Origin of the sequence: Promicromonospora sp. NPDC060271, assembly GCF_042726755.1 — a bacterium.
GTDB lineage: Bacteria > Actinomycetota > Actinomycetes > Actinomycetales > Cellulomonadaceae > Promicromonospora.
The window spans coordinates 1-56,074 of record NZ_JBHXBG010000001.1; the positions used below are offsets into that span (position 1 = coordinate 1).

53 protein-coding genes (1 of these 53 cut by a window edge) are annotated in these 56,074 nt (G+C 73.3%); 36 read left to right on the forward strand and 17 right to left on the reverse strand.

What is annotated here, in order from left to right; genetic code table 11:
* Positions 1-2,185, reverse strand: a 2,185-nt coding sequence (locus ACFWE2_RS00005; protein ID WP_377222143.1) for an NPCBM/NEW2 domain-containing protein, incomplete at its 3' end; no start/stop codon positions are given.
* A gap of 221 nt (positions 2,186-2,406) precedes the next feature.
* Positions 2,407-3,288 (reverse strand): helix-turn-helix domain-containing protein, encoded by an 882-nt coding sequence (locus ACFWE2_RS00010; protein ID WP_377222144.1) that lies wholly within the window; start codon positions 3,286-3,288, stop codon positions 2,407-2,409.
* A 129-nt stretch (positions 3,289-3,417) separates the two neighbouring features.
* Between ACFWE2_RS00010 and ACFWE2_RS00015 the strand changes: the two genes are divergently transcribed.
* The 8 genes from ACFWE2_RS00015 to ACFWE2_RS00050 are packed head-to-tail and all read left to right on the forward strand — an operon-like array spanning position 3,418 to position 14,918.
* A complete protein-coding gene (locus ACFWE2_RS00015) occupies positions 3,418-7,017 on the forward strand; it encodes a DUF5107 domain-containing protein (RefSeq protein WP_377222145.1) in 3,600 nt (1,199 codons plus the stop codon).
* A 39-nt stretch (positions 7,018-7,056) separates the two neighbouring features.
* On the forward strand, positions 7,057-8,358 hold the full coding sequence (locus tag ACFWE2_RS00020; RefSeq protein ID WP_377222146.1) for an ABC transporter substrate-binding protein: 1,302 nt from the start codon (positions 7,057-7,059) through the stop codon (positions 8,356-8,358).
* Positions 8,355-9,227 (forward strand): carbohydrate ABC transporter permease, encoded by an 873-nt coding sequence (locus ACFWE2_RS00025; RefSeq protein WP_377222147.1) that lies wholly within the window; start codon positions 8,355-8,357, stop codon positions 9,225-9,227. The genes ACFWE2_RS00020 and ACFWE2_RS00025 overlap by 4 nt, the downstream gene beginning before the upstream one ends.
* A 1-nt stretch (position 9,228) precedes the next feature.
* Positions 9,229-10,056, forward strand: coding sequence for a carbohydrate ABC transporter permease (locus ACFWE2_RS00030; protein ID WP_377222148.1), 828 nt, complete (start codon positions 9,229-9,231; stop codon positions 10,054-10,056).
* A 5-nt stretch (positions 10,057-10,061) separates the two neighbouring features.
* Positions 10,062-12,149, forward strand: a complete 2,088-nt coding sequence (locus tag ACFWE2_RS00035) for an alpha-galactosidase (protein WP_377222217.1) — start codon at positions 10,062-10,064, stop codon at positions 12,147-12,149.
* The gene (locus ACFWE2_RS00040; protein WP_377222149.1) at positions 12,146-13,012 is read left to right on the forward strand and encodes a hypothetical protein; all 867 of its coding nucleotides are present in this window, start codon (positions 12,146-12,148) and stop codon (positions 13,010-13,012) included. Before ACFWE2_RS00035 ends, ACFWE2_RS00040 begins: the two co-directional genes overlap by 4 nt.
* A gap of 50 nt (positions 13,013-13,062) precedes the next feature.
* Positions 13,063-13,812, forward strand: coding sequence for a sugar phosphate isomerase/epimerase family protein (locus ACFWE2_RS00045; RefSeq protein ID WP_377222150.1), 750 nt, complete (start codon positions 13,063-13,065; stop codon positions 13,810-13,812).
* Entirely contained in the window at positions 13,809-14,918 is a 1,110-nt protein-coding gene (locus ACFWE2_RS00050) for a Gfo/Idh/MocA family protein (protein WP_377222151.1), read from the forward strand. The genes ACFWE2_RS00045 and ACFWE2_RS00050 overlap by 4 nt, the downstream gene beginning before the upstream one ends.
* On the opposite strand, the gene ACFWE2_RS00055 is transcribed toward ACFWE2_RS00050, so the two are convergent.
* Positions 14,907-15,536 (reverse strand): TetR/AcrR family transcriptional regulator, encoded by a 630-nt coding sequence (locus ACFWE2_RS00055; protein ID WP_377222152.1) that lies wholly within the window; start codon positions 15,534-15,536, stop codon positions 14,907-14,909. The two genes, ACFWE2_RS00050 and ACFWE2_RS00055, sit on opposite strands and share 12 nt — an antisense overlap.
* Positions 15,537-15,617: 81 nt before the next feature.
* On the opposite strand from ACFWE2_RS00055, the gene ACFWE2_RS00060 reads away from it, so the two are divergent.
* A complete protein-coding gene (locus tag ACFWE2_RS00060; protein ID WP_377222153.1) occupies positions 15,618-16,259 on the forward strand; it encodes an NADPH-dependent F420 reductase in 642 nt (213 codons plus the stop codon).
* Positions 16,260-16,289: 30 nt separating this feature from the next.
* On the opposite strand, the gene ACFWE2_RS00065 is transcribed toward ACFWE2_RS00060, so the two are convergent.
* Complete coding sequence (locus tag ACFWE2_RS00065; RefSeq protein ID WP_377222154.1) at positions 16,290-17,036, reverse strand: glycoside hydrolase family 16 protein; 747 nt, start codon at positions 17,034-17,036, stop codon at positions 16,290-16,292.
* Positions 17,037-17,137: 101 nt separating this feature from the next.
* Here ACFWE2_RS00065 and ACFWE2_RS00070 point away from each other — a divergent pair, with 101 nt between their 5' ends.
* Both ACFWE2_RS00070 and ACFWE2_RS00075 read left to right on the forward strand, forming a co-directional pair.
* Positions 17,138-17,890, forward strand: coding sequence for a class I SAM-dependent methyltransferase (locus ACFWE2_RS00070; protein WP_377222155.1), 753 nt, complete (start codon positions 17,138-17,140; stop codon positions 17,888-17,890).
* A gap of 19 nt (positions 17,891-17,909) precedes the next feature.
* A complete protein-coding gene (locus ACFWE2_RS00075; protein ID WP_377222156.1) occupies positions 17,910-18,953 on the forward strand; it encodes a CobW family GTP-binding protein in 1,044 nt (347 codons plus the stop codon).
* Positions 18,954-18,967: 14 nt separating this feature from the next.
* Here the strand turns inward: ACFWE2_RS00075 and ACFWE2_RS00080 are convergent, their stop codons facing one another.
* A complete protein-coding gene (locus tag ACFWE2_RS00080; RefSeq protein WP_377222157.1) occupies positions 18,968-20,584 on the reverse strand; it encodes a tannase/feruloyl esterase family alpha/beta hydrolase in 1,617 nt (538 codons plus the stop codon).
* Between ACFWE2_RS00080 and ACFWE2_RS00085 the strand changes: the two genes are divergently transcribed.
* From ACFWE2_RS00085 to ACFWE2_RS00100, 4 genes are all read left to right on the forward strand, one after another.
* Positions 20,583-23,573, forward strand: coding sequence for an ATP-binding protein (locus ACFWE2_RS00085; RefSeq protein WP_377222158.1), 2,991 nt, complete (start codon positions 20,583-20,585; stop codon positions 23,571-23,573). The two genes, ACFWE2_RS00080 and ACFWE2_RS00085, sit on opposite strands and share 2 nt — an antisense overlap.
* A gap of 103 nt (positions 23,574-23,676) precedes the next feature.
* Positions 23,677-24,723, forward strand: coding sequence for an alpha/beta fold hydrolase (locus ACFWE2_RS00090; protein WP_377222159.1), 1,047 nt, complete (start codon positions 23,677-23,679; stop codon positions 24,721-24,723).
* On the forward strand, positions 24,720-25,436 hold the full coding sequence (locus ACFWE2_RS00095; RefSeq protein WP_377222160.1) for a molybdopterin-dependent oxidoreductase: 717 nt from the start codon (positions 24,720-24,722) through the stop codon (positions 25,434-25,436). The genes ACFWE2_RS00090 and ACFWE2_RS00095 overlap by 4 nt, the downstream gene beginning before the upstream one ends.
* Entirely contained in the window at positions 25,429-26,085 is a 657-nt protein-coding gene (locus ACFWE2_RS00100) for a cytochrome b/b6 domain-containing protein (protein ID WP_377222161.1), read from the forward strand. Before ACFWE2_RS00095 ends, ACFWE2_RS00100 begins: the two co-directional genes overlap by 8 nt.
* Here ACFWE2_RS00100 and ACFWE2_RS00105 read toward each other — a convergent pair.
* The 4 genes from ACFWE2_RS00105 to ACFWE2_RS00120 are packed head-to-tail and all read right to left on the reverse strand — an operon-like array spanning position 26,049 to position 27,662.
* Entirely contained in the window at positions 26,049-26,492 is a 444-nt protein-coding gene (locus ACFWE2_RS00105; RefSeq protein WP_377222162.1) for a hypothetical protein, read from the reverse strand. The two genes, ACFWE2_RS00100 and ACFWE2_RS00105, sit on opposite strands and share 37 nt — an antisense overlap.
* Positions 26,479-26,712: a hypothetical protein gene (locus tag ACFWE2_RS00110; RefSeq protein ID WP_377222163.1), complete on the reverse strand. Its 234-nt coding sequence runs from the start codon at positions 26,710-26,712 to the stop codon at positions 26,479-26,481. Before ACFWE2_RS00110 ends, ACFWE2_RS00105 begins: the two co-directional genes overlap by 14 nt.
* A gap of 24 nt (positions 26,713-26,736) precedes the next feature.
* Positions 26,737-27,180, reverse strand: coding sequence for a VOC family protein (locus tag ACFWE2_RS00115; protein ID WP_377222164.1), 444 nt, complete (start codon positions 27,178-27,180; stop codon positions 26,737-26,739).
* A gap of 53 nt (positions 27,181-27,233) precedes the next feature.
* A complete protein-coding gene (locus ACFWE2_RS00120; RefSeq protein WP_377222165.1) occupies positions 27,234-27,662 on the reverse strand; it encodes a hypothetical protein in 429 nt (142 codons plus the stop codon).
* Between the two features lie 134 nt (positions 27,663-27,796).
* On the opposite strand from ACFWE2_RS00120, the gene ACFWE2_RS00125 reads away from it, so the two are divergent.
* The 3 genes from ACFWE2_RS00125 (at position 27,797) to ACFWE2_RS00135 (ending at position 30,646) form a co-directional block, all read left to right on the forward strand.
* Positions 27,797-28,348 carry a CGNR zinc finger domain-containing protein gene (locus ACFWE2_RS00125; protein WP_377222166.1) on the forward strand — a complete coding sequence of 184 codons (552 nt, stop codon included), beginning with the start codon at positions 27,797-27,799 and terminating at the stop codon, positions 28,346-28,348.
* A 30-nt stretch (positions 28,349-28,378) separates the two neighbouring features.
* A complete protein-coding gene (locus ACFWE2_RS00130; RefSeq protein WP_377222167.1) occupies positions 28,379-28,963 on the forward strand; it encodes an AAA family ATPase in 585 nt (194 codons plus the stop codon).
* Between the two features lie 84 nt (positions 28,964-29,047).
* Positions 29,048-30,646, forward strand: a complete 1,599-nt coding sequence (locus tag ACFWE2_RS00135) for an HNH endonuclease (protein ID WP_377222168.1) — start codon at positions 29,048-29,050, stop codon at positions 30,644-30,646.
* 10 nt (positions 30,647-30,656) lie between these two features.
* Here ACFWE2_RS00135 and ACFWE2_RS00140 read toward each other — a convergent pair whose 3' ends face one another.
* Positions 30,657-31,613 (reverse strand): zinc-binding dehydrogenase, encoded by a 957-nt coding sequence (locus ACFWE2_RS00140; protein ID WP_377222169.1) that lies wholly within the window; start codon positions 31,611-31,613, stop codon positions 30,657-30,659.
* 163 nt (positions 31,614-31,776) lie between these two features.
* Here ACFWE2_RS00140 and ACFWE2_RS00145 point away from each other — a divergent pair, with 163 nt between their 5' ends.
* The 7 genes from ACFWE2_RS00145 to ACFWE2_RS00175 all read left to right on the forward strand — a co-directional run bounded on the left by ACFWE2_RS00145 (position 31,777) and on the right by ACFWE2_RS00175 (position 37,328).
* Entirely contained in the window at positions 31,777-32,655 is an 879-nt protein-coding gene (locus ACFWE2_RS00145; protein ID WP_377222170.1) for a GNAT family N-acetyltransferase, read from the forward strand.
* Positions 32,656-32,732: 77 nt separating this feature from the next.
* Complete coding sequence (locus ACFWE2_RS00150; protein WP_377222171.1) at positions 32,733-33,152, forward strand: CBS domain-containing protein; 420 nt, start codon at positions 32,733-32,735, stop codon at positions 33,150-33,152.
* Between the two features lie 20 nt (positions 33,153-33,172).
* The gene (locus ACFWE2_RS00155; protein ID WP_377222172.1) at positions 33,173-34,315 is read left to right on the forward strand and encodes an aromatic acid exporter family protein; all 1,143 of its coding nucleotides are present in this window, start codon (positions 33,173-33,175) and stop codon (positions 34,313-34,315) included.
* Positions 34,316-34,369: 54 nt separating this feature from the next.
* Positions 34,370-34,975, forward strand: coding sequence for a flavodoxin family protein (locus ACFWE2_RS00160; protein WP_377222173.1), 606 nt, complete (start codon positions 34,370-34,372; stop codon positions 34,973-34,975).
* A 118-nt stretch (positions 34,976-35,093) separates the two neighbouring features.
* Positions 35,094-35,510 carry a CBS domain-containing protein gene (locus ACFWE2_RS00165; RefSeq protein WP_377222174.1) on the forward strand — a complete coding sequence of 139 codons (417 nt, stop codon included), beginning with the start codon at positions 35,094-35,096 and terminating at the stop codon, positions 35,508-35,510.
* A 7-nt stretch (positions 35,511-35,517) separates the two neighbouring features.
* A complete protein-coding gene (locus ACFWE2_RS00170) occupies positions 35,518-36,912 on the forward strand; it encodes a cytochrome P450 (RefSeq protein WP_377222175.1) in 1,395 nt (464 codons plus the stop codon).
* The gene (locus ACFWE2_RS00175) at positions 36,912-37,328 is read left to right on the forward strand and encodes a DUF6098 family protein (protein ID WP_377222176.1); all 417 of its coding nucleotides are present in this window, start codon (positions 36,912-36,914) and stop codon (positions 37,326-37,328) included. Before ACFWE2_RS00170 ends, ACFWE2_RS00175 begins: the two co-directional genes overlap by 1 nt.
* A gap of 9 nt (positions 37,329-37,337) precedes the next feature.
* On the opposite strand, the gene ACFWE2_RS00180 is transcribed toward ACFWE2_RS00175, so the two are convergent.
* Positions 37,338-38,525, reverse strand: a complete 1,188-nt coding sequence (locus tag ACFWE2_RS00180; protein WP_377222177.1) for an ROK family protein — start codon at positions 38,523-38,525, stop codon at positions 37,338-37,340.
* A gap of 90 nt (positions 38,526-38,615) precedes the next feature.
* Here ACFWE2_RS00180 and ACFWE2_RS00185 point away from each other — a divergent pair, with 90 nt between their 5' ends.
* The 8 genes from ACFWE2_RS00185 to ACFWE2_RS00220 all read left to right on the forward strand — a co-directional run bounded on the left by ACFWE2_RS00185 (position 38,616) and on the right by ACFWE2_RS00220 (position 49,224).
* Positions 38,616-41,357, forward strand: a complete 2,742-nt coding sequence (locus ACFWE2_RS00185; protein WP_377222178.1) for a hypothetical protein — start codon at positions 38,616-38,618, stop codon at positions 41,355-41,357.
* Positions 41,357-42,247, forward strand: a complete 891-nt coding sequence (locus ACFWE2_RS00190) for a carbohydrate ABC transporter permease (RefSeq protein WP_377222179.1) — start codon at positions 41,357-41,359, stop codon at positions 42,245-42,247. Before ACFWE2_RS00185 ends, ACFWE2_RS00190 begins: the two co-directional genes overlap by 1 nt.
* 11 nt (positions 42,248-42,258) lie before the next feature.
* Positions 42,259-43,140: a carbohydrate ABC transporter permease gene (locus tag ACFWE2_RS00195; RefSeq protein WP_377222180.1), complete on the forward strand. Its 882-nt coding sequence runs from the start codon at positions 42,259-42,261 to the stop codon at positions 43,138-43,140.
* Positions 43,141-43,198: 58 nt separating this feature from the next.
* A complete protein-coding gene (locus ACFWE2_RS00200) occupies positions 43,199-44,533 on the forward strand; it encodes an ABC transporter substrate-binding protein (RefSeq protein ID WP_377222181.1) in 1,335 nt (444 codons plus the stop codon).
* A 52-nt stretch (positions 44,534-44,585) separates the two neighbouring features.
* Positions 44,586-46,763, forward strand: a complete 2,178-nt coding sequence (locus ACFWE2_RS00205) for an alpha-galactosidase (protein WP_377222182.1) — start codon at positions 44,586-44,588, stop codon at positions 46,761-46,763.
* A 37-nt stretch (positions 46,764-46,800) separates the two neighbouring features.
* Positions 46,801-47,382, forward strand: a complete 582-nt coding sequence (locus ACFWE2_RS00210; RefSeq protein ID WP_377222183.1) for a sugar O-acetyltransferase — start codon at positions 46,801-46,803, stop codon at positions 47,380-47,382.
* 15 nt (positions 47,383-47,397) lie between these two features.
* The gene (locus tag ACFWE2_RS00215; RefSeq protein WP_377222184.1) at positions 47,398-47,955 is read left to right on the forward strand and encodes a TetR/AcrR family transcriptional regulator; all 558 of its coding nucleotides are present in this window, start codon (positions 47,398-47,400) and stop codon (positions 47,953-47,955) included.
* A 111-nt stretch (positions 47,956-48,066) separates the two neighbouring features.
* Positions 48,067-49,224: an NAD(P)-binding domain-containing protein gene (locus ACFWE2_RS00220; protein WP_377222185.1), complete on the forward strand. Its 1,158-nt coding sequence runs from the start codon at positions 48,067-48,069 to the stop codon at positions 49,222-49,224.
* Here ACFWE2_RS00220 and ACFWE2_RS00225 read toward each other — a convergent pair.
* Positions 49,158-49,808, reverse strand: a complete 651-nt coding sequence (locus tag ACFWE2_RS00225) for a DUF1345 domain-containing protein (RefSeq protein ID WP_377222186.1) — start codon at positions 49,806-49,808, stop codon at positions 49,158-49,160. The two genes, ACFWE2_RS00220 and ACFWE2_RS00225, sit on opposite strands and share 67 nt — an antisense overlap.
* Positions 49,809-49,886: 78 nt before the next feature.
* Here ACFWE2_RS00225 and ACFWE2_RS00230 point away from each other — a divergent pair, with 78 nt between their 5' ends.
* Genes ACFWE2_RS00230 through ACFWE2_RS00240 form a run of 3 tightly spaced genes read left to right on the forward strand, consistent with a single transcriptional unit; the run spans position 49,887 to position 52,493 of the window.
* Positions 49,887-50,828, forward strand: a complete 942-nt coding sequence (locus tag ACFWE2_RS00230) for an alpha/beta fold hydrolase (RefSeq protein ID WP_377222187.1) — start codon at positions 49,887-49,889, stop codon at positions 50,826-50,828.
* Positions 50,797-51,426 carry a maleylpyruvate isomerase family mycothiol-dependent enzyme gene (locus tag ACFWE2_RS00235; RefSeq protein WP_377222188.1) on the forward strand — a complete coding sequence of 210 codons (630 nt, stop codon included), beginning with the start codon at positions 50,797-50,799 and terminating at the stop codon, positions 51,424-51,426. Before ACFWE2_RS00230 ends, ACFWE2_RS00235 begins: the two co-directional genes overlap by 32 nt.
* Positions 51,423-52,493: a hypothetical protein gene (locus tag ACFWE2_RS00240; RefSeq protein ID WP_377222189.1), complete on the forward strand. Its 1,071-nt coding sequence runs from the start codon at positions 51,423-51,425 to the stop codon at positions 52,491-52,493. The genes ACFWE2_RS00235 and ACFWE2_RS00240 overlap by 4 nt, the downstream gene beginning before the upstream one ends.
* A 248-nt stretch (positions 52,494-52,741) precedes the next feature.
* Here ACFWE2_RS00240 and ACFWE2_RS00245 read toward each other — a convergent pair whose 3' ends face one another.
* The 5 genes in view from ACFWE2_RS00245 to crtI are tightly spaced (each overlapping or abutting the next) and all read right to left on the reverse strand, a layout consistent with a single transcriptional unit that may run on beyond the window.
* Complete coding sequence (locus ACFWE2_RS00245; RefSeq protein WP_377222190.1) at positions 52,742-54,082, reverse strand: TIGR01777 family oxidoreductase; 1,341 nt, start codon at positions 54,080-54,082, stop codon at positions 52,742-52,744.
* Positions 54,079-54,948: a prenyltransferase gene (locus ACFWE2_RS00250; protein WP_377222191.1), complete on the reverse strand. Its 870-nt coding sequence runs from the start codon at positions 54,946-54,948 to the stop codon at positions 54,079-54,081. Before ACFWE2_RS00250 ends, ACFWE2_RS00245 begins: the two co-directional genes overlap by 4 nt.
* Positions 54,938-55,267, reverse strand: coding sequence for a lycopene cyclase domain-containing protein (locus tag ACFWE2_RS00255; protein ID WP_377222192.1), 330 nt, complete (start codon positions 55,265-55,267; stop codon positions 54,938-54,940). Before ACFWE2_RS00255 ends, ACFWE2_RS00250 begins: the two co-directional genes overlap by 11 nt.
* A complete protein-coding gene (locus ACFWE2_RS00260) occupies positions 55,264-55,590 on the reverse strand; it encodes a lycopene cyclase domain-containing protein (RefSeq protein WP_377222193.1) in 327 nt (108 codons plus the stop codon). Before ACFWE2_RS00260 ends, ACFWE2_RS00255 begins: the two co-directional genes overlap by 4 nt.
* Positions 55,587-56,074, reverse strand: the final stretch of a protein-coding gene (crtI, locus tag ACFWE2_RS00265; RefSeq protein ID WP_377222194.1) for a phytoene desaturase family protein. Its footprint extends 1,057 nt past the window's final position; the window shows 488 of its 1,545 coding nt (coding positions 1,058-1,545); its start codon lies off the right edge, out of view — the gene reads right to left on this strand; it ends in the stop codon at positions 55,587-55,589. Before crtI ends, ACFWE2_RS00260 begins: the two co-directional genes overlap by 4 nt.

Here is a 56,074-nt window from a genome sequence, read left to right on the forward strand (position 1 = left end):
GGGGCTGGCGCTGGGCACACCGGCGGACTCCACCCGGCCGCTGCTCTCGGGCGCGCGGAACGCCTGGGTGCGCCACCTTCCGCACGGACAGCCAGTCCGTGCGGTCGTTGTAGCCGCCGTCGCCCGCGTCGCCTACGCGGAGGGTCAGGTCGCGGATACCGGTGACGTCGACGTCGAACGAAGTCTCCGTGCCCCGTGTCACGGTGCCGCTCGACCAGAGGGTCTCGCCGTCGCCGACCACCTCGAAGGTGGCCGTGCCGCCCTCCGGGCCGACGTTGTTCACGGCGTCGTCGATCCCGACGCCGCCCGTGAGCCGGGTGCACGCCCCGCCCAGGTAGTACCGGATCTGGGACGGGCTGGCGACCCCGATCCCCGTCGGGTGCACCGTTCCGCCCACCGTGAGCGGCGAGCCGCCGCCCACGCTCTGGTCCACGGACGGCTCCATCCACCCGCTGCTCGCGCTCACCCACGGGTGGTGCGACAGCACGACGCCGCTCCCGCTGGGCGTGGCGGGCGCGACGGTGACGCGCGACGGCGGCGTCGTGCCGGCCGGAGCGCCGCCGTACGAGACTGTCGCCGCGACGTCGTAGCCGCCCGTGCCGGTGCCCGGCGGCACGTCCACGGTGAAGGCGACGGTCGCCGAGTCCCCGGGGCGCACCAGGTGCGGTGCGGGGCCGGCAGGGCTGACCGTCCAGCCGTCGGGCGCCGCGAGCGAGACGGCCGGACGGCGCACGGCCGTGCTGCCGTCGTTGTGCAGCGTCACCTCTGCCGTGAGCCGGTCGCCGGCCGCGGCCAGCAGGTCGGTGGTCGGCGCGACGACGTCGGACCCGACCGCCGTGAAGGTCGGCGGGGCGGCGACCAGGCGCGGGACGCCGTCGGCTCGGGTGGGCGTGACCCGCAGCAGGGCGGCGCCGTGCGCCGGGACGGCGGCGCGGATCGTGCCCGCGGACTGCGTGCGCCCGTCCGTCCACGTGTCCAGGACGGCGAACGAGCGGCCCCGCAGGCCCAGGTCGCGGGCGGTGGTGGAGACCTCGGCGGGCCGGTCACCCCGGTTCAGCAGCGCGACGGCGACCGAGCCGTCCGCCAGCGGCTTGGCCCACGTCTCGGTGGTGCCGGCCGCGCCCACCCGGGTGCCCTGGACGCCGAGCCGGTCCTGGTCGATCGCCAGCACGTCCTCGTCGAGCAGGATGTCCATCGACTCCCGGCTCAGTGTGCGCGGGTCGCTGGAGATGACCAGCGGCGCGGCCGCGATGCTCCACAGCGACATCTGGGTACGGAACTCCTCGGTGGTCATGCCCAGCTCCGGGCCCAGGTAGTCCGGGTCGCTGAAGTGCCCGGGGCCCGCGACCTCCGGGTGCCGCGCGTTCGCGTCGAAGTTGCGCAGCACGTCCTTGAACTGGATCTGCCCCACGAAGCCGACGTCCGTGTACGTGCGCCAGGACTCGGCGATCTCCGGCGCGTACGTCCAGGACCAGGTGGACTGCTGCTCCTCGGGGTAGTCGCCCCAGTCCGGGGAGGTGACCGGGTTGCAGAGGTTGAAGATCATCGAGCGCCCGGAGCTGTTGTTCCGCAACGCCTCGGCGAAGGCGGTGAAGGCCTCCTCCGGGTCGAGGTCGGCGGTGATGCCGCACAGGAAGTCGACCTTGACGGCGTCGTACCCCCACTGCGCGAAGGTGTCGGCGTCGGTCTGGTAGTGGCCGCCGCTGCCCAGGCCGCACGTCCCGGGGATGTACGGTCCGGCGTCGGTGTAGATGCCGGCGCGCAGACCGCGGTCATGGATGGCGTCGGCCAGGGCCGCCATGCCGTCCGGGAACCGCGCCGGGTCGCCCTGGAGGCGGCCGTCGTCGCCGCGCGGGACGTCGGCCTGCCAGCCGCCGTCGAGCCACACGATGTCGTAGCCCGCCTCCGCCAGACCGGACGAGACCAGGAAGTCGGCCACGTCCAGCACCTCGTCGGCGCCGAAGTCGCCGCCCAGGCCGTAGTAGGTGTTCCAGCCCTGGTAGGGCGTGGGGCTCGGGCTTTGGTCCGGGCTCGGGCTCGCCGGTGGTCGGCCGACGGCGGGGGCTGCGGGCGCCGCATCCGGCGCGGGGGCCGCCGAGGCGCCTGCCGCCCAGGCCGTCGCGGCCAGGGTTGTGGTGAGCAGGGCGGCACTCGCTCTGGCCGCCCAGGTACGTACGGTGAACATCCAGGTCTCCTGACGTCGTCGTCGGTTCGGCGGTGCGCCGAAGGCGGAACCCGCCCAGCAAAGCGCTCGCCGCGCCACGACGGAATGCAGAACCCAACGCACCTACCTGGACGATCCGACGTGGAGGCTCGCCGGATGATCGGCAGAATGTCAGGCGATCGGTACCTCGGAATGCCGATCACCTGACAGATTGCCGACCATCCGGTCCGGCGGGGCCGGGGTCAGCGGTCGTGGATGCCTCGGCGGAAGGTGGTCGGGCTGCAGGAATGGATGCTGCGGAACTGGCGCGAGAAGTAGAACGGGTCCGGGTAGCCGACGGAGCGCGCGATGTCGGAGACCGGCAGCTCCGTGGTGATCAGCAGCTCGCACGCCCGCGCCATCCGCAGCCGCTTGGCGTACTCGACCACGCCGCCGCCCGTCGCGGCCCGGAACCGGGCCGAGAAGTGCGACGTGCTCAGGCCGAACCGGCGGGCGAGCGCGGCCACGTCGACGGCGGTGTCCAGGTGGGTGCGCAGGTATTCCTGCGCGGCGCGGACGGGCTCGCCCCGGAGCGGGCTGCCCGCCGCGGCGTCGGCCGTGATCTGGGCGAGGACCGACCAGGCCGCGCCCGCGCAGCGCAGCAGGCTGGGGTAGGTCTCGTCCGTCTCGAGCGCCTGGACGACGCGTTCCAGGTCGGCGACGACGCGGACCAGGTCGTGCACCTCGACCACCGCGACGTCGTCGGGGCCGGCGCGTTCGGCGAGGTCGCGTTCGAACTCGTCCGCGTCGGGGCCGCGGGTGTGCATCCACCAGATCGTCCATGGATCGTCGTCGTCGGCCCAGTACTCGTGCGGCACCCCTGCCGGGATGACCAGGGCCTCCGTGGCCGAGATCCGGTGCAGGCCACCGGGTGTGCGGCACCAGCCGCGCCCGGCGGAGGAGACGATGACTATGGTTCCGATCGCGCCGTGCTTGCGCACCCGGCCGTGGTTGGCCGCATGCGGAAAGTAGCCCGCGTCCGTGACCAGCAGCCGCGACGTGGGGCCGGCCTTCGTGGCCGCGCGGACAACGGTGGTCGGCAGCACCCGTAGGCGCTGTCCGGGGAAGCCGTCGCGGATTCGCACTCCTGGAGCGTAGCCCCACCGGCCCGGCCCCGTCAGTACGGAGACCTCGGCGCGGATCGTCGGATCGTCCAGGCAGTTGAGTCGATACGTCGCTTCCGGCGTCGGCAGGGGGTTCGTACCGTCGGTCACATGCTCGATGTGGAGTCAGCGCGTGACCTGCCCGACCTTCCCGACCGGCCCGACGACCTGGCCGGCCGGGCCGCGGCAGCCTGGGAGGCGCCGCTCACCCTGACCACCTACGAGCCCCTGCCGCCCGACAGGTTTCCCGCGTACCTGGACCGGCGGGTCTACCAGGGGTCGTCGGGGCGGGTGTACCCGCTCCCGTTCCACCATCAGATCGCCGACGAACCCCACCAGCGGGCCTGGCGGGCGGTGCACCTCGAAAACGAGTGGCTGCGCGTCGTGGTGCTGCCGGAGCTCGGCGGGCGTATCCACGTGGCCAGGGAGCGCCGCACGGGGCAGGACTTCTTCTGGGCGAACCCCGTGATCAAGCCCGCACTGGTCGGCCTGGCGGGTCCGTGGGTGGCAGGCGGCGTCGAGCTCAACTGGCCGCAGCACCACCGCCCGGCGACCTACCTCCCGGTGGACGTCGAGATCGAGGAGGAGCCCGACGGCGCCGTCGTCGTCTGGTGCTCCGACCACGACCCGTTCACGCGGATGAAGGGCATGCACGGCGTGCGGCTGCGCCCCGACAGCGCGGTGCTGGAGCTGACGGTGCGGCTGTACAACCGCAGCGAGCTGCCGCAGTCGTTCCTGTGGTGGGCCAACGTCGCGGCCAAGGTGGGCGACGACTACCAGTCGTTCTTCCCGCACGACGTCGCGTACGTGGCCGACCACGCGCGGCGCGCGATCACCGCGTTCCCGCACGCCGACCGCCCCTACTACGGCGTCGACTACCCCGCCCGGGCGGGGGACGTCCGCACCGTGGCCGACGGCGCCGAGCTCACCGGCGACCAGCTCGACTGGTACCGCAACATCCCGGTGCCGACGTCGTACATGTGCCTGGCCAGCTCCGACGAGTTCTTCGGCGGGTACGACCACGCCGCCCGCCTCGGCTTCGTGCACGTCGCGGACCGCGCGCTCTCGCCCGGGAAGAAGCAGTGGACCTGGGGCAACGCCCCATTCGGGCACGCATGGGACGAGAACCTGGCCGACGACGGCTCCCACTACGTCGAGCTGATGGCCGGCGTGTTCACGGACAACCAGCCCGACTTCGCGCACCTCGCCCCTGGCGAGACCAAGGTGTTCTCCCAGTTCTGGTACCCGTTCCGCGAGGTCGGGCCGGTGGACCGCGCCACCGTCGACGCCGCGGTGCGCCTGGAGCGGCTGGCGACACGTTCGGGCACGACGGCGCGGACCGGCGTCGTCGTGCCGCGTCCGCTGACGGGGGTCGAGGTGACGCTGTCGGACGGCGACCGCGTCCTGGCGACCGACGCCGTGGACGCCGACCCGGCGCACCCCGCGCAGCTCGCGCACGACCTGCCCGCGGGGACGGGACCGCTCACGGTGACGGTGGCCCACGAGGGCCGGGTGCTGGTCACGTGGGAGGAGCCGTCGCCAGACCCACTTCGAGGTCAAGGAAACTCCGCTCTGAACCGTTTCAAAGCGGAGGAACCCAGGCCTCGAAAGAGTTCGCCGGTGGTCGAACCCGCTCCCGCCGAGGAGCCACCCGCCCCCGAACAGGTCGGCAGCGTCGAGGAGCTGGCGCTGATCGCGGCGCACCTCGAGCTCTACCGGCACGCCACCCGCGCCCCCGAGCCGTACTGGCACGAGGCGCTGCGCCGGGACCCCGGGCACACGGACAGCCTGGTCGGCCTCGCGCGGCGCGCCTACGTCGCGGGTCGCCTCGCGGAGGCCGCCGAGCACCTCGAACGTGCCGTCGGGCGCCTGACCAGGCTGCACCGCAGCCCCCGCGACACCACCGCCGTCTACCTGCTTGGCCTGGTGCGCGAGGCGCTCGGCGACGGCCCCGGCGCCTACGAGGCCTACGCACAGGCTGCCTGGGCGCGGGCCTGGCGGGCATCCGCCGGCTACCGGATGGCCCGCCTCGACGCGCGTGCGGGCCGCCACGAGCAAGCCCTTGCCCGGCTCGCCGACGTGCGCCGCACCGAGCCGGACCACCTGCAGGCGCTCGCACTCGCGGTGGTGTGCCACCGCCGGGCGGGGCAGCCCGAGGCCGCGGCTTCCGCGCTGGCCGCGGCCCGTGCGCTCGACCCGCTCGACGCCTGGCTGCGGCACCTGGACGCTCTGCCCGCGAGCGACGACTCCCAGACCCTTCTGGACGTCGCGATCGAGCTCGCCGGGGTAGGGGAGCACGACGCCGCGCTGGCCTGTCTTGCCGACGCCGAACGCCGCGAGGAGCACCGGCCGGCGGGTCAGACCGCCGTCCGGCCGCTGCTGGCCTACCACCGCGCGCACGTGCTGCGGCTCGCGGGCCGCGCCGCCGACGCCGCGGCGGAACGGGTTCGGGCCCGCACCCTCGACGTGACCTGGTGCTTTCCCGGCCGGCTCGCCGACGCGGCGGTGCTCAAGGAGGCGGCCGACGCCGAACCCGGCGACGCCGTCGCCCGGTCGCTGCTGGGGCACTGGACCTACGCCGCCGGACGCCGCGCGGACGCCCTGGCGCTCTGGCGTCAGGCCGTGGCGCTCGACCCGGCCGACGCCGTCGCCTGGCGGAACATCGGCCTGGGCGCCGTCAACCACGAGCGGGACCTGACCGCCGCCCGCGAGGCGTACGCCCGGGCGTGTGCCGCCGCGCCGGGGGACGCCAGGCTGCTGTACGAGAGCGACCAGCTCGCCGCACTGCTGGGCGCGAGCCCCGCGGACCGCCTTTCCGGGCTGATGGCGTCAGACGACCATGCATCTGCTGCCAGTCAGGCATCGAACCTGGCAGCAGGTGCATGGTCATCCGACGGCGAGGACGGTGGCCCCGCCGCCCTCGACCGCGACGACCTCGCGGTCGAGACGCTGCACCTGATGATCACCGAAGGGCGGGCGGACCAGGCCGTGACGATCCTCGGCCGCCGTCGGCTCCACCCCTGGGAGGGTGGCGAGGGCCAGGCGCTGCTGGCCTGGGACCGCGCGCACACCCGGCTCGCGCTGGACGCGCTCGCCGACGGCCGGCCCGCGGACGCCGTCCAGCACGTGCGGGCGGCTCTCGCGCCGCCGCGCAACCTCGGCGAGGCACGCCATCCGCTGGCCAGCACCGCATACCTGCACCTGCTGCTCGGGGACGCACTGGCGGCCGCCGGCGATCCAGACGCCGAAGACGCCTGGCGCACGGCCGCCGCGCAGCGCGGGGACTTCGTCGACATGAGCACGCAGGAGCACGGCGAGCAGACGTTCTGGACGGTGCTCGCCCTGCGCCGTACCGGCCGGCACGACGCTGCGGACGAGCTGGCGGCGGCGCTGCGCGCCTACCGCGACCGGTACGCCGTCGAGGTGCCCCGCGTGGACTACTTCGCCACCTCACTGCCCGACCTCCTGCTGTTCGAGGAGGACCCGCTGCGAGTGCGTGACCGGCGCGTGCTGTTCCTGGACGCGCAGCTCGCCCTCCTGGCCGACGACAGGGCGGCGGGCGAGGCCTTGCTGCTGCGGCCGGAGCTGGCCGCGTCCCGGCACGCGGCCGACCTGCGGCACGGCGTGGACCGCCGGGGCGCGGAGCTGCTGCACGGCCCCGCACCGGCCGGGCCGACCACGGATGCGGACCGACCCGTGTCCGTGCACTGAACCAGTGCGCCAACGACGGCGCACGGAGGAGGAACCAAGATGTCCGAGCGAACCAGGATGTTCGAACTGACCCGCCGCCAGCTCCTCGCGGGCGGCATGACGCTGGGCGCCGCGAGCCTGCTCGCCGCGTGCGTCGGTACGACGTCGGGCGGCGGTGGTGGTGGCGGTGCGAGCACCGGCGCCGTGACCCTGCAGAACTCGATCCAGGACGCCGACCCGAAGGCCGCGCTGGAGGCGCTGGTCAAGGCCTACCCGGGCGGCGACGTCACCATGAACTCGGTGGCGACCGAGCAGTTCCGGGCGCAGCTCACCAACTACCTGCGCTCCGGGGACGCGCCCGAGGTGCTGAGCTGGTACGCCGGTTCCGTGGCCCGGTCCTACGCCGAGGAGGGGCTGCTGCTCGACGTGTCGCCGCTGTGGGAGGGCGACGGCGCCTGCGCCGGGTACTCCGACGCGTTGCGCGGCCTCTCGTCGGGTGCCGACGGCAAGCAGATCTTCGTGCCGACCAACTACTACTGGTGGAGCGTGTTCTACAAGAAGTCGTCGTTCGAGAAGTGGGGCGTCGAGCCGCCGACGTCGTGGGACGAGTTCCACGCCCTGTGCGAGAACCTCCGGGGCCAGGGGATCAACCCGCTGACGAACGGGCTGGCGTCCACGCCGTGGATGGCGTCGGGCTGGTTCGACTACCTGGACCTGCGGGTCAACGGGGCGCAGTACCACCGGGAGCTGCTGGCCGGCGAGCACGCGTTCAACGACCCCGAGGTCGTCGCCGTCATGGAGGAGTACAAGCGGATCATCCCGTACTTCGACGAGAACATGGTGTCCTACTCGGCGCAGGAGGCCGCGACGCCGATGGCCCAGGACAAGTCGGCGATGTACCTCGTCGGGGCGTTCGTCACCACGTACTTCCCCGAGGACCAGCGCGACGACCTCGACTTCTTCTCGGTCCCGGTCATCAACGACTCGGTGCCGACGGCGGAGGAGGCGCCGACGGACGGGTTCTTCGCGGCCGCCAAGAGCGACAACCACCAGGGCGCGCTCGACCTGCTGAGCTACCTCGCCTCGGCGGAGTCGCAGCAGCAGTTCATCGAGCAGTCCGGCTCCGCCAACCTGCCGACGTCGCCCGACGTCGACACGTCCGCCTTCAGCCCGCTCGTGCAGAAGGGCATCGAGCTGCTGAGCAGTACCGAGGAGATCACGCAGTTCTTCAACCGCGACTCCTCGGACGCCCTCCAGGCCACCGCAGACACCGCCCTGACCAAGTTCCTCGCCGAGCCCGACTCGATGAAGAGCATCCTGGACGAGTGGCAGACGGCGGCCGAGGGGGTCTGGGCGTCGTGAGGCGGCTCGCGCGCGTCCCCCTGCTGGTCTGGGCGTTCCTGCTGGTCCCGTTCGCGCTCGAGCTGTTCTGGGTCTTCTGGCCCGCCGCGAACTCGTTCTCGCTCGCCCTGACCCGGTGGGACGGCATCGGCCTGGCCGAACCCGTCGGCCTGCAGAACTTCCGCGACCTGGCGGACGACCCGATCTTCCTGACCGCCCTCAGGAACAACGTGATCTGGGTCGTCGGCTTCGGCGGCCTGTCGGTGGTGGGCGGGCTCGTCCTGGCCGTCACCCTGAACAAGCCAGGGCCCCTGGTCGGCCTGTACCGCAGCGCCATCTACCTGCCCATGGTCGTCTCGCTCGCCGTCAGCGGCCTGTTCTGGCGCGTCATGTACGCGCCGGAAGGGCCGATCAACGGCACGCTCGGCCTGCTCGGGCTGGAGCACCTGGAACGCCAGTGGCTCGCCGACCCCGCCGTCGCCCTGTGGGCGGTGCTCATCGCGGCCGTCTGGCGCCAGGTCGGCTACATCATGGTCCTGTACCTGGCCGGTCTCAAGGGCACCGACCCGACGCTCGAGGAGGCCGCCGCCGTCGACGGCGCGAACGCCTGGCAGCGGTTCTGGCGCATCGTCATGCCGCAGCTGCGCGGCGTGAACACCGTCGTCTTCGCCGTGACCGTCATCGACTCGCTGCGCACCTTCGACATCGTCTGGGCCATGACGCGCGGCGGCCCCTACAACGAGACCCAGCTCCTGAGCACCTACATGTTCCAGCAGGCGTTCACCACGGGGAACCTCGGCTACGCCTCGGCCATCGCCGTGGTCATCTTCGCCCTGGCGATCGGCTTCATCATCACCTACCTCGCCCGCCAGGCCCGGACGGAGGACTGACATGACCGCACGAAGTGCCCGCTCCCCGTGGCTGCACGTCGCGATGATCCCGGTGACGCTCCTGTGGCTCAGCCCCATCGTGTTCGTCCTGTTCGTCGCCGTCCGGTCCTTCGACGACATCGCGAGCCGCGGCCTCGGCGCCCTGCCCGCGTCGTTCAGCACCGAGGGCTTCGCCACCGCGCTCACCGACGGCGGTGTGCTCCAGGCGCTCGGCAACAGCGTCGTCGTCACCGCGTGGGCCGTGTTCCTCTCCCTGGCGCTGTCGTCCGTCGCCGCCTACGCGCTCAGCAGGTTCGACATCCCCGGCCGCCGCACCATCCTGCTCACCATGCTCGCCGGGAACCTCCTGCCCCCGCAGATCCTGCTCGTCCCGGTCGCGGCCATCACCGAGGCCATCGGCATCGCCGACACCCGCACCGCGCTCGTCGTCGTGCAGGTCGGGTTCGGCATCGGCTTCTACACGTTCGTGCTGCACGGCTTCATGCGCAGCCTGCCCACCGAGGTCTTCGAGGCCGCCCGGCTCGACGGCGCCGGACCCGGCGGCATCTTCTGGCGCATCGTGCTGCCGCTGTCCCGGCCGGCGCTGGCTGCGCTCGCGGCCCTGGCGACGACCTGGATCTTCAACGACCTGATCTGGGCGATGACCGTGCTGCGCACCGAGTCGAAGTTCCCGCTCCCGCCGGCCCTGCTCAACCTGCAGGGCGGCTACGCGAGCGCGTGGAACGTGGTGGCGGCAGGATCGTTGCTGGCGGCCGTCCCGACGGCGATCGTGTTCTTCATGTTCCAGAAGCAGTTCGTGTCCGGACTTCTCGTGGGGGCCAGCAAGTGACCTGGATGCTCCCGACCCGGTCGGGCCGGTACATGGTGGGCCTGGCTCCGCGCGGGGCCGGGCTGGTCGCGGTCGGCTGGGGGCCGGACGGCGGTGCGGCGGCCGTGCCGGTGGCGGCGACGTCGTCCTTCGAGGCGGACCTTGACCTGCTCCCGCTGGAGGCGACCGCGCTCGGCACGCGCAACGTGCACGGCGCCGAGCTCGTGGTGCGGGGGGCGGACGGCCTGCGGGGCGCACGCCTCGTTCTCTCGGGTGAGGTGGTGCTCGCGCAGGACGACGACGGCGCGACGCACCTCGTGTGCCCGCTGGCCGACGACGTGCTCGGCATCGGCGTGCGCCTGCACCTGCGGACCCATCCCGGCCACGACGTCGTGGAGAAGTGGGCGGAGCTGTACAACGCCTCGGAGCAGCCGATCGAGCTGCTCCGGGCCTGGGGCGGGGCGTTCGCGATCCCGGCGCGGGGCGGGGCGTCCGTCGGGCTGCTCGGCGGCGCCTGGTCGCGTGAGTTCACGCCCTTCGACGTGACGCTCGGCGCGGGGACGCTGAGCGTCGGCAGCCGGCAGGGCATCACGTCGCACACGTATGCGCCGGTGGTGACGGTCGTCCCCGCCGGAACGGACGGGGTGGTCCGTTCCGGCGGAGCGGACGTGGGTGTCCGGTACGGCGTCGCGCTCGGATACAGCGGCTCGTGGCGCATGACGCTGGACGCCGTGCCCTTCGCCGACCACGTCCGGGTCGCCGCCGGGCCGGACGACGAGTCGGGCATCCTCACCCTCGCGCCGGGCGAGCGGCTGACCACCCCGGTGCTCGCCGGGGTGCGCGTCGAGGGCGACGCGGACGACCTGGCGCACGCCTGGCACGAGTACCAGGCGATGCTGGCCCGCACGCGCGGCCCCGAGCACCGGCCGGTGGTCTACAACTCGTGGTTCGCCACCACCTTCGACGTGCGGGTGGAGCACCAGCTCCAGCTCGCGGCAGCCGCCGCGCAGGTCGGCGCGGAGGTGTTCGTGGTCGACGACGGCTGGTTCCGCGGGCGCACGAGCGACCGCGCGGCGCTCGGCGACTGGGAGGTGGACCTCCACCGCAACCCGGACGGCCTCGGCCCGCTCGCCGACGGCGTCCGCGCGCTCGGCATGCGGTTCGGTCTCTGGGTGGAGCCGGAGGCCGTGAGCCCCGACAGCGACCTGTACCGCGCGCACCCCGAGTGGGCGCACCAGGTGGCCGGCCGTCCGCTGGAGACCCTGCGCAACCAGTACGTGCTGAACCTGGGCCGGCCCGAGGTCGAGGAGTGGGTGCTGGGTACGCTGCGCCGCCTGCTGGGCGACGGCGACGTCACCTATCTCAAGTGGGACATGAACCGCTCGATCGCCGACGGCGGGCAGAGCGTGCTCGGCGGCGACGACTGGTCCTGGCGGCACACCCGGGCGTACTACCGGATCCTCGACGCCCTGCGCGCCGAGTTCCCGCGGGTGACCGTCGAGGCCTGCGCGGGCGGCGGCGGGCGGATCGATCTCGCGGTGCTCGCGCGGACCGACGTCGTCTGGCCCAGCGACGAGACCGGGCCGCGCGACCGGCTGGCGATCCAGCACGGGTTCCTCGGCGCGCTGCCCGCCTGGACCATGAGCTCGTGGGTCACCGACCTGCCGGACCTGCTGGATCGCGACCGGGAGGGCGCGCCGACGAGCCTGGAGTTCCGGTTCGTCGTCGCGATGGCCGGGGTGCTCGGCATCGGCGCCGACCTCCTGGCGTGGGACGCGGCGACGCGCGAACGCGCTTCGTCCCTGGTGGACCTGTACCGGTCGATCCGGACCGTGGTGCACACCGGGCGGGTGCGGCGGCACGGGACGCCGTCGGACGCGGCATGCGCGGTGCAGTACACGGGGGCGGACGCCGTCGTCGTGCTGGCGTGGCGACGGACCGGTGCTGCCGACCTCACCGTCCGCCTGCGTGACCTGGACCCGGACGCGCGGTACCGGCTGCGCGGCGACGACGTCGGGACCAGCACATTCACGGGCAGGGAGCTGATTACGGACGGAATTGCGATCGGCTGGACGTGGGAGGACTGTGCGGTCATGATCCTGGACCGCGTGTGACCGTGGCGGGACCGGCCGGCGCCGGACGCCCCCTGACCGTACGGACCGACCTGGCGCTCGGCGGACGCTGGACGTCGCTCGCCACGCCCGAGCGCGAATGGCTCTGGCGCAACCCGCGGGTCCCCGACGCCGAGCGCGCCGCCGTCGCCCCGGGCGACGCGTTCGTCGACGCGGGCGGCGGCGAAGAGTGCTTACCCACGCTCAACGGCCCGAGCGACCACGGCGAGGTGTGGTCGCGGCCCTGGGCCGCCGCCGACGGCGAGCCGGGCGTCGGTGTCGCGCCGGTCTCGGCCGGCGGCCTGACCCTGCGCCGTCGGCTGAGCGCGAACGACGACGGCGTCGTGCGCGCGCGGTACGCGATCGACGGCCCGCCCGGCGCCGCCGTCCTGCACGCGGTGCACCTGCTGCTCGACGTCGGTCCCGGCGCGCGCCTGGAGGTGGCCGGGCGACCGGACGTGCTGGTGGTCGAGTGGCCGGAGCGGGGCGCGACGGTGCCGAGCACCTGGCCCGACGGCGACGGGGTGTCCTTCGACGTCCTGGGTCCCGACGACGGGACCGCCCGCTGCGCGGTCGTCGCGACCGACCGGGTGGACATCGTGGACGGCGCCGACCGGCTCTCGCTCACCTGGGGCGTGGATCCGGGCTTCTCGGCGCCGGTGTCGTTCGTGGTGTGGCGCAACCTCGGCGGCTGGCCCAAGGGCGCGCCGTACCGGTCGATCGGCGTCGAGCCGCTGCTCGGCGCGGAGTCGAACCTGGACCGGGCGGCGCCGCACCAGCTCGCGCACCTGGACGGGACGGGCCGGCTGGGCTGGTGGCTGGAGGCGAGAGCCGTCGGGACTTCCGAGAAAAATCTTCCACTGTAAGAATTTCTGGGTACGATCGTCGTGCTGACCATGCCGAACGAAGGAGTTCCATGCCGACGACGAAGCCGACCACCTCAGTACAGCTCTACACGGTCCGAGACGCGGTCGCCGAGGACCTTGACGGCGCCGTGGCGCGCCTCGCCGAGATCGGGCTCGAGCACGTCGAGCCCTATGCCTTCCACGAGCGCACCGCGGAGTACGGCCGCGCCTTCGCGGCGGCGGGGATCACCGCGCCCTCGGGGCACGCGCCGGTGCTCGGCTCGGACACCCCCGAGGCGATCTTCGACGCGGCTGCCACGCTGGGCATCGCGACGGTGATCGACCCGTTCGTCCCCGCGGAGCACTGGCAGACGGCCCAGCAGGTGGCCGAGCTCGCCGAGCGGGTCAACGGGCTCGCGGTGCTGGCCGCCGAACGCGGCCTCGAGTTCGGGTACCACAACCACGCCTGGGAGCTGAGCACCCGCATCGAGGGCAGGCACGCCCTCGAGCTGTTCGTCGAGCACCTGGACCCGGCGGTGGTCCTCGAGATAGACACCTACTGGGCGAGCGTCGGCGGGGCCGACACCCCGGCGCTGCTGGACGCGTTCAGCGACCGCGTGCGCCTCATCCACGTCAAGGACGGCACGCTCGACGGCGATGTCCAGGCGCAGCAGCCCGCGGGCTTCGGCGCGCTGGACGTGCCGGCGATCCTGGCCGCCGCGCCCCGGGCGACCCGCGTGATCGAGTTCGACGCGTACGCGGGCGACGTGTTCGCGGGCATCGCGCTGTCGTTCGCCTGGCTCGCGGAGAACGACCGGTGACCGGGGCTGGAGCGGCCGGCGTCGGCATCATCGGCGCAGGCAACATCTCGACCGCGTACCTGGAGAACCTGACCCGGTTCCCCGACGTCGAGGTCCGGTTCGTCGCCGACCTCGACCAGGCGCGCGCCGCCGCGCAGGCCGAGGCATACGGGGTGCCGGCCTCGGGAACCGTGGACGGGCTCCTGGCCCGCGAGGACATCGACGTGGTCGTGAACCTCACCGTCCCGGCGGTGCACGCCGACGTCGGGCACCGCATCCTGGCCGCGGGCAAGCACGTGTGGAGCGAGAAGCCGCTGGCCCTCGACCGCGACGCGGCGGCCGCCCTGCTGGCGGACGCCGAGTCGCGCGGCCTGCGCGTCGCGTGCGCCCCCGACACCGTGCTCGGCGCGGGCATCCAGACGGCGCTGCGGGCGATCGCGCGCGGTGACATCGGGGAGCCGCTGACCGCGACGACCATGTTCCACGTGCCAGGCCCCGAGTCCTGGCACCCGAGCCCCGACTTCCTGTTCGCGGTCGGCGCGGGCCCGCTGTTCGACATGGGGCCGTACTACGTGACCACGCTCGTGCACGTGTTCGGGTCCGCGACGCGGGTCCAGGCCGTGGCCTCGACCTCCCGCCCGACCCGCACCATCGGCAGCGGCCCCCGGGCCGGCGAGGTGTTCGACGTGCTGGTGCCGACCCACCATGCGGCGCTGATCGAGTTCGGGCCCGGTCGTTCGGCACAGTCGACGTTCTCGTTCCAGCACGCCCTGCCCCGGAACGGGCTCGTGGAGATCAACGGCACCGAGGGCACCATCGTCCTGCCCGACCCGAACACGTTCGACGGGGACTCGTCCCTGTGGCGTTACGGGTCGGACGAGCCGACGGCGATCCCGGCCGTCGGTCCGGCGTTCGGACGCGGCGCCGGGGTGGTCGACCTGGTGCGCTCGATCCGTGACGGCGGCACCGAACGTGCCTCGGGGGCGGTGGCAGCGCACGTGCTGGACATCCTGCTCGCGGTCCGCGACGCCGCGGACGCCGGAAAGCCCGTGGAGATCGACTCCGCCGTCGGCCCGGTGGCGCCGCTGCCCGAGGGCTGGGACCCGACGGTCGCGTCACCGGTGTAGGTCACCAGGGCCCGGCAGGAGCCGTTCCAGGAGCGCCAGCGACCGGCGGACGTCGACGTCGTCGGGGGCCAGCAGCCATTGCAGCTGCAGGCCGTCCGACGCGGCGACGACGAGCGCGGCGGCGTCGTCCGGGTCGACGTCGGCGGCGATCGCGCCCGACCGCTGACCGGCCCGGACCCGCTCGGCGAGATCCGTCCGGACCCGCTGGAAGCGGGTCTGGACGAACTCCCGCGTCGCCGGGTGCTGCTCGCCCTGCAGGGCGTCGGTGGTCAGTGTCGCGTAGAGCTCGACCAGCCCGGGGATGGAGCGGTTCCGCTCGGCGCTCCGCTCCATCATGGCGACTGCCGAGATCTCCTCGGGCGCCGACGGTTCGTGCGCCTGTGCCTCGTGGACCTGGGACTCGTGCGCCCGGTAGACCTCCACGAGCAGCTCGTCGCGGTTGGCGAAGTAGTACCGCAGCGCGGCGTGCGAGACGCCGATGGCCTCGCCGATTGTGCGCAGCGAGGCGCCGACCCCGCGCTCGGCGAACAGTCCCATCGCGCTGAGCAGGATCTGCGCGCGCCGCTCGGGACCCTTCCGGTACGACCGCCCGTTGGATCCCGCATCGCCGTTCGCCATGGATGCCATGGTACGAACGCTCGTGACGTACGGAACTTCCGCGGACGGAATGCCTCGCGAATCCACCGGGTTGCCGCCCGTATGACTACTTTCGGCATCATCGGAGCTGGAAACATCGGCAGCCAGGTGGCGCGCGTCGCCATCGCCCAGGGCAACGAGGTGGTGATCGCCAACTCGCGCGGTCCCGAGACCCTCGCGGACCTGGTCGAGGAGCTGGGGCCGAAGGCCCGGGCGGCCACCGTCCAGGAGGCCGCCGAGGCAGCCGACGTCGCCGTCGTGTCCGTGCCGTTCAGGTCCTACCGCGACATCCCGGTCGAACCTCTCGCGGGCAAGGTCGTGCTCGACACGAACAACTACTACTGGGAGCGCGACGGCCACGTCGAGGCGCTCGACCGTGGCGAGGCGACGGTCTCCGGCCTGCTGCAGGAGCACCTGCCCACCTCGAAGGTCGTCAAGGCGTTCAACCAGATCATGGCCGCGGCCATCACGACGGACGGCACCCCGGCCGGGACCGAGAACCGCCGCGCCCTGGTGACGGCGAGCGACTACCCGGAGGCCGTCGAGCTCGTGACCCGGTTCTACGACGAGGCGGGCTTCGACACCGTGAGCGCCGGCCCGCTCAGCGAGTCGTGGCGCGCCGAGCGCGACCGGCCCGCCTACGTGTCCCGCCAGAACGCCGAGGAGCTGCGCGCCAACCTGGCCAGGGCGCCGCGCACCATCTGACGCCGTCCCGGAGGGTGCCGGCCGACGGCCTCAGGAGGTGTCGGTGCCGGTCACCGACCGGACCACGGCGGTCCTCGGGTAGTGGCCGGGATCCCGCGGCCCGGCGGGGAACTCGAACAGGTCGATCATGAGCTGCAGGGGATAGGCGAGGACCTGGTCCGACGTCCAGACGGGCACGCCGTCGACGTGCAGCCGCACGCCGGTGGCGTCCCAGTGCGCCCCGTAGGAGTGCGGGGTGGTGGCGTCCAGCGGGAGGCGGACGTCGGCCAGGTCCGTCCGCAGGCGCGGGTCGTGGTGCGCCTTGATCCCGAGCCGCACCGTCGAGCCGTCCGGGCCGACCTGGTCGCCGAACAGCTCGGCGAGGCAGATCTCCCCGGAGTCCTCGGGCGAGCCCTCCTCGAGCCCGACGAGCCAGACGCCCACCATGCACGTGGGGTCCGGCGAGGCGCTCACGACCACCTCGACCTCGCCGGACGACGGCGTCCACAGCCGCCGCGTCGGCGTGGCGGTACGCACGACCAGGCCGTCCGGCCGGTGCCGGTGCTGGCCTCGTGTGCCGCCGACGGGGCCGGCCCACGCGCCGGTCTGCAGGTTGGAGACCCGCATCTCGCCGTCCTCGGGCCGCCAGGCCGGCTGGTCGTGGTCGATCCGGAGCCGGAGGCCGCCCGGTACGAAGTCGTACCTGGCGGCCGACCGCTCCGGCGTCGTCCAGTGCGGCAGGTAGTGGGGCACCCACAGCCCGGCGTCGAGCCCGGGTCCGGCGAACGTGTCGTGCATGCGGCAAGTCTCGCCGCCCGGCGCCCGCCGCGGTAGCCCGTGGCTCGGGCCCCGAACTCGTCCGGGCGGCTGGGCCCGCCGCTCTCGGATAATCTCCGACCATGCCGCCGCCCAGCCCGGACGACCCCTGGTCCGCCGTCGCCGACGACTGGGGCCGGTACTGGGGCACCTTCGCCCGGCCCGCGTGGGAGCCGCTGCTGCGCACCGCCGGGATCGGGCGCGGCACGCGAGTGCTCGACGTCGGCTGCGGCAGCGGCGAGCTCCTCGAACACCTCCAGGAGCAGGGCGCGGTGCCCAGCGGCGTCGACCCGGCGCCGCGGATGGCCGAGCTCGCCCGGGCGCGGGCGGTCGGCGTCGACGTCCGGCTCGGCGACTTCGAACGCCTCCCGTTCGACGACGACACCTTCGACGCGGTGCTCGCCGTGAACGCCTTCCAGTTCGCCGAGGACCAGGACGCCGCGCTGGCCGAGGCCGCCCGGGTGCTGGTGCCCGGCGGCGTCGTCGGCCTGGCGGGGTGGGCCGAGCGCGCGCGCAACGACCTGGACGCCGTCAACGCGGCGCTCGCCGCCGCCGACGGCGAGGAGCCGCCCGAGGACGGCCCGCTGCGGGTCGCGGGCGGGCTCGCCGACGTGCTGCGGGCCGCCGGCTGGGACGTGCTCGACGACGGTGTCGTCTCCGTCGCGTGGACCGCCCGCGACGCGACGGACCTGGTGCGCGGGATCCTCTTCGGCGAGGACGAGGCGACGATCGCGGACCTCGCGCCCGTCGTGGTCGACGCCGCCGCTCCGTTCCGCCGGCCGGACGGCGGCTACCGGCTCCTGAACACGTTCCGCTGGGCCGTGGCCACGTCATGAGAACGGTTATCATCTAGCGGTGAGCAGGCCTGCGACCGAGCGCGTACCCGTGGTGACGCTGACGGGGCACCTCGGGGCGGGCAAGACGACGCTGCTCAACCACCTGCTGCGGCAGCCGGGCGCGCGGGTCGGTGTGGTGGTCAACGACTTCGGCGCCGTCAACGTGGACGCGGGCCTGGTCACGGGCCAGATCGACGAGCCGGAGTCGATCGCGGGGGGCTGCCTGTGCTGCCTGGACGATGCCGGCGGGCTCGACGACGCGCTCGAGAAGCTGACCCACCCGCGGCTCGGGCTGGACGTCGTCATCGTGGAGGCCAGCGGCATCGCGGACCCTGTGACGCTGTCCCGGATGATCCGGTTCAGCGGTGTCGAGCGGGTGCGGCCAGGGGGAGTGGTCGACGTGGTCGACGCCGCCGAGCACTTCGGCACCGTCGACCGCGGCGGCGAGGCGCCCGCGCGGTACGCGGTGACGTCGCTCGTGGTCGTGAACAAGACCGACCGGCTGCCGCCCGGGGAGGGCGAGGCGACGCTCGCGCGCATCGAGGCTCGCGTGCACGAGCGCAACCCGGCAGCCCAGGTGGTGCGCACCTCGCACGGGCGCGTCGACCCCGCCCTGGTCTACGACGCCGCGTCCACCGAGGACCCGCCCGACCAGCTTCCGCTCGCGGCGCTCCTGCGCGACGGCCGCGAGCACGACCACCAGCACGCGGACGCCGTGACGGTCACCGCGTCCGGGCCGGTCAGCCCCGGGCGGCTGGTCGACCTGCTGGAGGACCCGCCGCCTGGCGCGTACCGGATCAAGGGCCGGGTGGTCGTCGACACGGGGCGCAGCCTGCGCGGGTACGTCGTCAACGTCGTGGGCCGTTCGGTGCACGTGACCAGCCGCCGGTTCAGCGGCGCGGCGGGTGCCGCAACGGCCGGCACGGGCGAGCTCGTCGCGATCGGCATGCACCTCGACGTCGTCCGCGTCCGCGAACGGCTGGAGCTCGCGCTGGCGCCGTCGGCCCGGCAGGACGCGCGGGGTTTCGCCCGCCTGCAGCGGTACCGACGGCTCAGCGACTGAGCGAGGGCGGGTGGTCAGCTGGCGGTGCAGCGGTAGCTCGACGCCGACGCAGGGTCACCGCCCGTGTAGCGCGTCCGGTGCGGGTAGCTGCAGACGTCGCGGGTCACCCTGGTGCCGTCCGTGCGGGTGGCCGAGGTGGCGAGCGTCGCGGGGACCTTGCCCTGCTCCACCCAGCTCACGAGTGCTCCGAGGGCGTCGGTCGGCTGGGTACCGGACCCGCCACCGCAGTGCTCCACGCCCGGCAGCAGGAACAGCCGGTAGAAGCGGTCGACCCGCTCGGAGCCGCCGAGGCGCCGCTCGACGCGCTCGCGGTAGTCGACGGTGCCCTGCGTGGGCACGAGCTGGTCCGCCTGCCCGTGCCAGCTCAGGAGCTTGCCGCCGGCCTGCGCGAACGCCGACAGGTCGGGGTCGTCGCTGCCGATGACGTCGTGGAACTGGCGCTGCGAGCTGCGGAAGATCTGCTCGAACTGCTCGTACGACAGCGCGGTGGTGTCGAGCCCGAGGTCCCGCTCCACGAAGTTCTTGACCCAGAGGTCCGCCACGCCGAACGGCTGGCCGGGCGTGGCGAGCCAGGTGAAGTCGGCGCCCTTGTTCGGCCCGTACCAGAGCTTGCGGCCGTCGGCCGAGACGGGACCGGCCCAGATCTTGCGGACGGCGTCCGCCACGCCTGCGCTGATGGTGACCGTGCGGTCACCGCAGTCCACCTGGGTACCGACGAGCTCACGCGGGTCCCACCCGCAGACCTGCGGGTCGTCGATGACGCCGTCCCGGACGCCGTCGATGGTGTCGCACGCAGCGACCGCCGCGTCGTTGAACGCGCCGAGCTCGCACGGGGTGGGCGAGACACCCTCCTCGTGGAACACGACCTGCGGCCAGAGCGTGGCGACGGCGAACCGGTCCCAGCTCACGGCCGGGGCGTCGGCCAGGATGCCCTGGAAGTCACGCGGGTGCTCCTGCGCCTCGAGGTAGCCCTGGCGGCCCCCGGTGGAGCAGCCGTTCCAGTACGCGTAGCGCGCGGGCGCGTCGTAGAACGCCTTGGTCACGGCCTTGCCGACCACGGCAAGCTCGTGCACCGAGCGGGACGCGAAGTTGGTCAGGAGCGGCTGGTTCAGCGTGCCGTCGGGCGTGAGCGCCCAGCTCGCGTCGAGCCCGGTCTTCACGCCCGCGTCGGTCGACGCCGTCGCGTAGCCGTCCTTGACCCCCTGGACCAGCGGCGCGCCGAAGTCCCCGGCCTGGTAGGCGCTGCCCCCGACGGCCTGGAACCGGCCGGTCCACAGGGTGCGGTCCTGCGGCAGCCCCACCTTGACAGCCACCCTGTCGTCGGCGCCGCGGTGGGTCAGCGTGACGGTGATGTCGCACCAGTCGGGCACATCGGTGATCGGGGCGGGCGCGCCGAGCGGCGTCGCGGGGAACGTGTACGTGCCGGCGGCACGCGCCTCCGCCGTGACGGAGACGACGCGTGCGCCGGACGGCGGCGAGACCTGGACGGGTGCGCAGGCCGCCGTCGGCGATCCGGTGGGGACGGTATCGGCGCGGTCGCCCGCCAGGGGCGCGGCCCCGGCGGTCATCGGGACCAGCACGGCCGCGGTCGCGGCCAGTGACACGGTCAGGGTCAGTAGCTTCTTTCGCATGGGGCCCACGGTGGTGCGGCCGGTCGACGGGCGCGCCAGGGGCGGCCCCTGGTACGTACCCGGGCACACCACGGGCCAGGCCCTAGGCTTGGGCTGCCGGATGACGGGCGCCGATGCCGTGCACGACACCGGCGCGCGGGCCAGGACTGCCGGGCGCGAGGAGGGGTCGGACCGGCCCCGCGAGAGAGGACGATCCGCCATGGCCGCCTGGACCCAGCACCCGGATCCCGCGGAACCCGGCGGGAGCACACCCGGGGAGCCCCTGGTGGGCAGGCGGCGGGAGAACCGGGTGCTCGACGACCTGGTGGCGGGCGTCCGGGAGGGCCGCAGCCAGGCGCTCGTGCTGCGGGGCGACGCAGGCGTGGGCAAGACGGCGCTCCTCAGCCGCCTCGCGGGCCGTGCGCACGGGTGCCGGGTCGCGCGGGTGGTCGGGGTCGAGTCGGAGATGGAGCTTGCGTTCGCCGGTCTGCACCAGCTCTGCGCTCTCCTCCTGGACCGGCTGGACCGCGTGCCCGAGCCGCAGCGAGACGCGCTGAGCACGGCGCTCGGCCTGCGCCGGGGTGAGACCCCCGACCGGTTCCTGGTCGGCCTCGCGGTGCTGAGCCTGCTGGCGGAGGCCGCGGAGGAACGTCCGCTGATCTGCCTTGTCGACGACGTGCAGTGGCTCGACAACGCCTCGGCGCAGACCCTCAACTTCGTCGCGCGCCGGCTGCCGGAGCCGCTGCCCGTGGCACTCGTCTTCGCGGAGCGGCTGGGCCAGGAGCAGACGGTGCGGGGCCTGCCGGAGCTGTCCGTCGGCGGGCTCTCGGACCGCGACGCGCACCTCCTGCTCGATGCCGAGCTCACCGGACCGGTGGACGCCAGGGTGCGGGACCGGATGGTCGCGGAGACCCAGGGCAACCCGCTGGCCCTGACGCAGTTGGTCCGCGGGCTCACCCCGGAGCAGATGGCGGGCGGCTACGGGCTGCCGGGGACCGGCCCGCTCGCCGGCCGGATGGAGGAGGTCTTCGAGCGGCGGCTGGCCCAGCTCCCGCCCGAGACACGCACCCTGCTCCTGGTCGCCGCCGCCGAGCCCGGGCGGGATCCGGCTCTCGTCTGGCGAGCGGCCTCCGCGCTCGGGGTCGCTCCGGCGGACGCCGAGCCGGCCGCGGCGGCAGGGCTGCTCGACGTGAGCGACCAGGTGCGGTTCGCGCACCCGCTGGCCCGGTCGGCCGTCTACCGGGCCGCGGACCCTGACGCGCGCCGGGCCGCGCACCGCGCTCTCGCCGAGGCCGCCGATCCCGCCGCCGACCCCGAGCGGCGCGCCTGGCACCGTGCACATGCGGTGTCCGGACCGGACGAGGACGTGGCGGCCGAGCTCGAGCGGTGCGCGGCGCGGGCGCAGGCCCGGGGCGGGGTCGCCGCCGCAGCAGCCTTCCGCCAGCGTTCGGCGGAGCTGACGCCGGACCCGGCGCTCCGGGCCGAGCGGGCGCTGCACGCCGCCCGAGCCAAGTTCCTCACGGGGGCGCCGGAACGGGCGCTCAGCCTGCTGGCCGCTGTCGAGTCCGGCCCGGCGGACGAGCTGGTGCGCGCTCGCGCGGACCTGCTCCGGGCCCAGATCGCGGGCGCCCGGGGCGACGGCCGGGACGGCCCGCTCCTGCCGGTCGCCAGGCGCCTGGAGGCGCTGGATCCCGGCCTGGCGCGAGACACGTACCGCGACGCCCTGCAGGCCGCCCTGGTCTGCGGCCGGCTCGCCCGGTCCGGCAGCGTGCGGGAGGTCGCGACGGCGCTCCTGGCCTTCGCGCGTCCCGACGACGGCCGGCCGGTGTGCGACGACCTGCTCGCGGGCATGTCCACCGTGGTCACGGCCGGCTACGCGGCCGGTGCCCCGACCCTGCGGGGCGCGGTGCGCGAGGTCGGGTTCGGCACGGACTGGGAGGTCCTGCCCCACCTGGCCTGGATGCCCCTGGTCTGCCGGATGGCGCAGGACGTCTGGGACGACGAGACCTGGCACTCGCTCACGGTCCGCTCCGTCGAGGCCGCGAGGAAGCACGGCCAGCTGCGCGTCCTGCCGCCCCTGCTGTTCTCGAGCGCCGCCCTGCTGGCGCTCGAGGGCGACCCCGACGGCGCGCAGGCGGCGGGGGAGGAGGGCGCCATGATCGCGGAGGCGACCGGCACCCTGCCGATGTTGCCCTACGGAGCCGTCTTCGCCGCGGCCCTGCGTGGGCAGGAGGAGCGGACGACGACGCTGCTCACCGCCACCACGACCGAGGCAGCGGCACGTGCAGAGGGGCACTGGCTGCCGGCGTCCGCGTGGGCCGCGGCGGTGCTGCACAACGGCCTCGGCCACTACGAACAGGCACTCGCCGCCGCGGAGGAGGGCAGTGCCTACCCCGACGAGCTGGGTCTGGGCTCCTGGTCGCTGGTCGAGCTCGCCGAGGCCGCCTCCCGGGTGAACGAGCCGGGCCGCGCGAAGAACGCCCTGGCCCGCCTGGACGAGATGGCCCAGGCCTGCGGGACGGACTGGGCCCTCGGGGCCGCCGCGCGCAGCCGGGCGCTGCTGAGCGAGGGCACCGAGGCAGAGGACGCCTACCTCGAGGCGATCCAGCGGCTCGCCCGCACCCGCCTGACGGCGCTGCTCGCGCGTACCCGCCTCGTGTACGGCGAGTGGCTGCGCCGCGAGCACCGCCGGACGGACGCACGCGAGCAGCTGCGGCTCGCGCACGACGTCCTCGTCGGATCCCGGATGGAGGGTTTCGCGCAGCGTGCGCGGCGCGAGCTGCTGGCCTGCGGCGAGACCGTCCGTGTGCGGACGGCCGATCCCGCGGCGGCACTGACCGAGCAGGAGGCCGAGATCGTACGGCTCGCGATGGACGGCGCCACCAACGCCGAGATCGCGGGCCGGCTCTTCATCAGCCCGCGCACCGTGGAGTGGCACCTGCGCAAGGTCTACACGAAGCTCGGGATCAGCCGCCGCACGGAGCTGCGCCAGGCGCTCCGCGCGGTCTGAGCCACGCCAGGGTGCGGACCAGGGGGACACCCTGGTTCGCCACGGGCCCGGGCCGGGCGACGGTGAGCACGAACGAGCACCGACCCGGCAGGAGAGCCACCCCATGATCGACAGAAGAACCTTCGGCAAGGCCTTCGGGCTGGCAGTGGCGTCCGCCACGGCGCTCGGCGCGGCTCCGGCAGCAGCCGCCGGGCCAGGCCCCGGCGCTCCGAGCAGCCCGGCCCCGACCGAGGCGCCCGTGGCTCCGGCGTTCGAACGGATGCGTCAGGTGGACGCCGGCGAGCTGAACATGGGCTACGCCGAGCTCGGGCCGGCGCACGGCAAGCCCGTCGTCCTGCTGCACGGCTGGCCCTACGACATCCACAGCTACGCGGACGTCGCGCCGATCCTCGCCGCGCGCGGGTACCGGGTGATCGTGCCCTACCTGCGCGGCCACGGGACCACCACGTTCCGGTCGGCATCGACGTTCCGCAACGCCCAGCAGTCGGTCGTGGCCCTCGACGTCGTCGCGCTGCTCGACGCGCTGCGGATCAAGCGGGCGGTCTTCGCGGGGTACGACTGGGGTTCCCGCACGGCCGACATCATCGCCGCGCTGTGGCCGCACCGGGTCAAGGCGCTCGTGTCGGTGACCGGCTACCTCATCACCAACCGTGAGGCCAACGAGAACCCGATATCGCCGATGGCGGAGTGGGCGTGGTGGTACCAGTACTACTTCGCCACCGAACGTGGCAGGCGCGGGATGGAGAACCCGGAGTACCGGGTCGAGCTGGCCCGGCAGGTCTGGACCTTCAGCTCACCGACCTGGAAGTTCGACGAGGCGACGTTCGCTCGGACGGCGGCGGCGTTCAGCAACCCGGACTACGTCGACGTCGTGATCCACAACTACCGGTGGCGGCTCGGGCTGGCCGAGGGCGACCCCCGGTACGACGCGCTCGAGCGCCGGCTGGCCGCAAGGCCGACCATCGGCGTCCCGACGATCACCATCGACGGCGAGCTCGACCCGTTCACGCCGCCGGGCGAGGGCTCGATGTACCGGTCGTACTTCACCGGCCCGTACGACCACCGCACGTTCCGAGGCATCGGGCACAACGTCCCCCAGGAGGCTCCGGCCGAGTTCGCCCGGGCCGTCGTGGACGCCGACGCGCTGTGACCGCCGCAGCTCCCGGACCCCCGGACCAGGGACCCGGCGGGCGGCCGGTGGGCCGCCGGATCGTGCTGGCGATGCTCGGCCTCGGCGGGGCGGGCTTGGCCGTGGGGCCCGCCGTGCAGCGCGGCCTGAGCGGCGTTCGCTCGGCCCTGTCCCGGGTCGCCCCGGGCGTCGTGCCGGACGACCGCGGGTTCCGCTACTTCAGCATCGTCGGCTCCGTGCCCCGCAAGGACGCGGCGACCTACCGGCTCACCGTCGGCGGGCTCGTCGACCGGCCGGCGACGTACACGCTCGACCAGCTCGCGGCGCTGCCGCAGACCACGGTCGTGCACGACGCCGTGTGCACCGACGGCTGGCAGGTCGACGACGTGCCGTTCACCGGCGTCCGCCTCGGTGACCTGCTCGACGCCGCCGGGGTACGGGACGAGGGCACCGCCGTGCGGTTCACCTGCTTCGACGGCGCCTACACGGAGAGCCTCACCCTCGAACAGGCCCGGCGGGCCGACGTGCTCGTCGCGCTGCGCATGTTCGACGAGCCCGTCCCGCACGACAGCGGCGGCCCCGTGCGGCTCTTCGTCGCGCCGATGTACTTCTACAAGTCGGCCAAGTGGCTCTCCGGCATCGAGGTGACGGCCCAGGTCGAGCAAGGGTACTGGGAGGACTACGGCTATCCGGTGGACGGGTGGCTGCCCGGGGAGGAACCGGTCGATGCCTGACGAGCCCCGCCTGCTCCGCTTCAGTCCCGCCGAGCGGGCCGTCCACCGGGCGACCGGCCTGCTGTTCGCGGTCTGCCTGCTCACCGCGGCCGCGCTCTACGTGGCACCGGTGGCGCAGCTCGTGGGCCGGCGGCACGTCGTCGAGACGCTCCACGAGTGGTCCGGGCTCCTGCTGCCGGTCCCGGTCCTGCTCGGGCTCTGGTCCCAGGCGTTCCGGGCCGACCTACGGCGGATCGACCGGTTCACCGGCCAGGACCGCGCGTGGCTCGCGAGCCTCCGCACGACCGACCCCCACCGCGGCCGGCTCGCGGGGAAGTTCAACGCGGGCCAGAAGCTCTGGGCCTCCTGGCTCGCGGGCGCCGTCCTGGTCATGCTCGGCACCGGGCTCCTGCTGTGGTTCAAGTTCGCGCTCGGGTTCGTCCCGCGGGCCGGCGTCGTGCTCGTCCACGACATCGGCGCCTACGCCCTCGTGATCGTCGTGGCCGGGCACGTCCTGAAGGCGTTGGCCGACCCGGAGGCCCGGCGCGGCATGCGCACCGGGGCCGTCCGGCAGTCGTGGGCGGCGCGGGAGCACGCGCTCTGGCTGGACGAGCCGCCCACCTGGAGTCCGGCTCAGAAGTCGAAGTCCCCGATCCCGCCACCGCCGTAGGTGCTCTCCTCGTCACCGTCCGCCGCCCACGCCGCCCAGACCGCCGACGACGCGGCGTAGGCAGCCACGGCGCCGAGGATCGCGGCGCCCACGGCGCTGCTGAGCGCCGTCCCGGGAGCGTCCGTCCCCAGCATCCGGGCCACCGCACCCCGTTCACGGGCCTCCGCCCGGGACGCCGACCGGGCCAGCGCCGCCGGTGAGGCGTCGGCGGGGCGCTCGCCGGCGCTCGCGGCCGCGCTGAGCCGGTCGAAGACGGCGGCGCGCTGCTCGGGGCTCAGCCGCCCGAACGCGTCGGCGTGCACCCCCTCGACCACGGCGGGCGTGGCCGAGCCGAGCATCTTCTCGTAGCGGTCGAGCGCCTGGGTCTCGGCGGCGGCCGCCCGGGCCGAGCGGTCAGAGCGGCTCATCCGGGTCTCCTTCAAGGGTTTCCTGAGCCGGTGCGTCCGTGGCCGGTACCAAGCGGTAGCCCTGCTCCACCAGGGCGCGGGCCATGTGCGCGGCGTACCACTCGGGCCAGGCCTCGTCGTAGACACCGCCCAGCTCCTCCTGCTCGTGGACGCCGTGTGCCGCGGCGGCCTGCTTGAGCAGGCCGAGCAGGATCTCCTCCGGTGCGCGGTTCGTCTCCATGGTGGTCTCCGTCGTCCAGGGCTGTCAGCGGCCGGGGAGACGGTTGACGACCTGCTGGAGCACCCACTCGTTGCCGTCGGGGTCCGCGAACGAGGCGAAGGACGCGTAGCTGTCGTGCTCCGGGTGCGGGCCGGGGACGCGGTTGGCCGTGCCCGCCCAGTGGAAGACGCCGTCCTCGTCGTGCCAGATCTCGCTGACGTCGGCGCCGCGCTCCTCGAGCTCGGCGCGTGCCGCGGTGATGTCCGTGACGATCAGGTGCAGGCCGCGTACCGACCCGGGCGCGGCGTCGGTGAGGTGCTCGCCGAAGATGATCGACGCCGGCGAGCCGGGCGGCGTGAGCTGCACGACGCGCAGGCCGCGCTCGGTCGAGAAGTCGGCGTCGTGCCGCCAGCCGAGCCCTTCGTAGAAGGCCTTGGTGCGGTCCACGTCCGAGACGGGCAGGACGACTACCTCGAGCTTGAGTTCCATGGTGTTCTCCGGTTCTGGTTGTTGGTACGGGTTCTGGGGGACGGTCGGGCCGGTCACCGGGCGCCCAGCGGGCCCGCGAAGGACCTGCCGAGCGAGGCGGGGCCGACGAGGGGCAGCAGGGCGGCGAGCAGCTTGCGCTGGAGGGTCTGGGGCCGGCGGGTCAGCTCGATGTCGATGCGGCTGCCGTCCCCGGCGGGGGAGACCTGGAAGACCCAGCCGCCGCCGGGTCCGAACACCTTCGAGTCCAGCGTGGTGATGTCCACCCGGCCGCGCTCGTCGTCCCACTCGTAGCGGGCGTGCTCCCAGGCGGACGCCGTGCCCTCGGTCACCTCGGCCCAGGTGGGTCCCTGGGCGTGGACCGTGAAGTGCTCGGCGTCGATGGTGGGCCAGACCTCGGCGCGGGCGGGGCTGAAGTCGGTCAGCACCCGCATGGCTGCCTCGGGGGTGAGCGTGGAGTCGAGGTGAAAGCGGACGGCGGTCATGGTCGGGCTCCTTGGTCTGGGTAACCGTTCTGAGTGGTTACCTCGATGACATGAACTGTGGCACAGGATGTGTAACCCGTCAAACTGGTTACAGGGACTTGTGCGTCACACTGGTCACCGTTCAGAATGGTTACGTGAACCACGCCTTCCCCTGCGGCACGCTCGCCCTCGACTTCCTGGGCACGCTGCGTGCCCGCCGCAACCCGGTCCCTGCCGAGAAGCTCGGCACGCCCGCGCTGCTCGACGACTGGTTCGTCGAGTCGGGGATGCTCGACGGTGCGCCCGGCGCCGACGAGGCGGATCTGACCGCCGCGGTGGAGCTGCGGGAGGCGGTGTACTCGCTGGTCGAGGCGCGGCTCGCCGGCGGGTCGGGCGACGCCGACGCTGCCGCCGTCGACGTCCTGAACCGGCATGCCGCGCAGGCGCCGGTCGTGGTGCAGCTCGGCCCGTCCGGCGTGCGCCGCTCGGGGACGGCGGCGCAGGGGCTGGCGGCGATCGCGCGTGAGGCCGCCGAGATCCTGGGCGGCCCGGACGCGGCGCTGCTGCGGGAGTGCGGCCGGCCCGAGTGCACCCAGGTCTACCTCGACCGCTCCCGTGGTCACCGGCGCGAGTGGTGCGCCATGCGGACGTGCGGCAACCGGGTCAAGGTCTCGGCCTACCGCTCCCGCCACCGCACCGCCGTCTAAAAGACTTGCGGCTGCTGAGAGGCTGGCCGGGTGAATCTTGGGGAGACTCTGGCCGGTTGCCTGCTGATCACCGGGACGCCCGGTGCTGGAAAGACGACGGTGTCGCAGCTGGTCGCCGAGCGGCTGCCGCGGGCGGCGCGGGTCGACGGGGACGTGTTCGGGATCATGCTCGTCAGCGGCGGGGCGAACATGCTCGACGAGGAGGGGCGCTGGAATCCCGGGCCCGACGGGCAGCATCAGCTGCGGCTCCGGATGATCAACCTGTGCTCGGTGGCGGACAACTTCGCCGAGGCAGGGTTCACGCCGGTCGCCGACACCGTCGTCGAGACGCGGGAGGAGCTGCGCTTCATCGCCGGGCGCCTGCGGACGCGGCCGCTGATGCTGGTCGTGCTGTGCCCGCCTCTCGAGGTGGCCCGGCACCGGAACGCGACCCGCGCCGTCGAGACTCGCGTGGACTACGACTTCGCTCCGCTGGCGCGGAACCAGCGGCGGGAGCTGGGCGATCTCGGGTGGTGGCTCGACTCCGGGGAGCAGACGGCGGAGGAGACCGCCGACCTGATCGTCGCCGAGGCCGCTCGGCGGGCTGTTGTGCCGGAGTCGGTGCTGCGGGCGTAGTCCGCTGGACGGGCGGGTTCTGCTGGCGGCGTACGAGGCATCGTCCGACGGGCGAGTCGAACCTGTGTGCCATAAGTTGATGGCATGACATCAGCCGGAGGTGCATCTGGAGCGGGCGACCAGCCCCGCGGGCCGGTGCTGCCCTCTGGTGGCGGTGCGGTGCTGCGTGCGGCCGATGTCCGGGCGCTGCGCGAGGCGCTGGCCGGCACGATCCTGCCAGGCGGTACCGACACGGCGTCCGTCTCGAAGGAGGCGCAGGCCGAGTGGGTGGACCTGCTCGGTGAGCTGGAGGCCGTGAAGAACACGGTGACGGCTACCCAGGGCCGGCTGGCGGTGGCGCTGGAGGAGGCCACGAAGGCGGACGAGGCGAGGCAGGGCGTCCGGGCCGAGCGGCGGGGTCGTGGTGTGCCGAACCAGGTGGGTCCGGCGATGCGGCTCAGCCCGCATCCGGGAGGGGTGTTCCTCGGTACGGCCAGGGCGTGGATCACCGACATGCCGCACACCTTCGACGCGCTGCGTACCGGCGTGCTCTCGCAGTGGCGCGCGACGCTCATGGTGCGCGAGACCGCCCACCTGTCGGCGGAGCACCGGGCGCAGATCGACGAGCGGATCTGCGGGCCCGCGAACCTGGCTGCGCTCGCTCGGACGGGCACCCGGCGGCTGATCGCGCAGATCAAGGAGCTGGCGGGCGAGCTCGACGTGCACGCCTGCGTGAAGCGGAACGCGAAGGCCGTGTCGGAACGCCGTGTCTCGGTGCGACCGGCACCCGACCTGATGGTCTACCTGACCGCGCTGGTGCCGATGCAGCAGGGCGTGCAGGCGTACGCGCAGCTCAAGGCCCACGCTGACGCGGCGAAGGCGGCCGGCGACGAGCGAGGTGTCGGCCAAATCATGGCTGACACGCTGATCGAGCGGGTTGCCGGTCGCGAGCCCGGCAAGGCCGACGAGGTGCCCGTCGCGATCAACCTGCTGGTCTCCGACCGGACGCTGCTCGCCGGTGGCCAGGGGCCGGCGGTCGTCCTGGAGGGGGCTGCCGCGGGGGTGGGCGCGGTCCCGGCCCCCGTCGCTCGTGAGCTCGCCGCGCACGGGATCGACGCCGAGGCGGCCTGGCTCCGCGCCATCTATGTCGATCCCCGGGGTCGCCTGCTGGCGACCACGTCACTGTCCCGGTTCTACCCGCCGGGCCTCTCCGCGTTGCTTCGCGCTCGCGAGCAGGGCATCTGCGCCACGTCCTGGTGCGATTCCCCGGTGCGGCACCTCGACCACGTGACGCCGTTCGCCGAAGGCGGTCAGACCAGCCTTGGCAACGGCCAGGGCCTGTGCGCGCGCTGCAACCACGCGAAGCAGGCGCCGGGCTGGAGCCAGAAGGCCACCGAGATGGACGGCCGGCACGCGGTCGAGACGTTGACGCCGACGGGGCACAGCTATGTCGCCGTCGCGCCCGAGCCGCCACGCCCCGTGAGGGTTCAGGCTGTGGACGGCGCACCCGGGTGGACCCCCGCCTCGGGCATGGGCCCACCTGGGCGCGTCCCGCGGAGCCGCTACTCGATCGGCTGCCATACCGGTCCCGACCGCGGCGCGATCGTCTACCGGCCGGGCCGGAACACGGGCCCGGGCCGTCGGCCGCCTCGGCGCGCCCGCCCCGCAGACCTCTCCTGGGCGCATCCGAGACCTGGGCGATAGCTGCTCGGTGTCAGGGCACCAGCACGATCCGCCCGAACACGGTGCCCGTGTCCATCTGCCGGTGCGCCTCGGCCGCCTGGGCCAGGGGCAGCACGTCGTGCACGACGGCGTGCAGCTCGCCACGCGCCGCGGCGGCGAACTGTTCGGCCCGGACGGCGTCCCGGGCCGGTGCCGGCACCGTGTCGAGGCTGAACGTCGCGACCGAGCGGGACTGCTGGAACGTGCTCAGGAGCCGAGCGCCGAAGTCGGCCGACGGGAACCCGGCGACTGCGCCGACCAGGACCAGCCGTCCGTTCGGCGCGAGCCGGTCCAGGAACTCGGGGGTATCGGGCCCGCCGACGATGTCGATGACCACGTCGAACGACGCGGGGGCGTCCCCGCTGCCGGAGCGGTCGAGCACATGTGTCGCCCCGAGATCGGTCAGGCGGCTGCCGCGCTCGGCCGACGACGTCGTCACGGCGACCGCGCTCGCGCCGCCCCGTGCCGCGAGCTCGACGGCCGAGATGCCTATGCTCCCCGCCGCGCCGCGCACGAGGACGGACTCCCCGGGCGTGAAGTGCGCGTGGGCGAGCGCGAAGTGCGCCACGGTCGCCGAGCTGCCGAGGGTCACCGCGTCGATCGACGACAGCTCCTCGGGAAGCGCGACGACGTCGTCCACCCGGACGACGGCATGCTCGACGTAACCGCCGGTGCCGCCTGTGAACGCCCAGACCCTACGGCCTAGCCAGGACCCGTCGACGTCCGCCCCGACGGCGGTCACCGTGCCGGCTACCTCGCTGCCGGGGATCAGTCCCTCGGTGAAGCCGTAGCCGGTGATGGTGCCGCGCCGGATGACGGCGTCGACCCCGCCCACCCCGATCGCCTCGGTCTCGATCACGAGCTGCCCTTGCCCGGCGGCGGGGACGGGGAGGTCCGTCACCGTCATGCCGCTCGGGTCTCCGAACCGCTCGATCGTCACTGCTCGCATCGTTCGTCTCCGTTGCTCTGTTCGTGGTTCCTGCGCCGGCGACGGTAACGGACGGGGGCGTCCACTTAGGCGAACTGAGAGACGGCGGCCGCTGATTGCCCCACTTGAGCGCCGTGCGTACGGCGAGTTCCGGTCTCCGCAATCTCTGACTAAAGTCAGAGACATGACCCTCGTCGACACCGTCCGTCGTTTCAACCGCAGCTACACCCAGCGCATCGGCGCCCTGGACGAGTCGTTCCTCGGCACGGGCCGGCCGCTTGGCGCGTCACGCCTCCTCTTCGAGGTGGGGCCCGACGGCGCGGCGGTCCGGGAGCTGCGCGAGCGCCTGGACCTGGACTCGGGCTACCTGACCCGGCTCCTGTCCCGGCTGAGCGACGACGGGCTCGTCGAGGTGCTGCCGGACCCGGCTGACCGGCGTCGGCGGATCGTGCGGCTCACCGCCGTCGGGCAGGCGGCGTACCGCGAGCTGGACGAGCGCTCCGAGCAGAAGGCGCGCACGCTGCTCGAACCGCTCACCGAGCGGCAGCGCGCCCGCCTCGACGAGGCGCTCGGCACCGCTGACCTGCTGATCCGTGCGGCGACCGTGCACCTGCGCGTCGTGGACCCGGTGAGCGACGCGGCCACTGCGGCGCTGGGGGAGTACTACGCCGAGCTCGACCGCCGCTTCTCGGGCGGGTTCGTGCCCGACCCGCCGCAGCAGGGCGCCGACGCGCTGCGTGCGCCTGGCGGCGCCTTCGTGGTCGCGACCAGCGACGGAGCCCCCGTGGCCTGCGGCGGGGTGCGGAGGTTCGATGCGGTCACGGGCGAGATCAAGCGGATGTGGGTCGCGTCGAGCTGGCGCGGCGCCGGCCTGGGCACGCGGCTGCTCCGGCGGCTGGAGAGCGAAGCGATCGGCCTGGGCTGCTCCCGCATCGTGCTCGACACCAACAGTGCGCTGACCGAGGCGATCACGATGTACGGCCGGGCCGGCTACCGCGAGATCGCCCCGTACAGCCAGGACAACCCGTACGCGCAGATGTTCTTCGAGAAGCCGCTGGGCTGACCGCCCCGGGATGCGAGCTGGGCCCCGGCGCGACACGGTGAACGCCTGGCAAGCAGAACCGAGGGAAGGAGCGAGACATGGCTCAGCAGACAGTCGCAGACGTCATGACCCCGGCACCGACCACGATCGGCATGTCCGAGACGCTTGAGACAGCCGCCCGGACGATGGCGGCCCAGGACGTGGGTGCGCTGGTCGTGCAGGCGGGCCCGACCACCGTCGGCATCGTCACCGACCGGGACCTCGTGGTCCGCGGTCTGGCCGAAGGACTCGGCCTCGAGGCGATGGTCGGGGAGGTGGCGAGCGAGGAGCTGCTCTCGATCGGCCCCGGCGTCCCCGTGGAGACGGCGGTGGAGCTCATGCGGGTCGCCGCCGTCCGGCGCATCCCCGTGATGGACGGGAACGACGCGGTCGGCATCATCTCGATCGGCGACCTCGCGATCGAACGTGACCCGTCCTCGGCACTGGCCGAGATCTCCGACGCGGAGCCGAACGGCTGAGCGCCGCGCAGGTCCGGGACATGGTCGACTCCCGGCTCCCGCCGGCGGTGGTCCGCCCGGCCGGCGCGCTCTCGGCCGTGCACCGCGCCTGGCTGAGCCACCCGCGCTGGTCGCTGGCCGCCAAGGGCGCGCTGGCGGCCAGCCTCGCCTGGTTCGTCGGGCTCCTCGCCCCCGAGCCGTTCTCCCAGTACCCGTACTACGCGCCGCTCGGCGCCGTGCTCGCCACCACCAGCACGGTGGTGCGCTCGGTGCGCGACTCCCTCCAGTCGGTCGCGGCGGTGCTGGCCGGCGCGCTCATCGCCCGGACGGTGCACCTGCTGCCGCTGCCGGGGCTCGTCGAGCTCGCGCTGGTGGTGGGCCTGGCGCTGCTGTGCGTGGGCTGGCGGATCTTCGGCGACATGGGCAGCTGGACCGTCATGGCGGCGATCTTCGTGCTCATCCTCGGCAGCGGCGGGGACGGCGACGGCATGGAGTTCATCGGCTCGTACGTCGGGCTGATCCTGGTCGGCGCGTCGATAGGGATCGCCGTCAACCTGCTGCTCCCACCGCTGCCGCTCACCCCGTCGGAGCTGGCGCTCGGCCGGCTGCGCGACGGGATGGCCGATCAGGTGGAGCTGCTGGCGAACTGGCTCGAGGACAGGGGGACGCTCGATCCCGACGAGTGGGAGCGACGCCGCCAGCAGCTCCTGCCGACCGTCGAGGGCGCACGTGCCGCCGTCGCCCGGACGCGTGAGGCGTCGCGTGCCAACCTGCGCGTGCGATACCGGGGCAACGAGTACTGGGTGGCGTCCCAGACCCGCCGGGCCGGCGCCCTCGGCACGTCGGCCGAGGTGGTCGACGAGACAGTGCGCCTGCTCGTCGAGTGGGAACGGGACGGGCGCGAGGAGGTGGCGCTCGGGCAGCGGCTCAGGCCCGAGTTCGCCGCCACCCTGCGGGCGTTCGCCACCGCCCTGCGCGCCGCCGCCACCCGGGACGTCGCGGACCGGGCAGCGGCGGGAGCCGCCCGCGACGAGGCGGCCGACGCCGTCGCCGGGCTCGACCGCTCCGTGGAAGCGCTCCGCGACGTCGTCCGCACGGCCCAGCGCGCGTCCGAGCAGGACTACTTCGTCGCAGGCGCCCTGATCATCAACCTCGCGCGCGGCGCCGACGCCCTGCGCCTCTGACCGCCCGACCGACCCGGCCCGACCTGCACCCACCCGATCAGACCAGGAGGTCCCATGAAGGCCCTGTTCGTGAGCTGCACCCTCAAGAAGTCCCCCGAACCGTCCAACACCGAGGCGCTCGCCGCAGTCGTCGCGGACGCACTCCAGGAACGTGACGTGACGGTGGAGCACGTCCGGCTCGCCGACCTGGACATCCCGCCCGGAGTGGTCACCGACCTGGGCGACGGCGACACCTGGCCCGGCGTCCACGCACGCCTCCTGGACGCCGAGATCCTCGTCGTCGTCACCCCCACCTGGGTCGGCCGGCCCTCGTCCATGGCGCAGCGCATGCTCGAACGCATGGACGCGATGCTGTCCGAGACGGCCGACGACGGCACCCCTGTTGCCTACAACCGGGTGGCCGGGGTCGTCGTCACCGGTAACGAGGACGGCGCGCACCACGTGATCTCCGAGATCAGCGGAGGGCTGGCCGACATCGGCTACACGATCCCCGGCCAGGCCTGGACCTACTGGAACCAGGGCCCCGGCCCCGGCGCCGAGTACCCCCAGACCGAGCACGGCCACGAGTGGTCGCACAGCACCGGGCGCCTCATGGCGCACAACCTGCACGCGGTCGCGACGGCGCTCGCGGCCCGGCCGGTCCCGCCGCCGCCCAGCTGAGACAGCGGACAGCTTGCCCAGCCCGGGACAGCAGGGATGCGAGCGGCAGGCCACCGGGGCATGGTGGAGAGGTCGGTGAAGCAGCCCGCCGTCGGCCCTACCGAGTCAGGAGTGCGACATGGTCCAGACAGTCGCAGATGTCATGACCCCAGCGCCGACCAACGTCGACGCGACAGACACGATCGAGGCAGCCGCCCGCGCGATGGCCTCCGAGGACGTCGGTGCGCTGATCGTCCAGTCCGAGTCCCGGATCGTCGGCATCATCACCGACCGGGACATCGTGGTCCGCGGCCTCGCCGAAGGGCGCGGCCTCGACGCGACGGTCGGCGAGATCGCGAGCGACCAGCTCGTGACCGTCGGCCCCGGCGACCCCGTCGCCACCGCCGTCGAGGTGATGCGTGACGCCGCGGTACGGCGCGTACCGGTGATGGACGGCGACACGGCGGTCGGCATCGTCTCGATCGGCGACCTCGCCGTCGAGCGCGACCCGTCGTCGGCGCTCGCGGACATCTCCGAGGAACCGCCGAACCGCTGAGCCGGCCATGAGCTCGACGTCCGCGGCCCGCACGCCCGCCCACCGCACACGTATGCCCACGCCCGCCAACCGCACACCCGTCGACCTCAGCCCGGGAGAGGCCGCACGGGTCGTCGGCCAGGTGCTCGCGCCGCTGGTCGCCCAGGGGGCGATCATCCGGCGGCCGCGTGCGACCGCGTGGGCGGAACGGCACCAGGCTGACCGCACGGCGCGAGCCGTCCTGGGTGGGCTGCGGGACCGGCACGACCGCGCCCCGCTCGTCCTCGGCGTGGGGCCGCGGCGGTTCGTCGTGGTCACGGAGCGGGAGGACGTGCGCCGCCTGCTCGAGGACTCGCCCGAGCCGTTCTCGCCGGCCACGAGGGAGAAGCGTGGCGCGCTCGCGCACTTCCAGCCCGAGGGTGTGCTCATCTCGTCCACCACCGAGCGCTGGCACCGCCGGCCCTTCAACGAGCACGCGCTGCAGATGGACCAGCCGGTGCACGACGACGGTGCCGCCTTCGTCGACGCCGTGCGCCGCGGCGTGGTGGACCTGACCAGGCGGCTCGACTCGTCAGGGCGGTTCGACGCCTACGCCTTCCACGAGGCGTGGTGGGGCATCGTGCTGGAGGTGGTGCTCGGCACGAAGGCCCGCGGGGACCGTGAGCTCGTGGCGATCCTCAACGCCTTGCGGCGCGATGCGAACTGGTCGTGGCTGCGCCCGAGACGCACGCGGCTCCGCGAGGAGCTGGACCGCCGGATCGCGTCCTACCTGCGCGCGCCGGAGCCCGGCTCGCTCGCCGCCTCGGCCCACCGGAGCGGCCCCGCGACGGCGGTGGGGCAGGTGCCGCACTGGCTCTTCGCGTTCGACGCGGCCGGCGCGGCCGCCTTGCGGGCGCTGGCGATCGTCGCCGCGCGGCCCGAGGTCCGCGAGCGCGTGCTCGCGGAGGCGGGTCAGGGCGGCTCCGCGGCGTCGTGGCAGGCCGGACCGGGCCCGGCGCTCCTGCCCTACACACGGGCCTGTGTGCTGGAGTCGGTGCGCCTGTGGCCGACGACGTTCGTGGTGCTGCGCGAGTCCACCGGTCCGACGACCTGGGGCCGGCGGATCCTGCCCGCGCACACGGGGTTCGTCGTCGTCAGCTCGTTCTTCCACCGCGACCCGGCCGGGCGGCCGCACGCCGACGCGTTCGTCCCGGAGGCGTGGCTGGACGGCCGCAACGACGCCGACTGGGGGCTCGTCCCGTTCAGCGGCGGGCCCGCCGCGTGCCCGGGCCGGAACGTGGTGCTGCTGGTCGCGAGCCACCTGCTGGCGCGGCTGGCGACGCGGGACCTGCGCGTGGCCCGTTGGCAGTACCTGGCCCGGGACCCGCTGCCCGCCACCGTGGACCACCTGGGCCTGCGCTTCCGGACGGCGGGGAGCGCCTGATGCTGCCCGGTGTGCCGCACCTGCGTTCGCTCGCCGAGGTGGCGGAGCTGGTCGAGGCGGTGTCGCCGCTCTACGTGCGGTTCAGCGAGGGTCCGGTGGCCGACGCCGCCACGGCGAGCCGGGACCACGAGAGCGGGTGCCTGCTGCCCGGGCTCAGCGTCAACCCGCTGACGCCGGAGCCGTGGTGGGACCGGAAGCTCGAGCACTGGCTGGCGCGGCAGCTCTGCCAGTATGCCCACCTGCTGGCGCCCGACCGGTACCCGTGGGCGCTGACCGGCGAGATCGCGGGCCGCGGGCCGGACTGCGAGCCGTTGCTGGTCGCGACCACCGCCGTCGCGACCATCGACCAGGCGGTGGTCGCCGAGGCCGCCGAGACGTACGAGCGAGAGTTCCGCGCCGGGGCGGACGGGCGGTGAGGGCGCCCGTCACGACCTGCCGTAGTGCGTCACGAAGTCCTCGACGGCGCAGGCCGCCGCGCCTCGCGCCCAGTCGACGAACCGCAGGGGCCGCAGCTCGATGGCGGAGCGGGCGGCCGACCCGAAGGCCCGCTGCTCGAACGCGGCGCGCACGTGGGGGTCCATGACGTCGTAGTCGCGCTCGTCGTCGGCGGGCTCCGGGCTGCTGCCGATGGCCTCGCCCGTGATGACGATGTGCTGGGCGCCGAGCAGGTTGGCGATGGTCGCGATCCCGGTACCGACGGCGCTGCCGGCCTCCGCGAGCACCCGGACGGCGTCCGGTTGGCCGGAGCGGGCGAGCTCGGCGACGTCGCCGATGCCCAGGCCGGGGAACCCGGCCTGCGCCATGCGCTCCAGGATCGAGGCGGACCCCGCGACGGCCTCGACGCAGCCCCGGTTGCCGCAGTGGCACAGCGGGCCCTCGGGGTCCACGAGCACGTGCCCCACCTCGCCGGCCACGCCGAAGCTGCCGTGCACCACCTGGCCGTTGACCAGCAGCGCGCAGCCGATGCCGGTACCGACGGTCACCAGCGCCAGCGAGGACAGTCCCCGCCCCACGCCGTACCAGCGCTCGCCGGTCAGGAGCGCTCGGACGTCGTTCTCGACGGTGGTCGCCAGGCCGGTGCGCCGCGCCACCTCCGCGCCGAGCGGCACGTCCCGCCAGCCCAGGAACGGTGAGTAGGCCACGTGGCCCGAGGCGGCGTCGACGTCGCCGGACACGGCCAGGCCGACGCTGCCGACCTCGGGACGCCCGGCCCGCAGGCGCTCCACGAGGTCGGCGACCTGCGCGACGACGGCCTCCGGCCCGTGGTCGCCGACGGGCACGGTGAGCTCGTCCAGCACGCGGCACCGCAGGTCGCACAGCACGCCGAACAGCTCGTCGGCCGTGACCTTGATGCCGATCACCAGGTGCGCCTGAGTCCGCACGGTCACCACCGTGGCCGGCCTGCCCAGTGCGCCCTCCGTCGACGCGCGGCCGCCGGTCTCGTCCAGCAGCCCCGCCTCCAGGAGCGGCCGCACCGCCCGGGTGATGGCGCCCGGCGTCAGCCCCGTGTCGGTGGCCAGGGCGGTGCGCGACGCGTCGCCGGTCATGACGAGCTGCTGCAGGACGCGGGTCCCGGCCGGGCTCAGCGTCGGCGCCTGGGGTCTGGCGGGCATGCGCCGACTCTAGCCGCGCGACTTAATTGACAGCAACAAAAAAAGACTGTTGAGTGTGCCGCACCCAGCAACGTCGCCGGAGGAGCCTCCATGTCAGTCATGTCCGAACCCGCCCGGACCCGCAGAGCCGCCCGTTCGTGGCTCGCCGTGGGCCTGGCCCTCGCCGTCGTCGGCACCGTCGGTGTGGCGCCCGTGACGGCCGCGCCCCTGTCCGTGTCCGACACCAAGCCGTCCGCGGCACAGCCTTCCGCCACCGTCGAGGCCGAGGCCACGCAGGTGGTCCTGGACGGCGCGAGCCGGTCCGGCTGCTCGTCCTGCTCGGGCGGTGGCAAGGTCGGCAGCATCGACCCGTCGTCCACCGTGACGGTGCCGGGCATCCTCGCTCCCGAGGCGGGCTCGTACGACGTCACGCTGCACTACCTCAGCGGCGACGACACCCGCGCCCTGACCATGACGCCCGACGGCGGCGACACCGTCGCCGTGCCCGTCGCGTCCACGGGCGGCTGGGACCGGGTCGGCACCGTCTCGGTGACCCTGCCCCTGCACGCCGGCGAGAACCGGCTGACCATCGGCGCACCGGCCGGTTCGCTCGGCCCCGACCTGGACCAGGTGGTGGTCGCCGGCGCGACCGCGAAGGACTACGCGCTCACCGATCCGGCGGCGGCCGACCCGGTGCCCGTCGACCCGACCCCCGCCGCCCCCGCCCGCAGGCACGTCACGCTGCGGGGCGGCGACGTCGTCGTCGACTACTCCCTGTCCAGCGGCACCGCCGACGCGCGGTGGGGCCGGCACCAGGCGGTGACCGGGTTCTACAGCGGAGTGCGCCTGGGCGACGACTTCGTCACCACCAAGCGGTACGACGGCGCCTGCCGGCTCACCGGCACGCGGACCGTCACCTGTGCCAAGCCGGGGCTGCCCACGCTGCGGCAGGTCTTCGCGTTCGACGGCGACCGCTCGTTCTCGGTACGGCTCGACGTCACCGGCACGGACGGCCCGGTCACCACGTCGATGATGGTGCCGGTCATGACCGACCGGCCCGGCTCGGTGGACCTGGGGCACGACGGCGACAACCGGATGCTGCTGGTCCCCTTCGACAACGACCACTGGGTCCGTTACGAGACGCCCGCCATCGAGGACGTCACGCCCGCGCAGCGCAGCTTCGAGGTCACCTCGTTCCTCGACGACGTCTCGCGCACCGGCCTCGTGGTCGGCTCGCTGGACCGGGACACCTGGAAGTCCGGTGTCGTGGCCGACGGGAACGCCGACGGCGGGCTCGACCGGCTCCAGGCCGCTGCGGGCCTGACCGACTGGAGCTACGACTACGGCGACGGCCTGAACAGGTACCAGTTCAACCGCGAGCTCAAGCCGCACGCTGACGTCAGTGGCACGACGGTGCGCTCGCCGCGCATGTTCGTGGGCTACTACGCCGACTGGCGGGAGGGCATGGAGACGTTCGGCCGGGCGGCAGCCGAGGTGGCGCAGTCGCGCACGTGGTCGGACGGCACGCCGTTCGGGTTCAACAGCTGGGGCGGCCTCGGCGCCCGCGGGGGCGACGCCGCCGTCATGGACGAGGTCTCCGAGTTCCTCGCCGAGGAGACGCCCGCCTTCCGCAACACCCGGTCGGCCAAGGGTCCGTACGTCGGCGTCGACTCCTACTGGGACAAGATGCTCGCGCCCGAGTACTCGTTCGAGGACCCCGACACCTCCTGGGCGGAGCTCGAGCAGTACGTCGCGGACGTCAAGGCGCGCGGCCAGGAGCCGGCCCTCTACTTCCAGCCGTTCGCCAACTTCTGGAAGGAAGGGCTCGACGAGCGCATCGGCGGCACCAAGCTCTGCGACACCTGCGAGAACCAGACCTACCGCGAGATGGCGCTGAAGGTGAACGGCGTGCCGGTGAACATCGACGGGGCCTGGGCGCTCGACCCGACCAACCCCGGCGTGCAGAACCGCGCCAGGACCGCGCTGGGCAAGTTCCGCGAGCTCGGCGTGCGCTACGTCAAGCTCGACTTCCTGACCCACGGCTACGTCGAGGCCGACGACTGGTTCGACGAGTCGGTGCACACGGGCCAGCAGGCATTCCGCCAGGGCATGGCGCAGGTCGTCGACGTCGTCGGCGACGACATGTTCGTCGACCTGGCCATCTCGCCCCTGTTCGCCTCCGAGTTCGCCCATGCCCGCCGCATCTCGTGCGACGTGCACGGCGCGCTGAACAACTGGCACCCCACCCAGCCCGACCGCTACCAGAAGAGCACCGAGTACCTGCTCAACTCCCTGACCTACGGCTGGTGGCTCGACGAGGTCTACGCCTTCAACGACGGCGACCACGTCCAGTTCGGCAACTACGAGTACGACGGCAACGCCAACGCCTACCTGCTCGACGACCCGTACCCCAGCATCTGGCCCGAAGGGCAGAACCGGGCGCGCGTCACCTCCGCCGTCATCACGGGCATCTACCAGGTCAGCGAGGACCTGACCGCCACCGGCCACCCCGTCATCAAGCAGCGGGCGCGCGACCTGCTGCAGAACCAGCGGATCAACCGGATCGCCGAGATCGGCCGGTCCTTCGCCCCCGTGCAGGCGGGCCCCGACCGGTTCACGGCCGCCGACACGTTCGTGCTGCGCGACGGCGCGACCACCTACGTCGCGGCGTTCAACTACGGCGCGTCCGCCCGCACCACCGACGTCGCCCTGCGCGACCTCGGCCTGGGCGGCGGCCGGTACGAGGTCACCGAGCTGTGGACCGGGCAGCGGAGCCACACCACCGGCCGGATCCGGTCCGCCGTCCCCGGCGAGGACGTGCGCGTCTGGGCCATCACCAAGGGCAGGCACTGATGGCACAGGCCCTCCGCCGCTGTCCCCGCACCGAGCTCTGGGCCGCGCTCGGGATGATCGCCCCCGCGGCCGTCGGGTTCGCCGTCTTCTACCTGTACCCGACGCTGCGCGGCGCCTACCTGTCGCTCACCGAGTACAACGTGCTCGGCAGCCCGGTCTTCGTCGGCCTGCGGAACTACCTCGACATGGCGCAGGACGACGTGTTCTGGAACGCCGTCCGCGTCACGCTCCTGTACGTCGTGCTCAACATCGGGCTCCAGACGGTCCTCGCCGTCGGCCTCGCGGTGCTCATGCACCGGCTCACCACGTCGGTGCTCATCCGCGGCAGCCTGCTGCTGCCGTACCTCATCGCCAACGTCGTGGTCGCGCTGCTGTGGTACTGGATGCTCGACTACAACATCGGCATCGTCAACGCGGTGATCGACGCCGTCGGGCTGCCCAAGGTGGCGTTCTTCGGGGACGAGGCCTGGACCATCCCCACCATCGCAGCGGTCAACACGTGGCGCCACCTCGGCTACACGGCGCTGCTGGTGTTCGCGGGCCTGCAGATGATCCCGCGCAGCGTGTACGAGGCGGCGTCGGTCGACGGCGCGGGGGAGTGGCGCACCTTCTGGCGCATCACCCTGCCGCTGCTGCGCCCCGTGCTGGTCCTCGTCCTCGTCATCACCGTCACGGGCGCCTTCCAAATCTTCGACACCGTGGCCGTGACCACGTCCGGCGGGCCGGGCAACGCCTCGCGCGTGCTGCAGCTCTACATCTACGAGCAGGCGTTCGAGCGCGGCCACTTCGGCTACGCCTCGGCCATGTCGGTAGTCCTCTTCCTCATCCTCGCCGGGGCGGCATTCGCGCAGATGCGTCTGCTGCGCGCCGGCGAGTCCGACCTCTCCTGAGCGGAGCGCACATGCGTACACGGATCACCTGGGGACGGGCGCTCGCCTGGATCGTCCTGTGGTTCTTCGTCCTGGCCACCGTGCTGCCCTTCTACTGGATGCTGCGGACCGCGCTGTCCGACAACCACGCCCTGGCCGCCCAGTCCTTCTCACCGCTGCCCGCCGACCTCACGCCGGGGCCGTTCGAGCGGGTGTTCGGCCTCGCCACGCCCGAGGAGGCGCTCGCGGAGGGCGGGTCGGGCGGGTCGCTGAACTTCTGGCTCTACCTGCGCAACTCGCTCGTGGTCGCCACCGGCATCACCGTCTTCCAGGTCCTGTTCTCCGCGATGGCCGCCTACGCGTTCTCCCGCCTGCGGTGGCGCGGACGCGACGCGTGGTTCGCCGTGTTCCTCGGCGCGCTCCTGGTGCCGCCGATCTTCACGTCGCTGCCGAACTTCCTGACGGTCAAGTCGCTGGGCCTGCTCAACACCCTGCCCGGGATCATGCTGCCCAGCCTCTTCATGACGCCGTTCGCGATCTTCTTCATGCGCCAGTTCTTCCTCGGCATCCCCCGGGAGATCGACGAGGCGGCGATGATCGACGGCGCCCGGCCGTGGCGCATCTTCTTCCGGATCATCCTGCCGATCTCGGCGGCGCCGGTCACGACGCTCGGCATCCTCACCTTCATCAACTCCTGGAACGACTACTTCTGGCCGCTCCTGGTGGGCCAGACGGAGGAGTCCAAGGTGCTCACCGTCGCGCTCGGCGTGTTCCGGTCCCAGACGCCGCAGGGTGCGCCGGACTGGGCCGGCCTCATGGCCGCGTCGCTCGTGGCGGCCCTGCCCATCGTGATCCTCTTCGCCGTCTTCGGCCGCCGGGTCATCAACTCAATCGGGTTCTCGGGGATCAAGTAGCCCCGGCTTCCCGCCAGCCCTGCCCAGCCCTGCACAACCTGTGAAAGGAACGTACGACATGAACAGAAGGACGCTTGCGGGTGTCAGTGCCGCTGCCCTCGCGTCGCTCTCCCTGGCCGCGTGCTCGAGCGGCGCGGACGCCGCCGAGGCCGCCGGCCAGATCGACTACTGGCTGTGGGACGCGAACCAGCAGCCCGCGTACCAGCAGTGCGCCGACGCCTTCCACGAGGCCAACCCCGACCTCACGGTGAAGATCACGCAGCGCGGCTGGGACGACTACTGGTCCGCGCTGACCACGGCCTTCTCCTCGGACACCGGGCCGGACGTGTTCACCGACCACGTGTCCAAGTACCCGGAGTTCGTCGCCAACGGGCAGCTCATGCCGCTGGACGAGCACGTGCAGGACGTCGACCTCGACCAGTACTCCGAGGGTCTGGCCGACCTGTGGGTGGCCCAGGACGGCAAGCGGTACGGCCTGCCGAAGGACTGGGACACCGTCGCGATCTTCTACAACCAGCAGATGATCGAGGACGCCGGGCTGAGCGCGAAGGACATGCAGGAGCTCGACTGGAACCCGGACGACGGCGGCAGCTACGAGGCCGCCATCGCGCGCCTCACGGTCGACGCCGACGGCGTGCGGGGCGACGAGCCGGGCTTCGACAAGGAGAACGTCGCGGTCTACGGGCTCGGCATCCCCGGCGCGGGCTACGAGAACGGGCAGACCGAGTGGAGCATGTACGCGGCCACGACCGGCTGGACCCTCACCGACAAGAACCCGTGGGGCACGCACTACAACTACGACGACCCGCGCTTCCAGGACACCATCGCCTGGTGGTACTCCCTCATCGAGAAGGGGTACATGCCGCCGCTGGAGACCACCATCGGCGCCTCGGTGAACGACAACTTCGGCGCCGGCAAGTCCGCCATCAACATCAACGGCGACTGGATGCTCTCGACCTACTTCGGCTACGACGGCGTGGACGTCGGCCTGGCGCCGACGCCCACCGGGCCGAGCGGGCAGCGCGCCAGCATGTTCAACGGCCTGGCCGACTCCGTCTGGGCGGGCACCGACAACCCCGAAGGCGCCGCGAAGTGGGTGGCGTTCCTCGGCTCGACCGAGTGCCAGGACATCGTCGGTGCCGCGGGCGTCGTCTTCCCGGCCATCACCAGCTCGGCCGAGATCGCCACGGAGGCGTTCGCCGAGAAGGGGATCGACGTCACGCCGTTCACCACGCACGTCGAGGACGGCACGACGTTCCTGTTCCCGGTGACGGAGCACGCGTCCGACATCCACGCGATCATGACCGCCGCGATGGACGAAGTGCTGGGTGGCAAGGCCGACGTCAGCTCGCTGACCGAGGCGAACGAGCAGGTCAACGCCCTGTTCGAGTAGTACGGCTCGAACAGGAGGACCACACGCTGGACGACGAGGGGACGAGGACGGCATGGAGCTGAGCACGGGTGTCATCGCGGAACACCTGCGCCGCGGGGGCACGAGCGTGGTGCTGCGGCTGGAGGACACGGAGCTGCCGTGCCTCCTGTACTGGGGCACCGACCTGGGGGACGTGGAGACCGGACCGATCCTGGAGGCGACCGCCCGGCCGGTCGGCGACAGCGTGGTCTACGCCAACCCGGTGGTGGCTCTGCTGCCGCGGCACTCCTCCGGCTGGCTCGGCCGGCCGGGACTGGTCGGCTCACGGGCCGGCCGGTCCTGGTCGGTGTCGTTCGACGCCGTCACGCACGACGTCACCGAGGCGTGCACACCCGGGTGGCCCGACGGCGCCCCTGGCGCCGTCCGCGTACGCAGCACCGGGACCGACGCCGTGAACGGGCTCGTGGTCACCACCGAGCTGGAGCTGCACGCCTCGGGCCTGCTGCGCCTGCGCGCGGGAGTCCGCAACACCGGGCCCGACGGGTACGAGGTGGTCTCCCTGCTGCCGGCGCTGCCGGTGGGTGAGCAGGCGAACGAGCTGCTCGACATGACCGGGCGGCACAGCCGCGAGCGCACACCGCAGCGCAGGCCGTTCGACCAGGGTTCCTGGGTGCGGGAGGCGTGGGGCGGCCGGCCGGGTCATGACAGCGCCACGATGCTGTGCGCCGGCGAGTCCGGGTTCGGGTTCCGGCGCGGCCGTGTCTGGGGCGTGCACCTCGCGTGGTCGGGCAACCAGGTGCTCACGGCGGAGCGTTCGCCGTCGGGCTGGCGGCTGCTGCGCGGCGGCGAGCTCCTGCTGCCGGGCGAGCGCGTGCTCGCACACGACGAGGAGTACTGGTCGCCCTGGCTGGTCGCGTCGTGGGGCGAGGGCCTGGACGAGCTCTCGTCCCGCGTGCACCGGTTCCTGCGGGCCCGGCCGCAGCATCCGCGCTCCGCGCGTCCGGTGCTGCTCAACGTGTGGGAGGCGGTCTACTTCGACCACGACCTGCCGCACCTGCTCGACCTGGCGGAGAAGGCGGCCGCCGTCGGCGTGGAGCGCTACGTGCTCGACGACGGCTGGTTCCGTGGACGCCGCGACGACACGGCGGGCCTGGGCGACTGGTACGTGGACGACGGCGTCTGGCCGGACGGCCTGGCTCCGCTGACGGACCGGGTGCACGAGCTGGGCATGCAGTTCGGGCTGTGGTTCGAGCCCGAGATGGTCAGCCTCGACTCCGACCTCGCGCGCGAGCACCCGGAGTGGCTCTTCGGCACCGGGCGCGGTCCCGGCGTGCCCTCGCGGCAGCAGCACGTACTGGACCTGGGGCACCCCGGGGCGTTCGACCACGTGCTGGAGCGGATGTCGGAGCTGGTGGCCCGGTACGGCGTCGACTTCGTCAAGTGGGACCACAACCGGCCGCTGGTGGACGCCGGGCACCAGCCGACCGGCGTGCCGGGCGTGCACGTGCAGACGCTCGCCACCTACCGGCTCATGGACGCGCTCAAGAGCCGGTTCCCCGGCCTGGAGATCGAGTCGTGCTGCGGCGGGGGCGGGCGGATCGACCTCGGCGTGATGGAACGCTGCGACCGGGTCTGGGTCTCCGACAACATCGACGCCCACGAGCGCCAGCGCATGCAGCGCTGGACCTCGCTGCTCCTGCCGCCCGAGCTGCTCGGCACGCACGTCGGCTCCGCGCGGGACCACACCACCGGGCGGTCCCTCGACCTGGACTTCCGGGCCGGCACCGCGGTGTGGGGGCACCTCGGCGTCGAGTGGGACCTGTCCGCGGTGAGCGACACGGACCTGGACGAGCTCGCCGAGTGGGTGGCGGTGCACAAGTCGCTGCGCGACCTGCTGCACACGGGCGACGTCGTGCGCGCCGACCCCACCGACCCGGCCGTCCAGGTCGAGGGCGTGGTCGCCGCCGACCGGTCGGAGGCCGCCTACCGGGTCGCCGTGGTCGAGCACCCGCTCACGGACCCGCCGGGCCGGATCACGCTGCCCGGCCTGGACCCCGGCCGCACGTACCGGGTGGAGCTGGTCGCGCCGTCCGACGGCGCCGTGAGCCCCGCCGACGCGCCGGCCTGGGTCAAGGGCGTCGAGCTCGGCGGCCGGGTCCTCGAGGAGGTCGGCCTGGTCTGCCCCAGGCTGGCGGTCGACACGCTCGTGCTGCTGCGCGTGACGGCGGTCCGACGCTCGGCGGGCCGCTGAGCGTACGAACGTACACATCGCTCGCTAGGCTGTGTCCATGGCCCAGGACTACTTTGCCGACGACCCCCGGACGAACCGCGAACGCATGCTCGCCGGCGACCTGTACGTCGCCGACGACCCGGAGAACGCCCGGCTCGCCCAGCGTGCCCTCCGGCTCGCCGACGCGTACCACCGCGCCTCGGTGGCCGACGACGCCGGCGCCCGGTCGCTGCTGGCGGAGCTGCTCGGGACGCTGGGGGAGGACGCGTACGTCAAGCCGCCGCTGTTCGTCGACTACGGCGAGAACCTCCACATCGGCCCGCGCACGTTCGTCAACTACAACCTGACGGCCCTGGACGTCGCGACCATCACGATCGGCGCGGACTGCCAGATCGGTCCGGGGGTCCAGCTCCTGACGCCGACCCATCCGGTCGAGCCGGAGCCGCGCCGGGACAAGCTCGAGGCGGCGCTGCCGATCGTGCTGGGCGACAACGTCTGGCTCGGTGGCGGTGTCGTCGTGTGCCCCGGCGTGACGATCGGGGACAACACGGTGGTGGGGGCCGGCGCGGTGGTCACCAGGGACCTGCCGGCGAACGTCGTCGCCGTCGGGAACCCCGCCCGCGTGGTCCGCGAGCTCTGACCGCGGCGGCACCAGATGACCGTACGGCGGCACGATCCCGACCGCAGGAACCGGATCATCGACGCCTGCCTCGACCTGATCGCGGAGGTTGGGCTCTCGGGGGTCTCGCACCGCAAGGTGGCGGCAGCGGCCGACGTGCCGCTCGGGTCGATGACCTACCACTTCGCCGGGATGGACGAGCTGCTGCGGGAGGCGTTCGGCCGGTTCGCCCGGGGCGTCAGCGACGGGTTCGAGCGCCGGATGAGCCAGGCGACCGACCTGGCGAGCGCGCGGACGGCTGTGGTCGAGACCATTACGCGGGACGTGTTCGGCACGCAGCGAGACCTCGTGCTGACGCACGAGCTCTACACGCTCGCGGCCCGCGAGCCCGCGTACCGCGAGCTGACCAACGCGTGGATGTCACGGTCCCGGGCGGCGCTGGAGCGGCACTTCGACCCGGTCACGGCGCGGATGCTCGACGCGCTGATCGAGGGCCTGACCATCCACCGCGCCCTGGACACGGAGGTGCCACGCCTGGACACGGTCACGGAGGCGGTCCGCCGTATCACCACGCCCGCACCGCTGCCAGCGTGATCGGTAGAACGTCAGGTGATCGGCATTCCGAGCTGCCGATCACCTGACGTTATGCCGATCACAGGCCCCGGGTCGCGGGAACATCCGCGCGACCCGGGTGTTGTTCACCGTGTGAGCGACGAACCGCGCCGGGCGACCGTGGTGGTGATCGGCGGCGGCCAGGCCGGTCTCTCGGCGGCGTACCACCTGCGGCACCGGGGTTTCGTGAGCGCCGTCGAGCAGCCCGACGCCGAACGCACCTTCGTGGTCCTGGACGCGAACCCCGCGCCGGGCGGCGCCTGGCAGCACCGCTGGGAGTCCTTGCGGATGGCGACGGTCAACGGCATCTTCGACCTGCCGGGCCTGACCCAGCCCGCCGTCGACACGACCGAGCCCAGCCGCGCCGCCGTCCCGCGGTACTTCGCCGGCTACGAGCAGGCGTTCGGGCTCCCGATCCTGCGTCCGGTCCAGGTGGTGGCGGTGCGCCGGGCCGACGACGACCCGGACGGCGACCTCGTCGTGACGAGCGACAGGGGCTCCTGGACCACGCGGGCGGTCATCAACGCGACAGGCACCTGGACCAACCCCGTGCTGCCGCACTACCCGGGGCAGGAGACGTTCGTGGGCCGCCAGCTCCACACCCGCGACTACGTCCGGGCGGAGGACTTCGCCGGGCAGCGCGTGGCGGTGGTCGGCGGCGGCATCTCCGCGCTGCAGCTCCTGGAGGAGATCTCGCGTGTCGCGACCACCCGCTGGTACACCCGCCGCGAGCCCGTCTTCCTCGACCGCGAGTTCCAGCCCGAGACGGTGGGCCGCGAGACCATCGCCAAGGTCATGGCCGACGTCGCGGCGGGCCGGCCGACGGGGAGCGTCGTCTCGTACACGGGGCTGGCCTGGACGCCGTACGCGCTCGCGGCGAAGGCCCGCGGTGTCCTGGAGCGCCGGCCGATGTTCAAGGCGATAGAGCCCATGGGCGTTCGCGAGGCGGACAACACGTTCACCCCGGTGGACACCATCCTGTGGGCCACCGGGTTCAAGGCCGACCTGACGCACCTCGACCCGCTGCGGCTACGGAACGAGCTGGGCGGCATAGCGCTGACCGGCACCCAGGTGGCCGGCGAGCCGCGGCTGCACCTCATCGGCTTCGGCCCGTCGCAGTCGACGGTCGGGGCCAACCGCGCGGGCCGGGAGGCGGCAGCGGCCGTGGTGCGACTGCTCGGGGATCAGGTACCGGCCAGGCCCGCGACCAGGTTGATCAGCAGCGCCACGACCACCGTGCCGAACAGGTAGGCCAGCAGGGCGTGGACCTGCGCGACCCGGCGCATCGCGGAGGAGGCGAGGTCCGTGTCCGAGACGGCGAAGCTCATGCCAACCGTGATCGCCAGGTAGGTGAAGTCGGTGTACCGGGGCGGCTCCGACTGGTGGAAGTCGATCCCGCCGGCCGGGGCGGTGTAGTAGGCGCGGGCGTAGTGGAGCGCGAACACCGTGTGCACGCAGGCCCATGACACCACCACCGAGGCGAGCACCGTGGCCATCGTGATGTCGCCGCTGCCCAGCACGCCACCCACGAGCGTCACCGCGACACCGGCCAGGCTGGTCACCGCCGCGAGCAGCACTATCAGGTGCGCGACACCGCGCGTGGGCTCCTCGCGCACCGCGTGCTCGCTGGTCGCCTCCGGGTCCATCGGCACGATCACCAGAGCGGTCCAGGTCACGAACACCAGCCCGGCTCCGGCCCACCCACCCAGCAGCGCGGCCGCGACGGAGTCCGGGGCGAGCAGCCAGCCCAGGAGCGCGGCGACCAGCACCGCCGTAGCGAGCCGTACCCAGTTCGGGCCGTCCAGCGCCCGGCTCACCCACCGCATCCGCGTCATGCGCACAGTCAACCAGCGGGTGGCCACGGGCGCCGCGAACTCGGGCGAGTGCGCCGATCCCGGACGACAATGTTTCGGGTGACCGATACAGACACCTGGTCGCCGACCACGTACGCGCGCAGCGGCGACGTCGAGCTCGCCTACGACCGCTTCGGCAAGCGCGGAGGCACCCCGCTCCTGCTGGTGATGGGCCTCGCGATCTCCCGCTTCTGGTGGCCGGACGGCTTCTGCCAGGCCCTCGCGGACGAGGGGTTCGACGTCGTCCGTTACGACCAGCGCGACACCGGCGCGTCCACCAGGTTCAGCGAGACCGTGCGGCACGGGCACTGGCGCATGCTGCGCAGGCCTGGGGCAGGCGCCTACACGGCCGAGGACATGGCGGACGACGCCGTCGCGGTGCTCGACGCCGTCGGCTGGGACCGCGCGGTGGTGTTCGGGCACTCGCTGGGCGGCGTCGTCGCGCAACGGGTCGCGCTGCGCCATCCCGACCGGGTGCTCGCCCTGGTCTCGTGCGACGCCACGCCGAGCGACGCGGTCGGGTACCGCGCCCTGCGCCACCTCCGGTTCGGGCTGGTCGCCCGCAACGTGACGAAGCGCCATCCCCCGGGCCACGCGGGCGACATCGCCGCGTCGCTCGCCATCGCCAAGGGGATGGCGTCGCGGGCGAACCCGTGCGACGAGGCCGCTGCCCTGGACCGGATAGAGCGCGGGCTGGCGACCGGACCGCGAGACATGGCCGGGATCGGCCGCCAGCTCCACGCGCGTTGGCGGGGCGCACGGCTGCGCGAGGTCCAGGCACCCACCCTCGTGCTGCAGGGCAGGGACGACCCGCTCATCCGGATGTCGGCGGCCCGCGCCGTCGCACGCGAGATCCGCGGCGCGAAGCTCGTGGCCCTCGACGGCGTAGGCCACGACCTGCCGCCGGTCGCCTGGCCGACGATCGCGCAAAAGACCCGGCAACTCGTCGCGACGTCGGTAAGGTCGCACCGTGACCAGCCTGTCAGAGATCCAGGACCGTGAGCGTTCGGCACTCGTCGACGACCTGCGCACGTTGACGCCCGAGCAGTGGCGCTCGCCGACCCTGTGCGACGCATGGGACGTCGAGGACGTCGTCGCGCACCTCGGCGCCGCGTCGATGCTCTCGACCTGGGGATGGATCCGCAGCATCGTCGGTGCGCGGTTCGACGCCGACGTGCACAACCGGCGGCGCCTGGAGGAGTTCCGCGGCGCCACACCGGTGGCGACGCTCGAGCGCTTCGCGGAGACCGGGCCGATCGGCCTGCCCAGCAAGGAGAGCCCGGCGGGGCTGGGCGAGCTCGTCGTCCACGCCGAGGACATCCGCCGGCCGCTGGGCCTCAGGCACGAGCCGGACGCCGAAGGGCTCCTCGCCGTCGCCCGGTTCTTCGCCGTCAAGGACTTCGCGGTCAACAGCCGGTCGGTGGTCAAGGGGCTACGCCTCATCGCGACCGACGCCGACTTCCGGTCGGGTTCCGGTCCTGAGGTCGGCGGGCCGCTGCTCTCCCTCGTCATGGCGATGGCGGGCCGGCCGGCCGTGCTCGACGACCTCAGCGGCGACGGCGTGCCCGAGCTGTCCCGGAGAACGGTCGGCGTCCGGTGATCACTCCGGAGGCGCTGCTGGACGGATGGCGGGGGCGCCGGTTCCTGCTGGAGCTCGCGCTGGCTGCCGACGCGTCGCTCACGTCGGCGGTGATGTCGGCGGCCTTCGACCTGGACCCCGGCCAGGTGCGGCTCGTGTCGTTCTCCGGCTCCGGCGCGCGCGAGACGCCGCCCGCTGCGACCGCCGAGTCCGTGGCGTCCCTGCTGGAGACGGCCCGTCTCGCCGACGTCGGCCAGGTCGCCGCACTGCGCGCCTTCGCCGACGCGGTGGCCAACGCCCGCTACTGGCAGGAGCCCGACGGCAGCGACGTCCTCGCCGCCACGCCCGTCGTGCGTGCCGCCCTGGGCCGCGTCGCCCGGCACGTCGCCGGTTCCGCGACCGGCATCGACTGGTGGAGCGCGCCCCTCGACCGCGCCGACCAGCACGCCGTCACCTGGGACGGCGGCTACGGGGAGCAGGCGCCGCGCGCGGCGGACCGGCTGGCCCGCTGGCGCGCCGACGTCGCGGTCCAGGAGGCTCGGGCCCGGGCGGACCGGCTCGCCGACCCGGAGGCGTCCTGGAGCGGCGAGTGGTGGTCGACCCCGCCGTCGGACCTCGTCCGGACGACCAGGAGCCTCGGCGATACCGGGCCCGTCGGCGTCTGGCTCGTCGAGGACGACATGGGCTGGGAACGCGCCGTCACGCACCGCGTAGCCACGCCGGCCGGCGCCCGCGTCTACGAGATCGACGGCCCCGACGCGTGGGCCGCGCTGTGCCGGACGTACCCGCTGGAGGTGACCGAGCAGAAGCGGCACGACTGGTACCGCACCACCGGGCGCCACGGACGCTGGCTGTTGCCCGACTGGGCAGCGGTCGCCGCCGACCACGACGCCGTCCACCTCACCGCCGCCGCGTACCTCACCGCGGCCGGGACCGCCGTCCCGGTCGACGGCGACACCGCGAGCGTGATCGCCGGGTGGAACCCCGACGAGACCTACTGGCTCTCCGACGACGCCCGGCCAGGTCCGGACGGCGCGGTGTGGGTGCGCGACGACGTGGACTGGGTGCCGGGGCCGCGCACCGGTTGACGGCAGGCCTGCCGTTCCAGGTGGACCGCGCGTCGGGGCAAGGTGCACTCGTTCGGGAGGTGCCGGATGGGCTGAAGAACGTTCATCTCAGCCCTGTACATGCCGCCTGACCTGAACTGTACGGCTGGGCCGAACTAGGCGGGGCTGAGGTGAACGTTCTTCAGCAGGTCCGGCACCCTCTCATCGAGTGCACCTCACCTGGGCGATCGAAGTGGGACTCCCGTACGGCCAGCGGGCAAATATCGAGGTCAAGCCCTGCCGAGCAGGTGGCGCAGCGCCGGTTCGAGGGTCGGGTGCCGGAACCGGTGGCCGCGCCCGAGCAGGGCCGCCGGGTACAGCCGCTGGCTGGCCTCGGCGAGCTCGGTCGCGCCCTGGGCACCGAGCAGCAGCCGCGGACCGAAGCCGGGCACCGGCAGGAGCGCCGGCCGGCGCAGCACCCTGGCCAGGGTCTTCGCGTAGGCGGCGTTGCGCACCGGCTCGGGGGCGACGGCGTTGACCGGGCCGGACAGCCCCGCGTCGTAGAGCGCCCGGTGGTAGACGTCCACCAGGTCGTCGATACCGATCCAGGACTGCCACATCCGGCCGTCACCGAGCCTGCCGCCCAGCCCGGCCGCGAACAGCGGGTAGAACAGGCGCAGCGTCCCGCCGCGCGGAGACTGCACCAGGCCGGTGCGCACGTTGACCACCCGCAGCCCCGCCTCGGCGGCGCCGGCGGTCGCCTGCTCCCAGTCGGCGACCAGGTCCGCGAGGAAGCCGTCGCCGCGCGCGGCGGACTCGTCCAGCATCTCGTCCCCGCGGTCCGGGCCGTCGTACCCGATCGCCGAGGCCGAGACGAACACCTTCGGTCCGTCCGGGGTGCGTCCGGCCAGCTCGGCGAGCGCCCTCGTGGGCCCGATCCGGGAGTCGCGGACGGCGGCGCGGTGCTCCGGCGTGAACCGGCCGGCGATCGAGGCACCCGCGAGGTGGATCACCGCGTCCACGCCGCCGAGCAGGTCGGCCGCCGGGGCCGCCGGGTCCCAGCGGCGTTCGTCGGGGCCGTGCGGCCGGCCGCGGACCAGCCGGATCACGCGGTGACCGGCGGTCGTCAGGAACGGCACCAGGGCGCTGCCGACGAACCCGCTGCTGCCGGTCATCGCGACGACCATCGGCCGGTCGCCGCCGTTGCGCGCGGTGGCCTGGGCCGCCAGGTCCATCCGGAGCTGCCGGTGCCGGTAGGCGAACATGGCGCGCAGCAGGCCGGGCGGCACGTTGGTGTGGACGGTGTCGGTGATGCGGGTGCGCATGCCCTCGTCACGGAGCTCGTGCACGTGGCGCCACCGCACGCCCCAGCGCAGGGGCGCGGAGACCAGCTCGTCGGCGAACCGTTCCGGTGGTTCGTAGCCCGAGTGCCTGGCCACCCAGCGCAGCCCGAGGGGGAGGCCGAGCACCGCCTCGCCGTCAGCAAGGGACGTCGCCTCCCGGACCACCCGCAGCGGTACCCACGGCGGCGTGAGCCGCATGACGGCGCCGGGCCGTTCGTGCCAGGCGAAGACCTCGGTGCGCGGGTAGGCGACCACGCTCGACCAGGTCAGGGGCTTGACCAGCGTCATGGCAGTCCTCCGTTCCGTAGGACGTACAGGATGAGGATCATGGTCACGGCGGTGCCCACCGCGTAGTTGACCCAGAGGAAGTGCCGCCATCCGCCGTTCGCCCGGGCGGAGTCCTCGTCGCGCAGCCGCGCGTAGGGCAGCGCCAGGGCGAGGTACGGGAGTGCGAGGAGGCCGGCGAGCGCGCCGGGCCATCCGGTCGTGGCGACCAGGAGGCCGGCGGCGGTCCAGGCGGCCAGGGCGAGGCGCACCGTGCGGGCGGCGCCGAGGGCGGTGGCGATCGAGGAGATGCGCCCCTCGCGGTCGGGCACGATGTCCTGGACCGCGCCGAAGGCGTGGCTCGCCATGCCCCACAGGAGAAAGGCGCCGAGCACCGCGTAGGTCCCGGGCGTGGGGGAGGCCTGGGCCAGTGCGAGCCCGTAGACCGCCGGGCTGACGAAGTGGACGCTGGAGGTCAGCGAGTCGAGCACCGGCACCTCCTTGAAGCGGAAGGGCGGCGCGGAGTAGGCGACGAGCGCGAACAGGCTGACCGCGAGCGCCGCCCACGACAGCGGCGGGCCGAGCAGGGCGAGCGCCACGACGAACGGGGCGCAGGTGACGACGGACGCGACCAGGACGGTGCGGTGGCGTGCGGGCGGGAGCAGGGCGCCCTCCACGCCGCCCTTGCGGGGGTTGGCCAGGTCGGACGCGTGGTCGAACACGTCGTTGACGCCGTAGAGCGCGAGGTTGTACGGCACGAGGAAGAACAGTGTCCCGATGACGAGTGACGCGTCGATGTCTCCCGTGGTCAGCAGGTAGGCCGCCGCGAACGGGTAGGCGGTGTTGATCCAGCTCAGCGGCCGGGAGGCGCGTGCGAGGTCAGCGATCATCGTGGCCTCCGTACCTGCCGCCGAACAGGGACCACAGCGCGGGCAGCAGGATGATGGCGGCCAGGGGGTAGGAGAAGTCCTCGACGGGTGCGAGGCCGATCCGGGCCCCGGAGATGTGTGCGTCGGCGTAGGTGAACAGCCCGCTCGCGATCATGAGGTTGTCGAACACGGCGGTCAGGAGCAGGAGGGCGCAGGCGGCGAGGGCGAGGGCGCGCCAGCCGGCGGCGGGCCTGCCGGACCGTCGTGCGCTGTGCCGCGCGACGAGGGCGACGACCGTGGCGAGTGCGAGGAAGCCGAGCGCGAGCAGGAGGTAGGTCATCGCGGGCTCTCCGTGCGGTCCAGGACGCGTTGTGCGCCGAGGACGAGCACCATCGTGAGCTCGCACAGGAAGAGCAGGAACACCAGCTCCTCCAGCGGCAGCTCGGGGGCGAGCATGAGCCCGGTCATGTACCGGCCGGTGCCGTGGAAGAACACGCCGAGGCCGATTCCGGCGAGGTCCCACGCGAGGAAGAACGCGGTGCCGACCACGAGGACGGCGGCGGCCCGCCCCGGGGACCGCCAGCAGAAGAGCCGGTGGCGGGCGTCGAGGAGCAGCACCCCGGCCGCCGAGAACAGCAGCACGGCGAGGTAGGCGAAGCTCATCGGTCCTCCCGCAGCGGGCCGGCGCTCGTGTCGCCGCGGAGCCGTTTGAGCACCAGCTCCGCGCTGATGAGGCACATGGGCAGGCCGATCCCCGGGATGGTGGTCGCGCCGGCGTACAGGAGGCCGTCGACGCGGGACGACACGTTCTTGCCGCGGAGCATGGCGCTCTGCCGCAGGGTGTGGCCGGGGCCGAGGGCGCCGCCGCGCCAGGCGCCGAAGTCGCGTTCGAAGTCGGCGGGCCCGATGGTGCGCCGGACCACCACACGTTCGGCGAGGTCGGGCGTGCCGGTCCACCGCGCGATCTGGGCGATCGCCTGGTCGGCCACGCGTTCGACGCCCGGGTCCCCTGCGCCGTCGATGCCGCCGGCGCCCATCGTGGTGTCCGCGGGCACCGGGACCAGGACGAACAGGTTCTCGTGCCCGGGCGGGGCGACGTCGTCGGTGGCGCTCGGGCGGCAGACGTAGAGCGACGTCGGCGACGGGA

Bases quoted from the DNA above. Each gene is read 5' to 3' on its own strand.
- ACFWE2_RS00110 (WP_377222163.1), bottom strand. From the start codon at position 26,712: ATGGAGACGAACCGCGCACCGGAGGAGATCCTGCTCGGCCTGCTCAAG.
- ACFWE2_RS00105 (WP_377222162.1), bottom strand. From the start codon at position 26,492: ATGAGCCGCTCTGACCGCTCGGCCCGGGCGGCCGCCGCCGAGACCCAG.
- ACFWE2_RS00175 (WP_377222176.1), top strand. From the start codon at position 36,912: ATGCTGCCCGGTGTGCCGCACCTGCGTTCGCTCGCCGAGGTGGCGGAG.
- ACFWE2_RS00100 (WP_377222161.1), top strand. From the start codon at position 25,429: ATGCCTGACGAGCCCCGCCTGCTCCGCTTCAGTCCCGCCGAGCGGGCC.
- ACFWE2_RS00260 (WP_377222193.1), bottom strand. From the start codon at position 55,590: ATGAGCTTCGCCTACCTCGCCGTGCTGCTGTTCTCGGCGGCCGGGGTG.
- ACFWE2_RS00090 (WP_377222159.1), top strand. From the start codon at position 23,677: ATGATCGACAGAAGAACCTTCGGCAAGGCCTTCGGGCTGGCAGTGGCG.
- ACFWE2_RS00210 (WP_377222183.1), top strand. From the start codon at position 46,801: ATGGCCCAGGACTACTTTGCCGACGACCCCCGGACGAACCGCGAACGC.
- ACFWE2_RS00215 (WP_377222184.1), top strand. From the start codon at position 47,398: ATGACCGTACGGCGGCACGATCCCGACCGCAGGAACCGGATCATCGAC.
- ACFWE2_RS00020 (WP_377222146.1), top strand. From the start codon at position 7,057: ATGTCCGAGCGAACCAGGATGTTCGAACTGACCCGCCGCCAGCTCCTC.
- ACFWE2_RS00055 (WP_377222152.1), bottom strand. From the start codon at position 15,536: ATGGCGAACGGCGATGCGGGATCCAACGGGCGGTCGTACCGGAAGGGT.
- ACFWE2_RS00030 (WP_377222148.1), top strand. From the start codon at position 9,229: ATGACCGCACGAAGTGCCCGCTCCCCGTGGCTGCACGTCGCGATGATC.
- ACFWE2_RS00145 (WP_377222170.1), top strand. From the start codon at position 31,777: ATGACCCTCGTCGACACCGTCCGTCGTTTCAACCGCAGCTACACCCAG.
- ACFWE2_RS00205 (WP_377222182.1), top strand. From the start codon at position 44,586: ATGGAGCTGAGCACGGGTGTCATCGCGGAACACCTGCGCCGCGGGGGC.
- ACFWE2_RS00045 (WP_377222150.1), top strand. From the start codon at position 13,063: ATGCCGACGACGAAGCCGACCACCTCAGTACAGCTCTACACGGTCCGA.
- ACFWE2_RS00180 (WP_377222177.1), bottom strand. From the start codon at position 38,525: ATGCCCGCCAGACCCCAGGCGCCGACGCTGAGCCCGGCCGGGACCCGC.
- ACFWE2_RS00140 (WP_377222169.1), bottom strand. From the start codon at position 31,613: ATGCGAGCAGTGACGATCGAGCGGTTCGGAGACCCGAGCGGCATGACG.
- ACFWE2_RS00255 (WP_377222192.1), bottom strand. From the start codon at position 55,267: ATGACCTACCTCCTGCTCGCGCTCGGCTTCCTCGCACTCGCCACGGTC.
- ACFWE2_RS00155 (WP_377222172.1), top strand. From the start codon at position 33,173: ATGGTCGACTCCCGGCTCCCGCCGGCGGTGGTCCGCCCGGCCGGCGCG.
- ACFWE2_RS00035 (WP_377222217.1), top strand. From the start codon at position 10,062: ATGCTCCCGACCCGGTCGGGCCGGTACATGGTGGGCCTGGCTCCGCGC.
- ACFWE2_RS00120 (WP_377222165.1), bottom strand. From the start codon at position 27,662: ATGACCGCCGTCCGCTTTCACCTCGACTCCACGCTCACCCCCGAGGCA.
- ACFWE2_RS00115 (WP_377222164.1), bottom strand. From the start codon at position 27,180: ATGGAACTCAAGCTCGAGGTAGTCGTCCTGCCCGTCTCGGACGTGGAC.
- ACFWE2_RS00195 (WP_377222180.1), top strand. From the start codon at position 42,259: ATGCGTACACGGATCACCTGGGGACGGGCGCTCGCCTGGATCGTCCTG.
- ACFWE2_RS00250 (WP_377222191.1), bottom strand. From the start codon at position 54,948: ATGATCGCTGACCTCGCACGCGCCTCCCGGCCGCTGAGCTGGATCAAC.
- ACFWE2_RS00060 (WP_377222153.1), top strand. From the start codon at position 15,618: ATGACTACTTTCGGCATCATCGGAGCTGGAAACATCGGCAGCCAGGTG.
- ACFWE2_RS00165 (WP_377222174.1), top strand. From the start codon at position 35,094: ATGGTCCAGACAGTCGCAGATGTCATGACCCCAGCGCCGACCAACGTC.
- ACFWE2_RS00065 (WP_377222154.1), bottom strand. From the start codon at position 17,036: ATGCACGACACGTTCGCCGGACCCGGGCTCGACGCCGGGCTGTGGGTG.
- ACFWE2_RS00225 (WP_377222186.1), bottom strand. From the start codon at position 49,808: ATGACGCGGATGCGGTGGGTGAGCCGGGCGCTGGACGGCCCGAACTGG.
- ACFWE2_RS00160 (WP_377222173.1), top strand. From the start codon at position 34,370: ATGAAGGCCCTGTTCGTGAGCTGCACCCTCAAGAAGTCCCCCGAACCG.
- ACFWE2_RS00200 (WP_377222181.1), top strand. From the start codon at position 43,199: ATGAACAGAAGGACGCTTGCGGGTGTCAGTGCCGCTGCCCTCGCGTCG.
- ACFWE2_RS00185 (WP_377222178.1), top strand. From the start codon at position 38,616: ATGTCAGTCATGTCCGAACCCGCCCGGACCCGCAGAGCCGCCCGTTCG.
- ACFWE2_RS00150 (WP_377222171.1), top strand. From the start codon at position 32,733: ATGGCTCAGCAGACAGTCGCAGACGTCATGACCCCGGCACCGACCACG.
- ACFWE2_RS00070 (WP_377222155.1), top strand. From the start codon at position 17,138: ATGCCGCCGCCCAGCCCGGACGACCCCTGGTCCGCCGTCGCCGACGAC.
- ACFWE2_RS00085 (WP_377222158.1), top strand. From the start codon at position 20,583: ATGGGGCCCACGGTGGTGCGGCCGGTCGACGGGCGCGCCAGGGGCGGC.
- ACFWE2_RS00135 (WP_377222168.1), top strand. From the start codon at position 29,048: ATGACATCAGCCGGAGGTGCATCTGGAGCGGGCGACCAGCCCCGCGGG.
- ACFWE2_RS00080 (WP_377222157.1), bottom strand. From the start codon at position 20,584: ATGCGAAAGAAGCTACTGACCCTGACCGTGTCACTGGCCGCGACCGCG.
- ACFWE2_RS00170 (WP_377222175.1), top strand. From the start codon at position 35,518: ATGAGCTCGACGTCCGCGGCCCGCACGCCCGCCCACCGCACACGTATG.
- ACFWE2_RS00245 (WP_377222190.1), bottom strand. From the start codon at position 54,082: ATGACGCTGGTCAAGCCCCTGACCTGGTCGAGCGTGGTCGCCTACCCG.
- ACFWE2_RS00190 (WP_377222179.1), top strand. From the start codon at position 41,357: ATGGCACAGGCCCTCCGCCGCTGTCCCCGCACCGAGCTCTGGGCCGCG.
- ACFWE2_RS00015 (WP_377222145.1), top strand. From the start codon at position 3,418: ATGCTCGATGTGGAGTCAGCGCGTGACCTGCCCGACCTTCCCGACCGG.